The following is a 56,795-nucleotide window of genomic DNA, read 5'->3' as shown; positions in this document are numbered from 1 at the left end:
CGCGAATCGTTTCCTTCAGCGGCACGTACTTGCCCGGCGAGCCCGTGAAGACTTCCGCGACGTGGAACGGCTGCGACAGGAAACGCTGGATCTTGCGAGCGCGGGCGACGGTCAGCTTGTCTTCCGGCGACAGTTCGTCCATGCCCAGAATCGCGATGATGTCGCGCAGTTCCTTGTAGCGCTGCAGGGTTTGCTGCACGCCGCGCGTGATCGAGTAGTGCTCTTCGCCGATCACGTTCGGGTCGATCTGGCGCGAGGTCGAGTCGAGCGGGTCGACTGCCGGGTAGATACCCAGCGAGGCGATGTCACGCGACAGCACGACGGTTGCGTCCAGGTGGCCGAAGGTCGTAGCCGGCGACGGGTCGGTCAAGTCGTCCGCAGGGACGTACACGGCCTGAACCGACGTAATCGAGCCCTTCTTGGTCGACGTGATGCGCTCTTGCAGCTTGCCCATTTCTTCAGCCAGCGTCGGCTGATAGCCCACTGCAGACGGCATACGGCCGAGCAGTGCCGACACTTCCGTGCCAGCCAGCGTGAAACGGTAGATGTTGTCGACGAAGAACAGCACGTCGAGGCCTTCGTCACGGAAGTGCTCGGCCATCGTCAGACCGGTCAGCGCGACGCGCAGACGGTTGCCCGGCGGCTCGTTCATCTGGCCGTACACCAGCGCGACCTTGTCGAGAACGTTCGAGTCCTTCATTTCGTGGTAGAAGTCGTTGCCCTCACGGGTACGCTCGCCCACGCCGGCGAACACGGAGAAACCACCGTGTTCCTTGGCGATGTTGTTGATGAGCTCCATCATGTTGACGGTCTTGCCCACGCCAGCACCGCCGAACAGACCCACCTTGCCGCCCTTTGCGAACGGGCAGATCAGGTCGATCACCTTGATGCCGGTTTCGAGCAGTTCCGCCGACGGCGACAGCTCGTCGAACGCCGGAGCCTTCTGGTGGATCGAGCGCGTCGTTTCGCTCACGATCGGGCCCGCTTCGTCGATCGGACGGCCGAGCACGTCCATGATACGGCCGAGGGTCGGCTTGCCGACCGGCACGCGGATGGGGTTGCCCGTGTTCTTGACCACGGTGCCGCGGCGCAGGCCGTCAGCCGAACCCAGACAGATGGTGCGGACAACGCCGTCGCCCAGCTGCTGCTGCACTTCCAGGGTCAGTTCCGACCCTTCGAGAATCAGCGCGTCGTAGATCTTCGGCATGGTCTCGCGCGGGAATTCCACGTCGATCACCGCGCCGATGCACTGTACGATCTTGCCTTCTACCAAAGCAGTTGTACTCATCGATTTTCCTTTAGATACCTGAATTCTTCACTCGCTCACCGGCTCACACCGGCGCGGTTTCGCAATCGGTTCGCGCTTATCAGACGGCTGCTGCGCCGCCGACGATTTCCGAAAGTTCCTTCGTAATCGCGGCCTGGCGGCTCTTGTTGTACGAAAGCTGCAGTTCGTTGATGACCGTCTTCGCATTGTCCGACGCCGCCTTCATCGCCACCATACGGGCCGACTGCTCCGAAGCCATGTTTTCCGCCACGGCCTGATAGACCAGGGCTTCGACATAGCGCACCAGCAGTTCGTCCACGACGGTTTGCGCGTCCGGCTCGTAGATGTAGTCCCACGCCGACTTCGGCGTCGTGCCGTCGTCATTCGCTTCGAGACGCTCGGCCGACAGCGGCAGCAGTTGCTCGATCACCGGCTCCTGCTTCATCGTGTTGACGAAGCGCGTGTACGCGAGGTACACGGCGGAAAGCTTGCCTTCCGAGTACTGGTCGAGCTGCACCTTGATCGCGCCGATCAGCTTTTCGAGGTGCGGCGTGTCGCCGAGTTGCACAACGTTCGAGACGACCTTCGCGCGCAGACGGTTCAGGAAACCGAGGCCCTTGCTGCCGATCGCAGTTGCTTCGATCGACGTGCCGGATGCTTCCAGATCCTTGAACTTCTGCAGCGTCGCGCGCAGCACGTTGGTGTTCATCCCGCCGCACAGACCCTTGTCGGTCGTGACGAGAATCACGCCTGCGACCTTCGCACCGGTGTTTTCCACCATGAACGGGTGGCGGTACTCGGGGTTCGCACGGCTCATGTGCGCAGCGATGTCGCGGACCTTGTCGGCATACGGGCGGGCGGCGCGCATGCGCTCCTGGGCACGGCGCATTTTCGACGCCGCGACCATTTCCATCGCCTTGGTGATCTTGCGCGTGTTTTGCACGCTCTTGATCTTGCCGCGAATTTCCTTCATTCCAGCCATTGCTTGCTCCTTGATCGAAGCGAGGCGGGTTTCAACGAACCCCGCGCCGCTTCAATGTCCGTTTATCGTGATTGATTCCCGGACGGATCAGTATGCGCCGGACTTCTTGAAGTCCTTGAGAGCCGCGTGGAGCGCGTTCTCGTCGTCCTTCGACAGGTCCTTCTTGTCCTCGATGCGCGCGACGAGGTCAGCGTGCTTCGACTTCAGGTATTCGCGCAGGCCCTTTTCGAACGGCAGGACGTCCTTGACGTCGATGTCGTCGAGGTAGCCGTTGTTCGCCGAGAACAGCGCAACAGCCAGTTCCCACACTTGCAGCGGCTGATACTGCGGCTGCTTGAGCAGTTCCGTCACGCGGCGGCCGCGCTCGAGCTGCTTGCGGGTCGCTTCGTCGAGGTCCGATGCGAACTGGGCGAATGCAGCCAGTTCACGGTACTGCGCGAGGTCGGTACGGATACCGCCCGACAGCTTCTTCACGACCTTGGTCTGTGCCGCACCACCCACACGCGACACCGAAACGCCGGCGTTGATTGCCGGGCGGATGCCTGCGTTGAAGAGGTCGGTTTCCAGGAAGATCTGGCCGTCCGTAATCGAGATCACGTTCGTCGGAACGAATGCGGTCACGTCGCCGGCTTGCGTTTCGATGATCGGCAGTGCGGTGAGCGAACCCGTCTTGCCCTTCACTTCGCCGTTCGTGAACTTCTCGACGTAGTCGGCCGACACGCGCGCCGCGCGCTCGAGCAGACGCGAGTGCAGATAGAACACGTCGCCGGGGTAAGCTTCACGGCCCGGCGGGCGGCGCAGCAGCAGCGAGATCTGACGGTATGCCCAGGCTTGCTTGGTCAAGTCGTCATAGATGATCAGGGCGTCTTGACCGCGGTCGCGGAAGTATTCGCCCATCGTGCAGCCGGCGTACGGCGCGAGGTACTGCAGCGCGGCCGATTCCGAAGCCGAAGCGGCAACGACGATCGTGTATTCGATCGCGCCCGTTTCTTCGAGCTTGCGCAGCACGCTCTGGATCGACGAAGCCTTCTGACCGATGGCGACGTAGATACAGATGAGGTCCTTGCCTTTCTGGTTGATGATCGTGTCGACGGCCACTGCGGTCTTGCCGCACTGACGGTCGCCGATGATCAGCTCACGCTGGCCACGGCCGATCGGCACCATCGAGTCGATCGACTTCAGACCCGTTTGCACCGGCTGCGACACGCCTTCACGCCAGATCACGCCCGGAGCGATCTTTTCGATCGCGTCGGTCATCTTGGCGTTGACCGGGCCCTTGCCGTCGATCGGGTTGCCGAGCGGATCGACCACGCGGCCGATCAGTTCGGGGCCAACCGGCACTTCGAGAATGCGGCCCGTCGTCTTGACGATGTCGCCTTCCGAGATGTGCTCGTACTCGCCCAGAATCACCGCGCCGACCGAGTCGCGCTCGAGGTTCAGCGCGAGGCCGAAGGTGTTGCCCGGGAATTCGAGCATTTCGCCCTGCATCACGTCCGACAGGCCGTGGATACGCACGATACCGTCGGTCACGGAGATCACGGTGCCCTGGTTGCGAACGTCTGCGCTCGCTTCAAGGCCCTGGATCCGGCTCTTGATCAGCTCGCTGATCTCAGAGGGATTGAGTTGCATTATTCGCTCCTGATGTTCAATTCTGTTGCGTGCCAGCCGCCGCGCCCGATTTTTAGAATCGAGGCGCTCAGGCGGTCAACGCCGCCTGCATGCTGGCGAGCCGCGCGCGGACCGAGGTATCGAGCACTTCGTCGCCGACCGTGACGCGCACGCCGCCGATCAGCGAGTTGTCGATCTCGACGGTCGGCTTCAGCTTGCATTTGAACTTGCGTTCGAGGCTGGCGACGAGGTCGTTCAACTGGGCGCCTTCGAGCGGGAACGCGCTGACGATCACTGCGTCAGCAGCACCTGCCTTGGCGTTCTTGAGCGCTTCGAACTGCGTCTGGATTTCCGGCAGCAGTGCCAGGCGATGATTCTCGATCAGCATCTGCACGAGGTTCTTCACCTCGGCCGATTCCTTGACCGGCGACTTCACCGCCGCGAGCAGCAGCTCGGCGACCTGGGCATGGCTCACCTTCGGGCTCGTCGCGACCGACTGCACCTCGGGCAAGGCCGCAACCTGTGCCAGCTCCGAAACGAGCGTGGACCAGGCGGCGGTGTCACCAGCTTCGGCCACGCCAAACAATGCTTCTGCGTACGGGCGGGCGATGGTTGCAAGTTCGGCCATGATCAGAGCTCGGCTTTCAGTTGATTCAGCAGTTCGGCGTGAGCCGACTGATCGACTTCGCGCTTCAGGATCTGCTCGGCGCCTTGCACGGCGAGGGCGGCGACTTCAGCGCGCAGTACTTCGCGTGCCTTGACGACCTGCTGGTCGGCGTCGGCCTTCGCCTGGGCGATGATGCGTGCCGCTTCGGCGTGTGCCTGGGCCTTGATTTCTTCTGCGACGGCCAGCGCGCGCTTTTCAGCGTCGGCGATACGGCTTTGACCCTCGTTACGGGCGGTAGCGAGCTCTTCGCCGACGCGCTTGTGCGCCGCTTCGAGTTCCGCCTTGCCCTTTTCCGCAGCGGCGAGGCCGTCCGCGATCTTCTTCGAGCGCTCGTCGAGGGCGTTGATCAACGGCGGCCACACGAACTTCATCGTGAACCACGCGAGGATCAGGAACACGACCATTTGCGCAAACAGGGTTGCGTTGAGATTCACGGTGTTTCCTTAATCGTTGCTATTCCGGGGAATTGAAACGGCAAGGCGCTCATCGGTTGTGAACTCGATCAGCGCCTCGTCTCCCGTTCCGCCATGCGCCCACTACCCGTTATAGGTCAGGCGCAACCTTCCAGGGAACTTAGCCCGCGAGCTTCGAGAGCAGCGGGTTAGCGAACGCGAACAGCATTGCAACACCCACGCCAATCAGGAACGCCGCATCGATCAGACCAGCCAGCAGGAACATCTTCGTCTGCAGCGGGTTCATCAGTTCAGGCTGACGTGCGCAGGCTTCGATGTACTTGCCGCCCATCAGGCCGATACCGATACAGGCGCCGATTGCACCCAGGCCGATGATGATGCCGATACCGATGGCCGTGAAACCCTGGATGTTGGCGATGAAAGCTTGCATGATCACTCCTTATTGAGATTTTCTGGAACTGGGGATTTAAAACTGCAAATCTGGTTTGACGAGCACTTAGTGCTTGTCGTGTGCCTGGCCGATGTACACCAGCGTCAGCATCATGAAAATGAACGCCTGCAGCAGAACGATCAGGATGTGGAAGACCGCCCAGACGCTGCCCGCAATCACGTGGCCGATGAAGCCAAGCACCGTCGTGTCCGCGCCGAAGCTCCACAGACCGCCCAGCAGCGCGATCAGCAGGAACAGCAGCTCGCCTGCATACATGTTGCCGAACAACCGCAGGGCGAGCGAAACCGTCTTGGCGACGAACTCGATGATGTTCAGTGCAAGGTTCGGGATCCACAGCAGCGGATGCGCGCCGAACGGGGCCGAGAGCAGCTCGTGTGCGAAGCCGCCAGGACCCTTGATCTTGAGGTTGTAGTAAATCATGAGCACGAACACGCCGAGCGCGATGCCGAACGTGCCGTTGAGGTCGGCGGTCGGAACGATGCGCTGGTGCGGCAGTGCTTCGGACAGACCCAGCCAGCCGATCACGCGGCCCGGCAGGTCAACCGGAATGAAGTCGAGCGAGTTCATGAGCGCGACCCAGATGAACACGGTCAGCGCGAGCGGTGCGATGAATGCGCGGTTGCCATGGACGATGGACTTGGACTGGTCCTCGACCATCTCGACCAGCATTTCGATGGCGCACTGGAAGCGGCCCGGTACGCCCGGGGTCGCCTTGCGCGCGGCGAGGCGCAGGATGAAGATAGTCACGACGCCGCACAGGATCGACCAGAACAACGTGTCGATGTTCCAGACGCTGAAGTCGACGATCGACGTCTGGTGCGAGGTCGCAAAGTTCTGCAAGTGGTGAGCAATGTACTCGGACGGACCCGGTGCGCTCGTTCCTTCGCTAGCTGCCATATCGTTAAAGCCACCCAAATTGTCGAAAATCGTTTTCGGCCGCTCCCGCCGCAATACTGTATTGCGGGAACGCACCGCCGTGGATCGCGTCTTACCTGCTTCGCATCGGCCAGCTAACTTCCACCGTCATCGCTTCGACGCCCTGACTTGAGGCGGCGCGATGTGGGTGGGTCAGCGCCACGCGAGCGCGATCCAGTATGTCTTTAGTGCGATCAGGTACGTGACGAGCAAGGGAATCCACTGCACGTCGTGATACCAGAACGCGATGGCGACGAACATCGCAATCGTCGCCCCCATCTTGAAGGCTTCACCGAGCATCCAGTTAAACACGGTGCCGGCACGACTCAACTGCTTCAGGCGCGCTGCGAACAGCGCACCGGGAAACCAGCAGATCGCTCCGCCCAGGAACGCCGACAACGCAGCACTGCCCGGCGGCTTATAAAACAGCCACCACGCCAACGTTGCAACCAGGGACAAAACCACTTGCGCCGCGACGACACGAAACGGCGTGACGCGCGATGGGCGACTCACCTGCGCGCCGAAGATCTGCTCGGCTTCGGCCCGGGTGAGCGGAACGATGTCGTTGTTATCTTGCTGGCTGGCGTCCAGCTCATCCCAGCGCACGTTGTGATCAACGCGTCCGGAATTATCTGCCGCTGCATCCTGCCCCCGGCGGGATGCTCCGACTTCGCCCGGCGGTACATCGGGCCCTTCATGCGCCTGCGGCGCTTCGTCTGGCCTCTGACCCACCATCGCTTGATTCCGGAAATTCGCCTCGCACGCGTTTTATTACAGCGCACTTACGGCATCGCCAACCAAATAAATCCGGGCGATTGTAAGCGATAGTTGCAGGCAATTCAAGACTTTAGGCCCTTCAATAACACCTGTGAAATGCGACTTCATGATGCGGGAAACGCGACGCCGCGAAGGTGTGACCGGTAACTGTAAGGGACGAAGCAGGGAAGAATGGATCTTCAGGAGGACCAGGTAAATATGAGGTCATCTGGCGCGTAATCGGCGATATGCGCCAGGATGTGGGACCGGTGGCGTCAGAACAGATGCAGCAGCAGCGCGCCGCCCAAAAAGGCCACGATCCAGAACGGCACGGCGATCAGGTGAAACAGCAGCCAGACGCCGCGCTGGCCGGATAGACGCACGGCGATGAGATTCGCTAGCGAGCCGATGGCGACCCCGAAGCCCCCCACGCTCACGCCGAACGCGAGCGCACGCCAGTCGTGTGTGAAGCCCGCGAGCACAATGGCGGCCGGAACATTGCTAATGATCTGCGACAGCACCGCGCCTGCGGCAAAAGCGCGCATCGGCGTTTGCAGTGACAGCGACGTCAGCGCGTGATGAATGGCGGGTAGCGCGGCCACGCTGCGCAGGACGATGAACATCAGCACGAAGATCAGCAGCAGCAGCCAGTCGATCTTCAGCACGATGCGAATGCGCCACACCACAAAGCCCGCGGCGACGGCGGCCAGCGCGACGCCTGCGTGGTGTGCATCGGCGAGCAGCACGAACGCGACGAAGAGCAACGCGGCCACGCTCGCCAGTGCGCGATCGACGCGCTGCGGCGCGGCATCTTTCGAGAGATCGAGCGGTGTGGCCTTGAAAAGAAACGCGGCGATCACGATGAGCATCGCCATAAGAAACGCGCAAAGCGGAGCGAGCCCCACGACGAAACGTCCGAACGACACCCCGCTCGCCTGCCAGAGAAACAGGTTCTGCGGGTTGCCGAGCGGCGTGAGCACCGAGCCTGCATTCACGGCAAGCGCGATGACGATCACGAGGCGCTTGAGCGGCAGCGGCGTGAGCTTGTGGAGCGACAGCACGAGCGGCACCACGACAAAAAGCGCCACATCGTTGGTCACAATCATCGCCAGCACCGCTGCCAGCGCGACGAGCAGCAGCGCGAGCCCGCGCTCCGAGTGAATGTGGTGGACGAGCTTGTGCGCGAGCCAGGTCAGCAGTCCTGAATATTCGATACCCTTCGTCAGAATGAGCAGGCCCGCGAGGGTCATCACCGTTTGCCAGTCGACCAGTGCGGGCAGCGAGGCGATGGGACGAGGCGCGTAGATCTGCAACGCCACGAACGCCACGACGAGAATCGCGAGCACGGGCTCAGAAACGGCAAATGCGCCGATGCGGCGCAGCAGGTTCAAGGGCTCACGCGCGCCCTGCTCCGATTCGCGCACCGGCTTCATGCGCCGGCGTGCGCGTTAGCCGCGGCGGCCCGCATCAGGACCATCACGCCGCCGTTTCGCCGCGCAGACGCAGCAGGATGCCATCGAGCGCGTCGAGGTCGCCGAAGTCGACCGTGAGCTGCCCTCGCCCGCGCCGGCCGAGCTTGATCTTCACCGATGCGGCGAGCAGGTCCGACAGCTCCTCTTCGAGGCGGCGCGTGTCGCGCCCGCCGTCGTGAGCGGCCTTCGCCTTCACTGCCGGTGCGGCCTTCGTCGTGGCCGAAACGAGCTTCTCCGTTTCACGCACCGACATCCGCTTGTTGACCACCTGGTTCGCCAGCGTGATCTGCGTGGCGGCGTCCACGGCGAGCAGCGCACGGGCGTGGCCCATGTCGAGATCGCCGGCCAGCAGCATGGTCTGCACGGGCGCTGCGAGGTTGAGCAGACGCAGCAGGTTCGACACCGCGCTGCGCGAGCGTCCCACGGATTCGGCCGCCTGCTCGTGCGTGAAGCTGAACTCGTCGAGCAGGCGCTGGATGCCCTGCGCCTCTTCCAGCGGATTCAGGTCCTCGCGCTGGATGTTCTCGATCAGCGCCATCGCGGCGGCGGCCTGGTCGGGCACGTCCTTCACGAGCACCGGCACTTCGGTCAGGCCGGCGATGTGCGCCGCACGGAAGCGTCGCTCCCCCGCGATGATTTCGTAGCGCCCCGTCGCAATCGGGCGCACCAGAATCGGCTGCATCAGACCCTGTGCGCGAATGCTCGCGGCCAGCTCCTGGAGCGCGCCCTCGTCCATGCGCGTGCGCGGCTGGTACTTGCCGGCCTGCATCTGCGTGAGCGGCAGCGAGTTAGGCGCGCCGTCGATCTTCACCGCCTCGGTGATGTCCGCGCTGCCGCCGAGCAATGCCTCCAGGCCCCGGCCTAGCCCCTTCTTCCGTGCTACTGCATTCATCGTGCTTCCCCAGTCTCGTCAGAGTGCGCGCACGCGCTCGATCATTTCCGCGCCGAACTGCACGTAGGCCTGTGCGCCGCGCGAGGCGCGATCGAACACCACACCCGGCAAGCCGTAGCTGGGTGCTTCAGCAAGCCGGACGTTGCGCGGGATCACCGCGTCGAAGACCTTGTCGCCGAAGTGCTCCTTCAACTGCTCGGAAACCTGCTGCTGCAGCGTGATGCGCGGGTCGAACATCACGCGCAGAAGGCCGATCACCTTCAGGTCGCGATTCATGTTCGCGTGGACCTGCTTAATCGTATTGATGAGATCCGAAAGGCCTTCGAGCGCGAAGTATTCGCACTGCATCGGGATCACCACGCCATGGGCGGCGCACAAGCCGTTGAGCGTGAGCAGCGAAAGCGCCGGCGGGCAGTCGATGAGTACGAAGTCGTACTCGGCGTCGACTTCGGCGAGCGCGGCCTTCAGGCGCCGCTCGCGCTGCTCGACCGTCACCAGTTCGACCTCGGCGCCGGCCAGCTCGCGGTTGGCCGGCACCACGTCGTAGCCCACCTGCTCCGGCCGCGTGCGCGCGGCGTTCACCGTGACACCGTCGACGAGCACCTCGTACACCGTGTTCTCGCACGCGGCCTTGTCGATGCCGCTGCCCATCGTGGCGTTGCCCTGAGGGTCGAGGTCGATGAGAAGGACACGTTGTCCCTGCGATGCGAGGCTCGCGGCGAGATTGACCGTTGTCGTCGTCTTGCCGACGCCGCCCTTCTGGTTCGCAACGCAGAAGATTTTTGCCATCTTTCGTGTGTCCCTTTTACTACCTTAAGAAGTTTGCTTACGTTACGACGCGACCGCCTCGCACACCATTCGGCCGATTGGCCATCGCCGGACCGGTTCAGGCCGCAGTGACCGGCTCAACCGACACTTCGATCAGGTGGCGCTCCGCATCGAGCATCGGCACGCTCAGGCGGATCGTCTTCAGCGCCCGCGTGCCCGTCGGCAAGCGCTCGATCTCGTCTTCGGGGTGCACACCCTTCATGGCCCAGATCGCGCCGCCTTCGACAACGAGATGACGGGCCAGTGTAACGAAATCGGCGAGATCCGCGAATGCCCGAGACACGATCAAATCGAATTTTTTCGGTACTTCCATGCCTGGACGCAGCGATTCGACCCGGCCGGTCACCACCGAGAGGTTCGCGAGTGCGAGTTCAGCCTTCGCCTGCGACTGGAACGCCGACTTCTTCTGCACGATATCGTTGAGCGTGACCTGCCAGTCCGGGCGCACGATCGCGAGCACGATGCCGGGCAGGCCGCCGCCGGAGCCGACATCGAGCACCGTCGCGTCGGCGCGCGTCGGCAGATGCGGCACGATCGAAAGCGAGTCGAGAATATGCTGGATCAACATCTGACGCGGATCGCGGATCGCCGTAAGGTTATACACGGCGTTCCACTTCGCGAGCAGCGCGACGTAGTCGAGCAACTGCTCGTGCTGCCGCTCGGTGAGTTCGACGCCCAGCGCCTCTGCGCCCTCTTTCAGCAGGCGAGCCAGCGCGTCGCGGTCTGCAATGCCGGGTTGCCTCGAGCGGCCCGTCATTGCGCCACCGGCGTCGAGTCGGTGCCGCTTTCGTCAGCAGCGCCCGGATTCTGGCGTCGGCGGCCAAGGCCACGCTTGAGGTGAACCATCAGCAGCGAGATCGCGGCGGGCGTAATGCCCGAAATGCGCGACGCCTGGCCGATCGTCTCCGGGCGGAACTGGCTCAGCTTCTGGCGCGCTTCGAACGACAGGCCGCGCACTTCCGCGTAATCGATGCTTTCCGGCAGACGGGTATTTTCTTGCGCGCCATTGCGCTCGATCTCGTCGGCTTGGCGATCGATATAACCCTGATATTTGATGCCAATTTCGATCTGCTCCTTGATCTGAGCGAGCAGAACCTCGTCATCAGCGAGCGGGGTTTCCGGCGCGCAAGCGCCTTCGCGCAGACTGCACACGCCGTCATAGCTCACGCCCGGGCGACGCAGCAAATCCGCGAGGTTGTATTCCCGGTCGATCGACTTGCCAAGCACCGCCGTCGCTTCTTCGGCCGAAAGCGTCTTGGGGTTCACCCACGTCGACTTCAGACGCTCTGTTTCACGTGAAACAGCGTCGCGCTTGCGGCAGAACGCGTCCCAACGCACGTCATCAATCACGCCCAGCTCACGGCCGACCTCCGTCAGGCGCATATCCGCATTGTCTTCGCGCAGGCTCAAGCGGTATTCGGCTCGGCTCGTGAACATGCGATACGGCTCGGAGACGCCACGCGTCACCAGATCGTCGACCAGCACGCCGAGGTACGCCTGATCGCGGCGCGGGCACCATGCGTCCTTGCCCTGCACCTGCAGGCCTGCGTTCATACCGGCGAGCAGGCCTTGTGCTGCCGCCTCTTCATAGCCCGTCGTGCCGTTGATCTGGCCCGCAAAAAACAGACCGTTGATCACCTTGGTTTCGAGCGAAGCCTTGAGGCCGCGCGGGTCGAAGTAGTCGTATTCGATTGCGTAACCCGGACGCAGGATATGCGCGTGCTCGAGGCCGCGCATCGAGTGCACGAGTTCGAGCTGCACATCGAACGGCAGGCTCGTGGAGATCCCATTCGGGTAGAACTCGTTCGTCGTCAGGCCTTCCGGCTCGAGGAAGATCTGGTGTGATTCCTTCGACGCGAAGCGATGAATCTTGTCTTCGATGGACGGGCAATAGCGCGGCCCTACCCCTTCGATCACGCCCGTGTACATTGGCGAGCGGTCAAGACCGCCGCGGATAATGTCGTGCGTGCGCTCGTTCGTGTGCGTGACCCAGCACGGAATCTGACGCGGATGCTGCTCCGCGCGGCCGAGAAACGAGAACACCGGCACCGGATCGAGGTCGCCCGGCTGCTCTTCGAGCACCGAGAAGTCGATCGTGCGGCCGTCGATACGCGGCGGCGTGCCCGTCTTGAGGCGGCCCTGCGGCAGCTTCAGCTCCTTCAGGCGCGACGAGAGCGTCACGGCAGCAGGATCGCCGGCGCGGCCGCCCGTGTAGTTGTTCAGGCCCACGTGGATCTTGCCGTCGAGGAAAGTCCCCGCCGTCAGCACGACTGCACGGCTGCGGAAGCGGATGCCCACCTGCGTGACGGCGCCCACTACGCGGTCGCCTTCGACCATCAGGTCTTCCACGGCCTGCTGGAACAGCCACAGATTCGGCTGATTCTCGAGACGGCGGCGGATCGCCGCCTTATAAAGAATGCGGTCGGCCTGCGCGCGCGTCGCCCGAACCGCCGGGCCCTTGGACGAATTGAGGATGCGGAACTGAATCCCGCCCTCGTCCGTCGCAGCGGCCATGGCGCCGCCGAGCGCATCGACTTCCTTGACCAGATGGCCCTTGCCAATGCCGCCAATCGACGGATTGCAGCTCATCTGGCCGAGCGTTTCGATGTTGTGCGTGAGCAGGAGCGTCTTGACGCCCATGCGAGCGGCGGCAAGCGCAGCCTCGGTTCCGGCGTGACCGCCGCCGACGACGATGACGTCAAACTCTGTGGGATAAAGCATGGCGGGACCTCACGCATGGACGGAAACGACCGCGTGAGCCTTCTCAGAAAAAGTGGTATCCGCGAATTATAACGGCTTACGGTTTATCGCCGTTCACACCCGAATAATGTGTCGGCCAGAATTAGCGCTTTAGCGCCTACTCTGGCCCCCCGCAAAGCGCTCTGTGCGGTGCGGTATCGCCAAAAAAAAGCGGCGTGTTTCACGTGAAACACGCCGCTCATTTCTACAGCGATAGACGAAGTCAGACGGGTTTCTTCGCCAACCCGAGATACGTTTCAATCACGCGTGGGTTCTGTGCCAACTCCCCCGCCGGTCCTTCGAGCGCCAGGTCGCCGGTTTCCAGCACATAGCCGTAGTCGGAAATCTGCAGTGCAGCGCGTGCGTTCTGCTCGATGAGCAGCGTCGCGACGCCGGTTTGCCTCAGCGCGCTAATGATGTGGAAGATTTCCTTCACGATCAGTGGCGCGAGACCGAGGCTCGGCTCGTCCAGCATCAGCAGATCGGGCTTGCCCATCAATGCACGGCCGACTGCGAGCATCTGGCGCTCGCCGCCCGAAAGCGTGCCGGCCGCCTGCGCGCGGCGTTCCTTCAGGCGCGGAAACAGCGTGAAAACCGGTTCAAGCTGATCGAGGAAATTACGCTCACCGGCGCGCTTGCGGCGATACGCACCGAGCACGAGGTTGTCCTCCACCGTCATCGAGGCAAACAGCTCGCGCTTTTCCGGCACGAGGCACATGCCGCGCGCCACGCGCCGCTCGATCGGCAGCGCGCCGATCTCTTCGCCCATATAAGCGATGCGGCCGCTCGCATGCCCTGTCACAGGCAGCGCGCCCATGATGGCGTTGAGCAGCGTGGACTTGCCTGCGCCGTTCGGACCGATCACGGAGACAATCTGCCCTGCGCCCACCTTGATCGCCGCTTTGTGCAGCGCCTCGATCTTGCCGTAGCGAACCGCGAGTCCGGAAACGTCCAGTACGGGAGTCGTCATCATTCCACCCCGCCCAGATACGCTTCCAGCACAGCCGGATCCTTCTGCACCTCTTCCGGCAAACCTTCTGCGATGCGCGTGCCAAACTCCATCACCACGAGGCGGTCGGTGAGATTCATCACGAAATCCATGTCGTGTTCGACCAGCAGCACGCTCATCCCCTCTTCTCTCAGTTTGCGCAGCAAGGCCGCCAACTGTTGCTTTTCCTGGTAACGCAGGCCAGCCGCAGGCTCGTCGAGCAGCAGCAAGGTCGGATCGCAGCACAGCGCGCGTGCAATCTCCAGGATGCGTTGCTGACCGAGCGCGAGGCTGCCTGCTTCGTCGTACATATGCTGCTCGAGGCCCACGCGGCGGATCTGCTGCGCCGCTTCGCTCATGAGCTGTCCTTCTTCCGTCGCATTGAGCTTGGCCACGCTGCGCAGCACGCCCGCGTGACCACGCAGGTGTGCGCCGATGGCGACGTTCTCGAGCACCGTCATCGTCGGCAGCAACTTGACGTGCTGGAACGTGCGCCCAATGCCGCGCGCGACGATTTCACGTGAAGTCAGGCGGTCGATGCGCTCCCCGCGGAACGTGATCTCGCCGCTGGTCGGCTGAAGCACACCGGTCACGAGATTGAAGGTCGTCGACTTGCCCGCACCGTTGGGACCGATCAGGCCGATGATCTGCCCCGCCTTCACGTCGAAGCTGACGTCGTTCACGGCTACGAGGCCGCCGAACTGCTTGCGCGCCTTGTTCACCGTCAGCAGCATCTCTCCGGTGGCCGGCTTGCTGCGCTGCGGCAAGGCTTCAGCATGCTCCGGCACATGCGCCTGCGGACCGCGCGGGAAGAAGCGCGCCACGAACGGCCAAACGCCACGCCGCGCGTATTGCAGCAGCAGCACCATCAGGATGCCGAACACGATGATCTCGAAGTTGCCGTTCTCACCAAGCAGCTTCGGCAGCAGCGTTTGCAGCCAGTCCTGCAGCACGGTGAGAATCGCCGCGCCCAGCACCGCGCCCCAGACGTGCGCCACGCCGCCCACCACGGCCATGAAGAGATATTCGATGCCGTGATTCAGACCGAACGGCGTCGGGTTCACCGCACGCTGCAAATGCGCGTACAGGAAGCCCGAAACGGCTGCGAGCACGGCCGCATAGACGAAGATCACCACACGCATCCAGCCGGTGTTCACGCCCATCGCCTCGGCCATCATGCCGCCGCCGCGCAGCGCGCGAATCGCCCGGCCCATACGGCTATTAAGCAGATTTTGAACAGACACCACGGACGCAAGCACCACGACCCAGATCAGGTAGTAGATATGGCGGCCCGATTCGAGGTCGATGCCCAGCACGTTCAGCACGGGAATGCCGTTGATGCCGTCGTACTTGCCAAGCATGTCGAGGTTGCCGAACAGGAAGAATAGCGCGAGCCCCCAGGCGATTGTGCCGAGCGGCAGGAAGTGGCCCGACAGACGCATCGTGACGAGCCCCAGAACGAGCGCCACGAGCCCCGTGATCACCACGCCGACAATCAGTGCGAGCCAGGGCGAAACGCCGTACTGCGTCGTCAGATACGCGGTCGCGTAAGCACCGAGCCCGACGAACGCGGCCTGCCCGAAGCTCGTCATCCCGCCTATGCCGGTGAGCAGCACGAGCCCGATCGCGACGATCGAATACAGGCCGATATAGTTCAGCAGCGTGATCCAGTACTCAGGCACGTGCACCGGATGCGGCAGCACCGGCAACGCGAACATCACCACGAGGAACAGCCAGAAGAAGCGGTTGTGCATGACGAATCGTTTCATCGCGTCACTCCTCTTCCTCTTCGGCGTGCGGCGTCGAGAGCGAGCGCCACAGCAGCACCGGGATGATCAGCGTAAACACGATCACTTCCTTGTAAGAGCTCGCCCAGAACGACGAGTACGACTCCAGCAGGCCCACGAGCACGGAACCTGCCGCAGCCAGCGGATAGCTCACCAGGCCGCCGATAATGGCGCCTACGAAGCCCTTGAGGCCGATCAGGAAGCCCGAGTCGTAGTAGATGGTGGTGAGCGGCGAGACGAGAATCCCGCACAGCGCGCCGAGACCCGCGGCGAGCGTGAACGCGAGCCGCCCGGCCTGCGTGGTGCCGATGCCGACGAGCCGCGCGCCGAGCCGGTTCACCGAGGTCGCGCGCAGCGCCTTGCCCGAAATCGTGCGATCGAAATAGAGATACAGCGCGACGATCAGCACGGCGGCCGTGCCGATCACCCAGAGGCTTTGGCCCGAGATCGAGAGGCTGCCGATGTTGAACGTGGCGTCGGAGAACGCGTTCGTGCGCGAGCCTTCCGCGCCGAACATCACGAGCCCGAGGCCCACCATCGCGAAGTGCACGGCCACCGCGACGATCAGCAGCAGCAGCGTGGTTGCCTCGGCGATGGGCTCATACGCGAGGCGATAGATGAACGGCCCCATCGGCACCACGATCGCGAGCGTGAGCGCAATCTGGACGAGCATCGGCAGCTGCTGGCTCGCTACGCCGCGCGTCACCGCGTAGAGCGCGATGGGAAAGAGCAGATATTTGCCTGCAAGCGTCACGAGCGTGCGCGCCGCGTGGCGCCGCCGTTCGGCGTGACGCACGAGCCCGGCGGTCTCGACCACGAAGCACGCCGCGCCAAGCGCGACGAGCAGCCAGCAGGTGGCCGGAAACTTCTGCGATTGCAGCGCGGCGAGCGTGAGCGCGCCATACGAAACGAATTCGCCCTGCGGAATGAAGATCACCCGCGTGACGGAGAACACCAGCACCAGGGCGAGCGCAAGCAGCGCGTAGATCGCACCGGTGGTGATGCCGTCCTGCGCGAGGATCGCGGCGATCGATAAATCCATACTCCCCTCTTCCTGAAACCTTCTGGAACCCGGAAAAACAGCGACGTCGAAAAATGGCAATGCGGGCGTGAACCGTCAGCGGCGCGGTTCGGACTTCACGTGTGAAAAGCCGGTGCGCAGCGGCGACGCCGCGCACCGGTCATGCTTGATCTCGCTTGATCTCGATTGTCAGTGGCCAGAATGACGCCGTGACACGCGCGCGGGTTTCACGGGAAAACGCGCCGCGCTTTCCCGTGCGCCGCACGTTATTCGCCCTGCAGCTTCCACTTGTTGTTGACGATCTCGACGATCACGCGCGCACGCTGGTCGAGGCCCGCATGATCCGTCGCGCTCATGTTGAAGATGCCGTGCGCGCCCGCCACGTCCTGCGAGTTTTCGAGCGCGGCGCGCAGCGCCACGCGGAACGCCTCGGTGCCCGGCTGGCCCGCCTTCAGCGCGACCGGAATCGCGCGCTGGAGCAACTGGCCGGCGTCCCATGCATGACCGCCGAAGGTCGCCACCGTGCCAACGCCATAGGCCTTCTCATAGGCCGTTTTGTAGGCCAGCGCCGACTTCTTCACAGGGTTCGAATCGGGCAACTGGTCAGCCACGAGGATCGGGCCTGCGGGCAGCAGCTCGCCTTCGCAATCCTTGCCACAGACGCGCAGGAAGTCGTTATTCGCCACGCCGTGCGTCTGATAGACCTTGCCCTTGTAGCCGCGATCCTTGAGCGTCGTCGCAGGCAGCGCCGCGGGCGTGCCCGAGCCGGCGATCAGAATCGCATCGGGGTTCGCCGACATCAGCTTGAGCGCCTGGCCCGTCACCGACGAGTCGGTGCGGTTATAGCGCTCGCTCGCCACGACCTTGAGGTTGTGCTTCGCGGCCGCACTGTTGAACTCCTTGAGCCAGCTGTCGCCGTAGGCATCGGTGAAGCCGATGAAGCCCACCGTCTTCACGCCCTGCTTCTCCATGTAGCTCGCGAGCGCGTCGGCCATCAGGCTGTCGTTCTGCGGCGTCTTGAAGGCCCACTGACGCTTCGCGTCGATCGGCTCGACGATCGCGGCGGATGCGGCGAGCGAGATCATCGGCGTCTTGCCCTGCGCGACGACGTCGAGCATGGCGAGCGAGTTCGGCGTGACCGACGAGCCGATGATGGCGTCCACGTGGTCTTCGTCGATCAGCTTGTGCGTGTTCTGCACGGCCTTACTCGTGTCCGAGGCGTCGTCGAGCACGATGTACTGCACGCTCTTGCCCGCGATCTCCTTGGGCAGCAGCGCGATGGTGTTCTTCTCGGGAATGCCGAGCGACGCGGCCGGCCCCGTTGCCGAGAGCGTCACGCCAATCTTCACCTGCGCGGCGGCTATACCCGCCGTGCCCATCAGCGCCGCTGCGAGTCCGGCACTAATCGAGCTCAAAACCCACTTCTTCGTTTTCATTGCGCGTCTCCAAACGCTTGGTCTGCGTGTTGTCGATTGATCCTGCGCCGATTACTAGGATATTCGTAAATCGACGCCGGCCTTTGAGTGTAGTAATCGGGATCGCGCGTGTAATGCATGGTTTTCCCTGCCTGCGGCGCCGCACAAGCCGCCGCGCGTCAGGCTGCGCTCTCCGCTTTATCGACTGCTGTCATTGCCGATGGGAGTTGGCGATTCAGCGCTTACTCCCATCCCATGCAAAGCTCCTGCTCCCCTGCTGCTGCAAAGCCGTTGCAACGGCAACAAAAAAGGCACCTCAAACGAGCGTGCCTTTTTCGTGTTTCGTGCGCCATTCAACCGGCGCTCAATCGCCGGCGAGCTTCCACTTGCCGCCGACGATCTCCACCATCACGCGGGCGCGCTGGTCGAGACCCGCGTGGTCCGTCGCGCTCATGTTGAAGATGCCGTGCGCGCCTGCCACGTCATACGAGTTTTCGAGCGCGGCGCGCAGCGCTTCGCGGAAGGCCTTCGAGCCCGGCTGACCGGCTTTCAGCGCGAGCGGAATCGCGTGCTGGAGCAAGAGGCCCGCGTCCCACGCGTGACCGCCGAACGTCGAGATCGAGCCTGCGCCATAGGCCTTTTCATACGCGGCCTTATACGCAAGCGCCGATTGCTTCACGGGATTCGAATCAGGCAATTGATCGGCCACGAGCAGCGGCCCGGCGGGCAGCCAGGTGCCGTCGCAGTCCTTGCCGCACACGCGCAGGAAGTCGTTGTTGGCCACGCCGTGGGTCTGGTAGTACTTGCCCGCGTAGCCGCGCTCCTTGAGCGTTTTCTGCGGCAGCGCGGCCGGCGTGCCCGCGCCCGCGATGAGCACCGCGTCGGGGTGCTGCGAGATCATCTTGAGCACCTGGCCCGTGACCGAGGCATCGTTACGCGCGAAGCGTTCGTTCGCGACGACCTTGATGTTCTGCTTGGCAGCGGCCGCGCTGAATTCCTTGTACCAGCTCTCGCCATAGGCGTCGGCGAAGCCGATGAAGGCCACCGTCTTCACGCCGTGCGCGGCCATATGCTGCGCGATGGCGCCGGCCATCAGCGCGTCGTTCTGCGGCGTCTTGAAGACCCACGAGCGTTTGGCGTCCATCGGCTCGACGATCGAGGCCGCTGCGGCCATCGAGATCATCGGCGTGGACGTTTCCGCTGCCACGTCGATCATGGCGAGCGAGTTGGGCACGACTGTCGAGCCGATCAAGGCGTCGACGTGATCTTCGCTAGTGAGCTTGCGCGCGTTCTTCACCGCCTGGGTGGAATCCGTGGCGTCGTCGAGCACGATGTAATCGACTTTCTGGCCCGCGATTTCCTTCGGCAGCAACGCAACCGTGTTCTTTTCCGGAATCCCGAGCGAGGCAGCGGGCCCCGTCGCCGACAGCGTCACACCGATCTTCACATCTGCATACGCCCCGCCGGCCGTCGCCGCGAGCACCCCGGTCGCGACGCAAGCCGCCCCCATCCAACGCAAAACCAACTGCATCTCCACTCCTTCGATATTCGTTTTCTTTATTGCTACGGAATTGTGGCGCACCGCGGCCGATTACCTCATAGGCAAATCGATAATCGGCTGCGGGAAATCAACGCAAAAATGCTGACCGCATGGTCGGTGATTGGCGAGTGTAGCGGTCTGCGTATTCAGATGGCAAGCGCTTTCCATCTGCTTACAGTGAGCAGGATTACGCGCTCGCTTTGCGTAATGCGCAAACGCTTGTGCTGCGGACAAAGTCCGGCCGCGCGGCCTGATTTGCGTAATTTGGGAAGGGATAATCGGCGCGTACGAAGGTGCGTAAGTCGCATGCCTCGCAGCGGAAAAAAGATAATCGGCTCGCCGTTGAAAACAGGCGTGTAGAAATATAAAAAGCGCTGTTGGACTCTCATCCAACAGCGCTTCCTTGTCCGGGCACTTGGTGCCTCAGTTGTCTCCTCGTTCTCCACCTGCAAATTCGGTGCATCAGAACTAAGTGCAACTTTAAACTTCACCCCCCTCTGCAGCAACTAGCATTTACCCTAGTGGTGCAGTGCGGCACCGAAATGGGGCGAGGCGCCACAGATTTGTCGCTCGGCGGGCCGCTGCGGGATGCCGCAGCGCGACATCTTTGCGCGCGTTACGCCTGCTCGGGCCGGCGGGCGATCATTCTATCGCAGTCCGGAGCAGTGCTGGCACGCCCGGCCATCACGCGCGCAAGGGTCGCACGCGCGCCACGATCTCGCCGACAATGCCGCGCCGGAACGCCAGCACGCAGGCAATGAAGATGATGCCCGTGACGATCGTTGTGGACTCACCGAGTGAGCGGAACCACTCCACGCCCGTCCCTCTTGCGAGCGCGGTGCCGATGTCGCCCAGCCGGTCCTCCAGCGCGACGATGAGGGTCGCGCCGAGTAGCGGCCCGAACAGCGTGCCCATGCCGCCCACGAGCGTCATGAGGATCACGAGACCGGACATGGTCCAGTACGCGTCGCCGAGCGTTTCGAAGCCGAGCACGAGTACCTTGAGCGCGCCGGCCAGACCCGCGAGCCCCGCCGACAACACGAACGCGAGCAGCTTGAAGCGGTCGGTGTCGTAGCCGAGTGAGACGGCGCGCGGCTCGTTCTCCTTGATCGCCACGAGCACCTGCCCGAACGGCGAATGCACGATGCGCACGATCAGCATGAACGCGAGCACCATCGCCACGAGCACGACGTAATAGAGCGTGAGATCGGAATCGAGCGAAAGCACGCCGAACAGCTTGCCGCGCGGCACACCTTGCAGACCGTCTTCGCCATGCGTGAACGGCGCCTGCAGGAAGACGAAGTACACCATCTGCGCGAGCGCGAGCGTGACCATCGAGAAGTAGATGCCCTGCCGGCGAATCGCGAAGATGCCTACCACGAGCCCGAGGACCGTGGCAACCGCCGTGCCCGCGAGCACGCCCACCTCGGGCGTGAAATTGAGCGACTGGATTGCGTAGCCGGCCGTATAGCCCGCGCTCGCGAGAAACATCGCGTGGCCGAACGAGAGCAGGCCCGTGTAGCCGATCAGCAGGTTGAACGCCGCGGCGAACAGGGCGAAGCACAGCACCTTCATCACGAAGAGCGGATAGGCGCCGGCGAACGGCGCGACGATCAACCCGATCAGCAACAAACCATAGAGCGCTTTTCTTTGCATCATCGTTCCTTGCCGAAGAGACCAGCGGGGCGAATCAGCAGCACGATCGCCATGATTACGAACACCACGGTCGCGGAGGCCTCGGGCCAGAACACCCGCGTGAAGCCTTCGATCACGCCGAGCATGAGGCCGGTGAGAATCGAGCCCATGATCGAGCCCATGCCGCCGATCACGACCACGGCGAACACGGTGATGATCATCGGCTGACCCATGAGCGGCGACACCTGGATCACGGGTGCGGCGAGCACGCCCGCGAACGCCGCGAGCGCGACGCCAAAGCCGTAGGTGAGCGTGATCATGAGCGGCACGTTGATGCCGAATGCCTCGACGAGCTTGGGGTTCTCCGTGCCCGCGCGCAGATACGCGCCAAGGCGTGTCTTTTCGATCACGAACCAGGTCGCGAAACACACGGCAAGCGAAGCCACCACCACCCAGGCGCGATAGTTGGGCAAATACATGAAGCCGAGATTCGTCGCGCCGGAGAGCAGGTCGGGCACGTCATAGGGCTGGCCCGACGAGCCGTAGATCGAGCGGAACACGCCCTCCACCACGAGCGTGAGACCGAAAGTGAGCAGGAGTCCGTACAGATGATCGAGCCGGTAGAGCCAGCGCAGCATGGAGCGCTCGATTACGACGCCGAACAGGCCGACCACGAGTGGTGCGACGACGAGCATCACCCAGTAGGGCAAATCGAAGTACGCGAGCCCCATCCACGTGAGCATCGCGCCCAGCATGAACAACGCGCCGTGGGCGAAGTTGATCACGTTGAGCATGCCGAAGATCACCGCGAGACCGAGGCTCAGGATCGCGTAGAACGAGCCGTTCACGAGCCCGAGTAGCAACTGGCTCAGCATTGCCGGAAGCGGAATGCCAAAAATCGTCATGAAAGCCGCCCATTGACGCATTAACGGATTACGCAATCACGCCGCGCCCGGCGCACCCACCTCGGGGCGCCGGGCGCGGCGTACGACTGCAGCATTTACGCGCTCGCGCTTACTTCCACAGCGCGCACTTGCTCTCCTGCTTCGTCGTATAGGCCTGCTCGCCCGGGATCGTCTGCAGCACCTTGTAGTAGTCCCACGGCCGCTTCGACTCGGACGGCTTCTTCACCTCGACGAGATACATGTCGTGGATCAGCACGCCGTCCTGGCGGATGTAGCCGCCCTTGGTATAGAAGTCGTTGACCTTGGTCTTCTTGAGCTGCTCCATGACCTTGTCGGAATCCGTCGTACCGGCCGCCTGCACCGCCTTCAGATACGTCGTCACCGCCGAATAGTCGGCCGCCTGCAGTTCGGACGGCATCTTCTTCGTCTGGTCGTAGTAGCGCTGCGCCCACTTGCGCGTGTCGTCGTTCTGGTCCCAGTACCAGCCGGTCGTGAGCACGAGGCCCTGCGTGGTGTCGAGCCCGAGGCTGTGCACGTCGGGCAGGAACATCAGCAGCGCCGCGGTCTTCATCGTCTTGTTGATGCCGAATTCCTTCGCGGCCTTGATCGCGTTGACCGTGTCGCCGCCCGCGTTCGCGAGGCCGAGGATCTGCGCCTTCGAGGCTTGCGCCTGCAGCAGGAACGACGAGAAGTCCGACGCCGAAAGCGGATGGCGCACTTCGCCGAGCACCTGGCCGCCGTTCGCCTTCACGACGTCCGCGGTGTTCTTCTCGAGCGACTTGCCGAACGCGTAGTCTGCGGTCAGGAAGAACCAGCTCTTGCCGCCCTGCTTGAGCACCGCGAGGCCCGTGCCCTTCGCGAGCGCGACCGTGTCGTAGCCGTAGTGGACCGTGTACGGCGTGCACTGCTCGTTCGTCAGTGCGTCCGTGCCCGCGCCCGTGTTGAAGTACACCTTCTTCTTCTCTAGCGCGACCTGGTTCATCGCCAGCGCCGTTGCCGAGTTCGTGCCGCCGAGCAGCATGGTGAGCCCGTCACGGTCGAACCATTCGCGCGCCTTCGAAGCGGCGATGTCGGCCTTGTTCTGGTGATCGGCGTACTCGATCTGGATCGGCTTGCCGAGCACCTTGCCGCCGAAGTCCGCGACCGCCATCTTGATCGCCGTGAGGCCGCCCTGGCCGTCGTCGTCTGCGTAAAGGCCGGACATGTCGGTGATGAAGCCGATCTTCACCGCGTCGTCGGCGGCCTGCGCGCTCCCCGCGCTGAACGCCATCGCAGCTGCCGAGGCGGCAAAGAGGCCCGCGAGCCGCGCGAACGTGGTTTTCTTCATTGCAGTCTCCTTCCTTGGTTGCGTAATTATTCAGGAACACTCCATGAACACTGGAGGCAAAGCGATTCGCGCGGCACGTTTGCGTCGCGCGGCAAACCAGAACCGAAAATTAAACGCCCAGCAGGTCGTGCAGCACCGGCATCTTTCCCTCAAGCTCGGCAGTGCCGAAGTGCTCGACGATGCGCCCGTGCTCCATCACGTAAAAGCGGTCCGCGAGCGGCGCCGCAAAACGGAAGTTCTGCTCGACCATCACGATCGTGTAACCACGCGACTTAAGTGTGAGGATCATGCGCGCGAGCGTTTGCACGATCACCGGCGCGAGACCTTCGGATATCTCGTCGAGCAGCAGCAGGTTCGCGCCCGTGCGCAGGATGCGCGCCACGGCCAGCATCTGCTGCTCGCCGCCGGAAAGCCGCGTGCCCTGGCTGTTGCGCCGTTCGGCGAGATTGGGAAACATCGCGTAGATCTCGTCGAGCGACATGCCCTCCGCTAACTTTCCCCCTTTCGCGCCGATATGCGGCGGCAAGAGCAGATTTTCTTCGCACGAGAGGCTCGCGAAAATGCCGCGCTCCTCGGGGCAATACCCCACGCCGCAGTGCGCGATGCGATAGGTGGGCATCTGGATAGTCTCGCGCCCGCCAATCCGGATCGAGCCCGTGCGCCGCCCAGTGAGCCCCATGATGGCGCGCAGCGTCGTCGTGCGCCCCGCGCCGTTGCGCCCGAGCAGCGTCACGACCTCGCCGCGCCCGACGGAGAGATCCACGCCGTGCAGAATGTGCGACTCGCCGTACCACGCCTGCAGCCCCGCAATCTCCAGCGCCTTCGCGCTCTCGGTCGCACCCGCAGCGGCGGCCGTCTCGCGTTCGGTGACCGTATTCATGCGTGCGCCCCCGTCAGCGCCGCGTCCGCACTGCCCATATAGGCCTCGGCGACGAGCGGATTCTTCGAGACCTCCGCGTAGCTGCCTTCGGCGAGCACCTCGCCGCGCTGAAGCACCGTGATGGTGTCGGAGATGCCGGCAATCACGTTCATGTTGTGCTCGACCATGAGGATCGTGCGCCCGCTCGATACCTTCTTGATGAGCGCCGTCACGCGGTCCACGTCTTCGTGGCCCATGCCCTGAGTCGGTTCGTCGAGCAGCATCAGTTCGGGCTCCATCGCGAGCGTCGTGGCGATTTCCAGCGCGCGCTTGCGGCCATAGGCCAGCTCGACCGTGGGCACGTCGGCGAAATCGGTGAGGCCCACCTGCGTGAGCAGATCCATCGCACGGTCGTTGAGCTCCGCGAGCGTGCGTTCGCTCTTCCAGAAGTGGTAGGCGGTGCCCAGCGAGCGCTGCAGCCCCACGCGCACGTTCTGAAGCGCCGTGAGGTGCGGAAACACGGCCGAAATCTGGAACGAGCGGATGATGCCGCGCCGTGCGATCTGCGCGGGCCGCTCATGGGTGATGTCGATGCCGTTGAAGACGATGCGCCCAGCGCTGGGCACGAGGAATTTGGTGAGGAGGTTGAAGCAGGTGGTCTTGCCTGCGCCGTTCGGTCCGATCAGTGCATGGATCGAGCCGCGGCACACGCGCAGGTTCACGCCGTTCACGGCCGTGAAGCCCTTGAACTGTTTCGTGAGGTCGCGTGTCTCCAGAATCGTGTCGCCGAGAATCATGTCCCCTTCCGAGCGTGGTAAGGCGTAACACTGCAGACCGTCCGTGACTCGTGGTGCACGGTGAGGTCCGGCGCGGACGTGGCGGCGCGCCTCCCGATGCGCGCAACGCGCGCCTGCCGACTTTCGCGTCATTGTCTCGCCAATGATGCAGCGCAATCATTGGGATTTGCACTTAAGGGAGCGTCACAACGACAGCGAACATTACAACCGATAGTTGACGACAGTACGATGAAAGATGTGCGCACGTTAGACGCACGATCACCGCAAACCCATATCTGACGGACGTACAGAAACACGCGCGCGGAGGCGCTTCCGCGTGCGTCCCATATAATCGTCGAATCGACGCTACCTTGCGCGTCGCTCCATGCCCTCAGGCGGTCGTCAGCGTTGCACCGGCGGCGGCCTCCGTTTGCGCACGCGCCCCTTCGCGGCGATCGGCGCGCAGCATCGCGGCCGCGCGCTCCGCGATCATCAGCGTCGGCGAATTCGTGTTTCCCGAGGTAATGGTCGGCATGACCGAGGCGTCCACCACACGCAGGCCCTCCACGCCGCGCACCCGCAGGCGCGCGTCGACCACGGCGTCGGGGTCGTCGGCGCGGCCCATGCGGCACGTGCCGACCGGATGAAAGATCGTCGTGCCGACGTTGCCGGCCGCCTCGCGCAGCTGCTCCTCGGTCTGAAACGCGAGCCCCGGCAGGATCTCGTGCGGCTGGTAGCGCGCGAGCGCGCCAGAAGCCGCGATGCGCCGCGTGAGCCGTATCGAATTGGCCGCAACGCGCAGGTCGTGATCGGTCGAAAGATAATTGGGTGCGATCGCGGGCGCCTGCGACGGGTCAGCCGAAACGGCGTGGATACTGCCGCGCGACGTGGGCCGCAGGTTGCACACCGAGGCGGTGAACGCGTTGAAGCGATGCAGCGGCTCGCCGAAGCGGTCGAGCGAAAGCGGCTGCACGTGATACTGGAGGTCGGGCCGCGTGAGCGCGGGGTCACCCGGGTCCGACTTCGCGAACGCGCCCAGCTGCGAGGGCGCCATCGACATCGGCCCGCTCTGGAACAACGCGTACTGCATGCCGATCATCAGCTTGCCCCACCAGTGCGCGGAGGCCGTATTGAGCGTACGCACGCCGTTCACGCGAAACGCCATCCGTAATTGCAGATGGTCCTGGAGGTTCTCGCCCACGCCGCGCAGATCCTGCACGACGCCAATGCCGAGTTGCGCGAGCCGCTCGGCATCGCCGATGCCCGAAAGCTCGAGCAATTGCGGCGAATTCACGGCGCCCGCGCTCAGGATGACTTCACACCGCGCCCGCGCGACGTAATCGACGTCGCCGCGATACTCCACGCCCACACAGCGCTTGCCTTCGAAGATCACGCGCTGCGTGAGCGCGCCGGTGACGACCGTGAGGTTGGGCCGCTTCATCGCCGCGCGCAGGAACGCCTTCGACGCGTTCCAGCGCACGCCGCGCTTCTGGTTCACCTCGAAATAGCCCACGCCGCTGTTGTCGCCGCGATTGAAGTCGTCGGTGGCGGCAATGCCCTGCTCTTGCGCGGCGTGCGCGAACGATTCGAGAATCTGCCAGCGCAGGCGCTGCTTCTCCACGCGCCATTGGCCGCCCGCGCCGTGAAACTCGCTCGCGCCGCCGTGATGGTCTTCGCTACGGCGGAACACGGGCAGCACGCTGTCCCACGACCAGCCGGAATCGCCGGTCTCGCGCGCCCAGTTGTCGTAGTCCTCGCGCTGGCCGCGCATGTAGATCATGCCGTTGATCGACGACGAGCCGCCCAGCACGCGCCCGCGCGGGTAGGAGAGCGAGCGGCCGTTGAGGCCTTTTTCGGCGGCGGTCTTGTAGAGCCAGTCCGTGCGCGGATTGCCGATGCAGTACAGGTAGCCCACGGGAATGTGGATCCAGTGATAGTCGTCCGCGCCGCCCGCCTCGAGGAGCAGCACGGAGACGTCCGCGTCTTCGGTCAGGCGATTGGCGAGCACGCAACCCGCGGTGCCCGCGCCAACGATCACATAGTCGAATTCGCCTTCGAGGCGGCGCGCGGCCTGAGCTTCACTCGGTGCAGGCATGATGTGTCTCCAGCAATGACTGCTCTCTTCATGTTGTATTTTTTGAACTGCGCTTACTGCGCCGGGCGGCATCGAACGCTTCGGATTCCTTTCGAACCGCCCGGCTCCCGAGCGCCTACTTCGCCACCGGCATGGTGAACTCCGCGCCCTTGGCGATACTGTCGGGCCAGCGTTGCATGATGCTCTTGTAGCGCGTGTAGAAGCGCACGCCTTCCTCGCCGTAGGCATGATGATCGCCGAACAGCGAGCGCTTCCAGCCGCCGAACGAGTGCCACGCCATCGGCACCGGAATCGGCACGTTGATGCCCACCATCCCCACCTTGATCTGGCGCGAGAAGGCGCGCGCGACGCCGCCGTCCGAGGTGTAGCACGACACGCCGTTGGCGAATTCGTGCGCGTTGATCAACTCGACGGCGCTCGCGAAATCGGGCACGCGCACGACCGACAGCACCGGACCGAAGATCTCTTCCTTGTAGATCGTCATGTCGGTCTTCACGTCGTCGAACAGCGTGCCGCCGAGGAAGAAGCCGTCCTCATGACCGTCCACCTTGTGGCCGCGCCCATCCACGACAAGCTTCGCGCCCGCCGCCACGCCCGCCTCGATATAGCCCTGCACTTTCGCGCGATGCACGCCCGTGACGAGCGGCCCCATTTCCGAGGCGCCGTCCATGCCGCTGCCGATCTGCAGCGACTTCACGCGCGGCGTGAGGCGCTCGACGAGTTCGTCGGCGATATGGCCCACGGCCACCGCCACCGAGATCGCCATGCAGCGCTCGCCGGCCGAGCCGTAGGCCGCGCCGATCAGCGCATCGACGGCCTGGTCGAGGTCCGCGTCGGGCATCACGACGAGGTGATTCTTGGCGCCGCCCAGCGCCTGCACACGCTTGCCGTGCTTCGTGCCTTCCGTGTAGATGTACTCGGCAATCGGCGTCGAGCCGACGAACGACAGCGCGGTGACGTCGGGATGCGCCAGCAGCGCGTCCACGGCCACCTTGTCGCCGTGCACGACGTTGAATACGCCGTCGGGCAGCCCCGCTTCCTTGAGCAGTTCGGCAAGCCGCACCGAAGCGGAAGGATCGCGCTCCGAAGGCTTCAGCACGAACGTGTTGCCGCAGGCGAGCGCGATCGGGAACATCCAGCACGGCACCATCATGGGGAAGTTGAACGGCGTGATGCCCGCCACGACACCTAGCGGCTGGCGCAGATTCCAGTTGTCGATGCCGCCGCCGATCTGGTCGGTGAAATCGGTCTTCAGCAGATTGGGAATGCCGCACGCGAACTCGACCACCTCGATGCCGCGCATCACCTCGCCCTTCGCGTCGGAGAACACCTTGCCGTGTTCGCGCGTAATGAGTTCGGCGAGTTCGTCGTGATGCTGGTCGAGCAGATCCTTGAACTTGAAGAGAATGCGCGCGCGCTTGATGGGCGCCATCTCCGCCCACGCGGGAAACGCGGCCTGCGCGGCGGCAACGGCGGCGTCGACCTCCGCCACGCTGGCGAGCGGCACGCGCGCGCTCACTTTGCCGAACGCCGGATTGAAGACGTCGCCATGACGCTCGCTCGTTCCAGCCAGCGGCTTGCCGTTGACGAAGTGGGTCAGCATGCGTACGCCGGCTTCGTTCTGATGTGTCTCGCCCATGGGTGTGCCTCTTTTGTCGTGAAGCCTCGATCTAATTAGCGTAATCGCGAGGCCTGGGCGCGATCCAATGATTAATGCTCAACAGCGATATAAGGCGGTTTAATATCAGGATATGGACCTGACCTTGCTCCGAGCGTTTGTCACGGTCGCGCGCGAGGGGAACCTCACGCGCGCGGCCACCCATTTGCATCTCACGCAGCCGGCGGTGAGCCTGCAGATCAAGCATTTGCAGGAGGCGCTGGGCGTCACGCTCTTCACGCGCACTTCGCACGGTCTCGCGCTCACGCGCGACGGCCAGGCGCTGCTGCCGCACGCCGAACGCGCGCTCGCCGCCGCCGGCGACGTGCTGCGCGCCGCTGCTGCACTGCGACACGAGGTCCGCGGGCGCTTGCGCATCGGGACCATTCTCGATCCGGCGTTCCTGCGCCTCGGCGGCTTTCTGCGCCAGCTCGTCGAAACCTGGCCGCAGATCGAAACGGCGCTGCGCCACGGCATGTCGGGCTGGGTGCTCGACCAGGTGCGCTCGCGCGAGCTCGACGTGGGCTACTACATTGGCCAGCCGACACCCGACCCCGATACGTTCCACGCCATCACGCTCACGCGCTTCCAGTACCGCGTGCTCGCGCCCGCGGGCTGGAAAGACCGCGTGAAGGATGCGCGCGACTGGCGCGCACTCGCCGCGCTGCCGTGGATCTGGACACCGCCCGCCTCCGCGCACAATCGCCTGCTCACCACGCTGTTCGAGGCCGCGCATGCCAAGCCCGTGAAGGTAGCCGAGGTCGACCAGGAGCCGTCGATGCTCGATCTCGTGAAGTCGGGCGTGGGCCTCACGCTCGCACGCGATTCCACGGCCCTCGCCGAAGCGCACGCGCACGGGCTCACCATCGTCGAAGGCGTGACGGTGCCCACGGAACTCACCTTCATCACGCTCGCCGCGCGGCGCGACGAGCCCACCATCGCGGCAGCGCTCAAGTCGATCGAAACGCAGTGGGCGATATGAGCCGCGCTCATAAAGACGCGCATGCGCCGTTCATGTCTGACGTTAGCGCCGGCCTGCTCGCGTAACAGCGCTGTCACACAAGTTTTGATAGATTGGGAATTCGCTCCGCGTTTTCGGCACGCCCACCGGTGTGCTCACCCTGCGCGGCGCGTTTCCAGCCTCTCCCATCGTTCCCCCTTGTTCTCTTCGTTCGACAGGAGCCTTGCATGGCCCGCAACATCGAAATCAAAGCCCGCGCCCGTCAATTCGACGTCCTGCGCGATCGCGCTTCCCAGCTCGCCACCGACGCTCCGCTGATCTTTCGCCAGCAGGACTTCTTCTACGACGTACCGCGCGGCCGCCTGAAGCTGCGCCAGTTCGACGACGGCACGCCGCCCGAGCTGATCTTCTATCAGCGCGACGACCGCGACGGCCCGAAGGCCTCGTACTACACGCGCAGCCCCGTCACCAATGCCGAGGCCATGCACTCGCTGCTCGCCACGGCGCTCACCACGCGCGGCATCGTCTCGAAGGAGCGCCACGTGTATCTGGCGGGCCGCACGCGCATCCATCTGGACCGCGTGGATGGCCTGGGCGACTTCGTCGAGCTGGAAGTGGTGCTCGGCCCCGAGGACGACGAGCAAGGCGGCGAAGCCGAAGCGCACGCGGTGTTCGCGAAGCTCGGCGTGGACGAAAGCGATCTCGTCGCGGTGGCTTACGTGGATCTGCTCAATACGGCCAGCGCGGCCTGACATCGGTAAAACGGCCAGGCGGGCCCTTGCGGCCCGCCCTGGCCCCCTCAGCTCACGCCGCCGGCGCGCCCGGCTCCAGATGCCCGAGCGGCAGCGGCCCGTTGCGCTTGAACGTGGTGAGCACGATGTTCGAGCGCACGCTGTCCACGCCGGGCACGCGCATGAGCTTCTTCATGACGAAGGTCGAGAGCGCGTTCAGATCGGGCGCGACGATGCGCAGCAAATAATCGGCGTCTCCCACCACGGCATGGCATTCGAGCACTTCGGGCAGCACGTCGATCTGCTGCTGGAACTGCTCGATGATCGAATCCCCATGATGCTTGAGCTTCAGGCTCGTGAACGCGGTCACGCCCAGCCCGAGTTTTTCGGGCCGCAGCACCACGCGATAGCCGTCGATCACCCCTGACGCCTCGAGGCGCTGCAGCCGCCTGCCGATCTGCGAAGGCGAGAGCGGCACCTGCTCGCCAAGCTGCTGATGCGTGGCGCGGCCAAAGCGCTGCAAGACGTCGAGCAGCGCCAGATCGAAATGGTCGAGTTCAAGCATGAATAAATTCCGCATTAATTGACGATGTTACGCTCGATTATTGCATATGCTAGCCGCATCCCATGGAGTACGCGCACATGCCGCGCGCCAACCGCTCTAGACTTGCATGACAGCAAGCCTTTTTAGTGGAGCGTTACGAACATGGCCGCCGCCACCGCGAAACTGCAGGAGCAGTTCGACGCGGGTCTCACCACCCGTCCCGATTTCACGATCGACCAGCCGCTCGCACGCTACGGCGCGGCCGATCACGCCGTCTGGGACCAGCTCTACCGGCGCCAGCGCGCCCTGCTCGAAGGCCGCGCCTGCGATGCCTTCATGGAGGGTGCGTTGCGCATCGGCCTGAATGTTTCCCACGTTCCGTCCTTCGCGCAGGTGAGCGAGCGCCTGATGGCCGCAACCGGCTGGCGCATCGTGGCCGTGCCGGGCCTCGTGCCCGAGCGCATTTTCTTCGAGCACCTTGCGAACCGGCGCTTTCCGGTCACCTGGTGGATGCGCCGTCCCGATCAGCTCGACTATCTGGAGGAACCCGACTGTTTTCACGACCTGTTCGGCCATGTCCCGCTGCTCACCGACCCCACTTTCGCCGATGCGATTCACGCCTATGGCCGCGCCGCGCTCGCCGTCGAGGAACGCGCGTTGCCGTTGCTCGCGCGGCTCTACTGGTACACGGTGGAGTTCGGCTTGATGCGCGATGCGAGCGCGCCCAACGGCGTGAAAATCTACGGCGCCGGCATCGTCTCGAGCAAGGGCGAGACGCTATACAGCGTGGAGAGCGGGGCGCCCAACCGGCTCGCGTTCGACCTCGACCGCGTGCTGCGCACGCGCTATCGCATCGACACGTTCCAGAAGACCTACTTCGTGATCGACTCGTTCGCCCAGCTTTTCGACGCGCTGGGCGCGGGCATTGCTTCGCGCCTGACCGATCCGGCGGCGCTCATCGCGGCGCAGCCTCACGCGGCAGGCGACGTGCTGCACAGCGACACGATCATCACGCGCGGCACGCGCGAGGGCTGGCTCGACGACGGCGACGTCTGAACGACACGCGGGCTTTGCGCCGCAGCAAGCGCGCGTTCCTTGATTCGAGCGCTCGCACGCGTGCCCTATACGTGAAAAAATGGCTGATCGGCTAATGGCGCACGCCAGGCCTCAAGCTCAATACAGGTGCAACGATGATCAACCGACTCACATCCGAAGAGCGCGCATCGCAACTCGCCGACCTGCGCGGCTGGCAGGCCGTCGCCGGCCGCGATGCGATCCAGCGCCATTTCCGCTTCGCCGACTTCAACGAAGCCTTCGGCTTCATGACGCGCGTCGCCATCAAGGCGCAGGAAATGAACCATCACCCCGAGTGGTTCAACGTGTACAACCGCGTGGAGATCACGCTTTCCACTCACGAAGCCGACGGCCTCACCTCGCGCGACATCGAACTCGCGCGCTTCATCGATTCGATCGCGCCAGGACCGCTCAGCGCATAAGCAGCGGTACTAAGCATGGGTACGCTGTGCGCACGGCGAGCGCACACAACGAGCGCACAGCGCGCCATGAAAGCATAATGCAGGGTGCTGGGCCTTCAAACCTTCAGCTTTGAAGGCTATTCTTGATGGATACGTAAGACTCCCAGGCAGCGCGGGCAATCGGGTCTAAACGTTCCGGTGATATGGCGTTCTGACGCTGTACAATCAGCAGCGCATAAGGCTTGGAGAGCGCACTCGCCTCCTGGCACAACGCGAGTTCATCGCCAATCGAAGGCGAGCGGTTGCGCCAGAAGTTGATCGCGGCTTCGAGTTCGGTGATTGAAATATCGGACATGTGGATCGTGATCGCGCAACCGTCGGGCTGTGCCTCGTGGCCAGCAAGCGACGCTTTGCGAACTGCGTGCCTGAACGCTAAAACCTATTGTACTTGAGCGAATCCCATGCGACTCCTTCTGATCGAAGACGACCGCCCTATCGCACGCGGTATCCAGTCCAGCCTCGAACAAGCCGGCTTCACGGTCGACATGGTCCACGACGGCATTTTCGCCGAACAGGCCCTCACGCAGAATCGCCATGAGCTCGTGATCCTCGATCTCGGGCTGCCGGGCATCGACGGCATGACGCTGCTTTCGCGCTTTCGCCAAAGCAACCGGCATACGCCCGTCATCGTGCTTACCGCGCGCGACGAACTGAACGACCGCGTCCAGGGCCTGAATTCCGGCGCCGATGACTACATGCTCAAGCCGTTCGAACCGGCCGAGCTCGAAGCGCGCATTCGCGCCGTGATGCGCCGCAGCGGCCCGCACGGCGACGTGCCGCGCCCCGAAGTGTCGCTCGGCGGCGTGCGCCTGTCGGGCGTCGATCGCCGCATCTTCAACGACGACAAGCCGCTCGAACTCTCGCCGCGCGAGTTCGCCGTGCTCGAAATGCTGCTGCTGCGTCACGGCCGCGTGGTGAGCAAGGCGCAACTGCAGGACCACCTCACGCACTTCGGCGGCGACCTCGGCGACACCGCGATCGAAGTCTACGTGCACCGCGTACGCAAAAAGCTCGAGAACTGCCGTGTCGAGATCGTCACGGTGCGCGGCTTCGGCTATCTGCTGCAGGAAATCCGCCAGGCGGCCTGATCCGCCTCGTTTTCCGAGCCAGCTAGCGGCGGCGGAGCACTCCGCCGCCGTTTGTGCTTGATGGCACCGGCTTCTGGCGCCTCACCGGCACTTGAGCCGCCACGCCCGCGGCCCGCGTACAATGGATCGGTCCCGTGCAGCGCGCGCCGCCGCACCCACGATTCATCATTCGCACCGAAGCCATCATGTCCTCACCTGCCGCAACGAGCCTGCGGCGCACGCTGCTACGGCGCCTAGCCGCCCCGCTTTCGCTGCTCGCGCTGATGAGCGGCCTGATCGCCTATTGGCTCGCCTGGCAGTACACGCAGCACGTGGTCGACCGCTCGCTCGCCGACCTCGCCACGGCCATTTCCCGGCAGATCCAGATCGCCGGCGACGATGCCGCCAATACCGTCCCGCCACTCGCGCAGGCGATGTTTTCCGACCCCGTCGAGCACCTCGTCTATCGGATCAGCAACGGCGAAACGGAAATCGCGGGCGACCGCGACCTGCCGCTGCAGGGCACCAACGTGCGCCGCATGCATTACGCGTACGTGTTCGAAACGATCTATCAGGGCGTGACCGTGCGCGTCGCCCAGGTGCGCGTGCCGCAGACGCATGGCAATCCGATCGTCGTGGAAGTCGGTCAGCCGGTGCATCATCGCTTTCGCATCGCTGCCGAATTTCTCGTCGCGATCATGATGCCGTTGCTGCTCCTGCTGCTCGCCGGCTGGGTCATCGTGTGGCGCGTGGTCAACCAGCAGCTCAACCCGCTCACCGCGCTCGCCGACTCGCTCAACCGCCAGACGCACACGTCGCTCGAACCCGTGGACGAGACCTACGTGCCGGTCGAGATCCGTCCGCTCACGGGCGCGCTGAACGCACTGCTCGGCCGCCTGAAGACCGCGCTCGACGCGCAGCGCAAGTTCATCGCCGACGCCGCCCACCAGCTGCGTACGCCGCTCACCGCGGTGAAGCTGCACGCCGAGCAGGCCGTGAACGCGCGCGAGCCGCAAAAGGTCAACGACGCGGTGCGCGAGCTGCGTGCGGCCGCCGATCGCGCGGTGCGTCTGTCGAATCAGTTGCTCTCGCTCGCGCGTGCGGAGCCGGGTGAACAGGCCGCGCGCTTCGTCGATATCGACATGGCCGCGCTCGCCTTCGAGACAGGCGCCGAGTGGGTGCCGCGGGCGCTGGCGAGCCGCGTCGATCTCGGCTTCCAGCGCCTCGACGATCCCGAAAACGACACGCCGTTGATGGTGCGCGGCAACCCCGTGCTGCTGCACGAGGTCATCGCGAATCTGCTCGACAACGCGCTCAAATATTTGCCCCCCGCGCGTTTCGAAGGCGCGCGCATCACCGTAACCGTTTCGCAGTCCTCCGTGGAGGGCCTGCCGATGGCCGAGATCGTCGTGGAAGACAACGGCAGCGGCGTGCCCGCTTCGCAGCAGGCGGATCTCTTCAAACGCTTCTTCCGCGGCGACGGTCAGAGCGAAAGCGGTGTGGATAGCGGCGCGGGCCTGGGCCTCGCGATCGTCCACGACATCATGACGCTGCATCGGGGCAGCGTGCATTACGAAGATGCGCCGGAAGGCGGCGCGCGCTTCATCGTGCGCGTGCCGCTCGCGCGTCGCAGCGCGCCTGGCGGCAAGGACGCCAGCGACAGGAAAGACAGCAAGGAGGCCGCCGCCTCCGAGACCGCGCATCTGCGTACGGTCGAGGCCGACGAGCCGCCGCGTGAGAAGAAACCGACCCACCAGGCAAGCATCGATCTCTGACGTTGCAAGTGCCAGAGAAACGACAAGGGCCGCTCATGCGGCCCTTGTGCTTGATGCGGTGCGACGCGCGTCGCACCGCTTACTTCTTCTTTTTGCTCTTGCTTTTCGACGCTTTCGCGCCCTTCGCAGACTTGTCGTCGTCGGGCGGTGCGAGCATCGTGCCGCGGCACTTGCGGGCGCCGCAACGGCATTCGTATTCGCGCTTGAGCTTCTTCGTCTGCTTCGCGTCGATCACGAGGCCGTAGTCGTAAAAGAGCTCCTCGCCCTCGGGGATATCGCGCAGCGCGTGAATATAGACGTGCCCTTCGATCTCCTCGGCTTCGCAGTTCGGCGCGCACGAGTGATTGATCCAGCGCGCGCTGTTGCCCTTCACCTTGCCGTCGATCACGTCGCCATCGTCGAGCGCGAAATAGAACGTGTGATTCGGTTCGTCTGGATTATGCGGATGACGCCGCAGCGCTTCCTTCCAGGAGATGCGCTCGCCCTTGTATTCGATCAGTCGTTCGCCGGTCGCAATGGAGACCGCCGCAAACACGCCCTTGCCGTGCACGCCCGACTGGCGCACGACGATCCTGCGTTCACTCATTGAATGAATCCTTGTGAAGTACTGGGGGAGACTGTCCCGGTCATGACAGGCGGCGTGGAACATGTCCTCCCGCACGCCGTCTGCGGCTCTCTCATGAAGCCGTGCCTGGCGGTCTGCCTGGCCTTGCATCGGCCCTTGCATCCAACCTCGCGTCCTGGCTCGTCGCGCTCCGTACGCAAACGCGGCGCCGATTGGGCGCCGCGCTCATGCGACGCCCGGCGCGCCACAGACGGCATCGTACACGCTCGCGCCTCTTTCGTTCAACCCATATGCGCCGTGAGAAACCGCGACGCGCAGCGTGCTTCAGCGCTGCCCGAGCGTCGTCTCGCCGAACAGCTTCTTCAACTCGCGCGGTTGCGAGCGCCAGTATTGCGGCGGCGCGCTCACGCTCGCGCCGAGTTGCGCCGCGGCGTGCCACGGCCAGCGCGGATCGTAGAGCATGGCGCGCGCCATCGCGATCATGTCGGCTTCGCCGTCTTCGATGATCTGGTTGGCCTGCAAGGCGTCGGTGATGAGGCCCACCGCAATCGTCGTCAGGCCGGTTTCGGCCTTCACCTTGCGCGCGAACGGCACTTGATAGCCGGGCTCGAGCGGAATCTTTTGCAGCGGCGACACGCCGCCCGACGACACGTCGATCCAGTCCGCGCCGCGCGCCTTGAGCGCCTGCGCGAAGACCACGGTGTCATCAGGCGTCCAGCCGCCATCGACCCAATCCGTTGCCGAAACGCGCACGCCGATCGGGCGATCGGCGGGAAACTCGGCGCGCACGGCGTCGAACACTTCGAGCGGAAAGCGCATGCGGTTTTCGCGCGAGCCGCCGTACTCGTCGCTGCGCTGGTTCGCGATCGGCGAGAGAAATTGGTGCAGTAAATAGCCGTGCGCCGCGTGGATTTCGAGGGCGTCGATGCCAAGACGCACAGCGCGGCGCGCCGTGGCCACGAACGCATCGCGCACGCGATTCAGACCCGCCACGTCGAGTGCGAGCGGCGGCGCCTCGCCCTCCTTGTGCGCGAGCGCCGAAGGCGCGTGCGGCAGCCACCCGCCGTCGGCAACCGAAATCAGCTGGCCGCCCTCCCAGGGCACGTGACTCGACGCCTTGCGCCCCGCGTGCGAGATCTGCATGGCGATGCGGACAGGCGAATGACGGCGGATGGCGGCGATCACGGGCTCGAGCGCGGCTTCGGTCACGTCGTCCCACAGGCCAAGACAGCCCGGCGTGATGCGGCCGTCAGGCTCGACGGCCGTCGCTTCGATGCAGAGCATCGCGGCGCCCGAAAGCGCCAGGTGGCCGAGATGGATCATGTGCCAGTCGTTGGCTTCGCCGCGCTCGGCGGAGTACTGGCACATCGGCGAAACGACGATGCGATTGGGGAGCATCACGCCACGCAGTTCGAGCGGAGTGAAGAGCTTGCTCATGGGAGGTCCACGGACGGTTGGCAGAAGCGTCCGAGAATAGCACGCGCTTTTTTCACGCGTTCGACAAGGCACACCACGCCTGCGCGGCGTGCGCCCGCGCGAGGTCGATCAAGCTGGGTTCAGGCGCGGGTCAGGGTTGGCGCGCGGCCATCTGTGCGTCGACGGCGTCGAGCCATTCGCCGAACATGCGGCTCGCCTGCGCTTCGAGGAGCGGCCCGTGGCGCGCCGTGTCGTCGCGCAGCGCGTTCACGTCCACGCCCGCGCCGGCGATCTCAGCGGCATGACCGATCAGCCATGGCTCGAAACGGTCGGCGCGCACTTCGGGATGGCACTGCAGGCCGAGCACGTAGTCGCCCCAGGAAAACGCCTGGTTCTCGCATAGCGGCGTGGAAGCGAGGCGCGTCGCGCCCTGCGGCAGATCGAAGGTATCGCCATGCCAGTGCAGCATGGAGGTCGCCGCGCCGTCGAGGTGCTGCAGCGGCGAGGCGTGGCCGGCGTCGGTGAGCGTGAGTGGCGTCCAGCCGATCTCGGCCTGGGGTCCCGCATACACGCGCGCACCGAGCACGCGCGCAATGAGTTGCGCGCCGAGGCAGATGCCAAGCGTAGGCAGACCCGCCGCGATGCGCTTTTCGATCATCGCGGCAAGGGGAACGAGTGTGGGATAGCGCGCATCGTCGCACGCGTTGATCGGGCCGCCGAGCACGACCATGAGCGACGCCGACAAAGGATTGAGCGCGCCAACCCGGGCGAAGCCGACATCGACGTAGCGCACGGGGCGTCCACGGTCGCCGAGCACGCGCTCGAAGCTGCCGAGGTCCTCGAAATAGACATGGCGCACAGCCAATACTTCGCGATTCATCGGCAAATTCCCGGGTCGGCTGTGGGCGGCATGCACGTCACCGCTTTTTCACGGCGCGTGCGAACGTTTGCGCCAACGGTCGTGACAAAAACGTGTGGCCAATACTTGCGAGAACTACACAAATTGCCATGTGTGCGTTCGATGCAGGCAAAGTCAGCACGCAACGTCGGCACGCCAACGCGCGCGATGCTTTGCACTACCGTGCATGACGCGCGCCGCCCGCATGGGGGCGGCGGCGCAGCTTCGGCCTTAAACCGCGAAGATCTTCCAGTTTTTCTTCTGGGTCGTCACGTCGGCCTGTTCGTAGACCGAGCAATCGAGACGCAGATCCGTGTCAGCCATGTTGATGTTCAGAAGCTGGCAGTGATGCGGCGTCTTCTTCGGGTTCTTGCTCGGCTCGAAATGCGAGCAGGTCAGGCACATGCGGTGTTGCGGGCTGGTTTCCTGCGATTCGAGCAGATAAACCGTCTTGAGCAGCGTGCGATAAAGCGTGGACTGCTCGTCCGCCTTCAGCGTGCCGACCGCCTTCGACAGGAAGTCGGGCCACTGCGAGGCCTTTTTCGCCGCCGTCCGGCCGCGCGAGGTGAGACGCACCGCGAGTGCGCGGCCGTCGTCGAGCGCACGGCGCTTTTCGACCAGCCCCTTGGTTTCGAGCGTGCTCACCGCATCGCTGGTGGTCGCGGCCGTGAGGGCCGTTTCACGCGCGATCTCGCCGAGGCGCATCGGCCCCTTACGCTGCATCAGCAGCACGAGAATTTCGCCCTGGGTAGGCGTGAGTCCTGCCCCTTCGGCCCAGTCCCACGCCTGGCTCCGCATTGCCGTGCTAAGTCGCAGCAGGCTATGGGTCACCCGCCCGGCTGCCTGCTCTCCGTATACGCCTTCGCTCATAGTCTTTCGCTGGTTATTGGCAGCTTGCGCTGCATCGTCAGCCGCCGCTTTGACCGACGGCCTGTGGGAACGCTGGCGCCCGGTTCCCCGAGCGCCGCACCATCTCAAAAAATTCCTGCTTCGCATACGCCATCGTATGCGTTGCACTGCCATGTTTCTTGCCGCAGGCCCCGGAAACATCCTTCAAGTCCCGACGCCGGTGCAACAAACCGACATTCTATGCGAGAGCGGCAAATCGCACAGCTAACTTATCCAACGTGAATTGTGGATAACCCGTTGATAAGCACGCCATTGCCTTGTGTACAGGTTCCTGGCCGCTCGCCATCGTCGCCCCGCGACCCATGCAGGTTATCGCGGATTTCTGTCTCGAACGCAACTGGAATCTGCCCGATTGTGCCTAACCAATCATTACGTAGTCCATTGAGTTTGCAGGGAAAACGAAGGTTACCCACAAAGGCACGGGGCATCTGTCCATGAATATGGACCATGTCGGGACCCAGGTCAAAAAAATAAGAACCCCCAGGTACCTCGAAGCCGGCAAAAAAATTTTCGTCCACCTCGAAAAAAGTGGCGTACGGAACCAACGCGCCCCGTATTTGGCCCGCTTTTAGCATGCTTCCCACCCGTTTTCCGGTCCCAGAAAGCACGAAGGGCAGCCCGAAAGCTGCCCTTGCGTCCTGTCTTGCCGGCGCGGAGCGCGCTTCTGACACATCCGGCACCCCGCGAAAATCGGTCAGTGGTCCTGTGTGTCCGCCGGCTCCCCCCTTCCAATTCCGTCAGGCGCGCCAGCGCAGGCACTGCTGGCGCACCGCTTCGTGCAGCGATTTTTCCTCGGCCACGACGCTGCGCAGCCACGTGGCGTCGTTGTTCTGCGCACGGGCGATCGTGCCGATTTCGGTGAGCGCGCGCGTCGAACCGAGTACCTCGCCGTGCGGCGCGATCCGGTCGAGCGTTTCGAGAATGTCTTCGGAAATCGTACGGCGCTCGCCCGTTTGCGGATTCACGCAGGTGCCGGCCAGGCCAAAGCGGCACGCCTGGAAGCGGTTGAACGTGTACACGAGGTAGTCGTCCTCGAGCGGCGCGATCGGTCGGTCGGTGAGCAGATGGCGCGCGAGCGTCTGGATGTAGCAGGCGATCGCGGCGGCGCGCTCCACCGAAAGCGGCGTGTCCATCACGCGCACCTCGATCGTGCCGAAGCCGGGTTTCGGGCGGATGTCCCAGTAGAAGTCTTTCATGCTGTTGACAACGCCCGTGTGCACCATCTTCGAGAAGTACTCCTTGAACTCCTCCCAGCTCAGCACGAACGGCGCGCGGCCCGACAGCGGAAACGCGAACACGGAATTCAGTCGTGCCGAATGAAATCCGGTGTCCACACCCTGGACATAGGGCGACGACGCCGACAGCGCGATGAAATGCGGGATGAAGCGCGAAAGCGAGTGCAACAGGAAGAGCGCGCTGTCCGCATCCGGGCAGCCGATATGCACGTGCTGGCCGAACACCGTGAACTGCTTTGCCAGGTAGCCGTACAGCTCGGACAGATACTGAAAGCGCGGCGTATCGACGATGCGCCGGTCGCTCCATTGCTGGAACGCGTGCGTACCGCCGCCGCACAGACCGACGTTGAGACGATCGGCCGCGGCGACGAGCACGTCGCGAATCTTGCGCAGATCGGTCACGGCCTGCTCGTGATTCGTGCAGATGCCGGTGGAGAGTTCGATCATGCTTTCGGTGATTTCGGGCGTGATATTGCCCGGAATCTCCTGATCTTTGACGAGGCGCATGAGGTCGCTCCCCGCCTTGGTCAGATCGTAGTCGTGCGTGTTGACGATCTGCATTTCGAGTTCGACGCCGAACGTGAACGGCTTCGAATCGACAAACGTTTCAAGTGACATGGCGTTTCCTGTCGGGGGCGTCGCGCGCAAGCCGCCGGCCGCGCGCGCCGCGAGATTCATTTTTCGCCGCGTTCGCCGACGAGCGCAAGCGCGCGATAGACCAGCCAGGGTCCGAAGAGCTGCAGCACGACGATCGAGCAAAGAATGATCGCGCGCAGACGCGGATCGAACGTCGGATAGAGTTCGTACGTGTCCTCGACGAGCAGCAGCGCGAGCGCCGACATGGGCGTCAAGGCGAGGCCGAGCGCCACACCCTGCTTCCAGTGCAGCCCGCTCGGCTTGGCGAAGATCAGCACGCCGACGAGCTTGGCCACGAGACGGGCGACGATCAGCCCCGCCGCCGCCACGCCGCCCACGAGAATGTCGTGCCACTCGAAGGTGGTGAGCGTGAGCACGAACAGAATCACCGTGAGCAGCCATCCGGCCGTGCCGAAATGCTGCGGCCACAGCTGCGGGCGCGGCTCCAGATTCTTCACGATGATGCCCGCGGCAAGCAGGCTCAGGATCGTCGAGAGCTTGAGCAGGTGCGCAATGGCGATCGCCAGCAGCACGAGGCCGAAAAGTGCGACGAACGAGTGCTCGTCCTGCGGGCTCAGCCGACGGTAAAACAGCGTGCACGCGCGGGCGAGCACGAACGCGAGAATCAGCGAGCCGATCAGCAAATACAGCGGCTGCAGGATCGTCGCGAACACGTTGCCGTACATTTCCTGATGCAGCCAGGTCGAGGCGAGCTTTTCCACGATCACCGCATACATGCTGTTGAGCGCCGTGAGCGTGAGCAGGCGCTGCGTGACCTGGCCTTCCGCGCGCAGCTCGGTCTTGAGCTGGATCACCATCGCAGGCGACGTCGCCATGGCGATCGCGGACACGACGAGCGCGATCATCGTCGGCACGGAAAGGAACAGCAGCACCGCGAGCACGAGCACGAAGGTGAGCGAGGACTCGGCAAGACTCGAAAGGATGAGCCAGGGATTGCGGCGGATCCAGCGCAGGTCTAGACGGCTGCCCAGTTCGAACAGCAACAGGCCGAGCGCGACGTCGAGCAGCGGCCGCGCGGACGTGCCGACATCGGTGTCGATCACGCCGAACCCGGCCGATCCGGCAATGAGCCCGATCACCCCATAGCCCGAGATCCGCGGCAAGCGCCACGCCCGATAACAAAGCTCGCCGCACAAACCTGCGGCGAGCAGCGCGAGCCCGGCCCAGAAAATACCGTCGAGCGGCAACGGCCAGGCGGGAAAAAACGAAAACGCCGACTTCATCGTGGTGGCTTCTCCTTGGCAACGACATCTTGCGTGGGATCGAATCCGGCTGTCCGACGTTAGATCGACATACGACTGGCTGACAGGCAAGCCGCGTGCCGCACGAGGCGAACGACACCTCTACTCCCCGTCAGTTGTCTGCCTGCGCACCAACCCATGCAGCCGGCTGGCCGACGATATGACGATTGGGCGAGCTGGCGCGAATATGTGCTTCCTGCGGCGAGTGCGGGCAAACAGTGCGGCAAAACGCTGCGGCAAAGCAGTGCGCCGGCACATGACGGTGCGGCGAACAGCCGGTACGGGCGCTTTGCGTGTGGTGTGGCTGCGCCCGCGTTGGATGAACGAACGCTGCCGTCTACCCTGAGCACTCAGATTCAGGATGAGGGGCAACCGTTCCTTGGATGCGTCGACCGTCTGATGCGGCATGTGACGCGGAAAGAACGGCGATTGTGCCATAGCTTTTTTGCAATTGCCCCACCTCTTCGAAAGCATCGACAAAGACGGTAATTGCGTCTGTATTGTGCGCTTTTGACGACGTATGCGGAAAAAATGACCGCATCGACGAGGCGGCTTTCGTCTGGGGTTTCAAGCTCCGGCTGGATCATGCTTGCCGGCAGCGATGGCGCTAGCTTGGGGTTTACTGTTTACCGTATGTATACGTAGTAGAAGTTAACAAGGGCCTGGATTTCCTGTGGATAACCGGGGTTTACCGAAAGGAATCCGCGAGTTGGCGCTCGCACAACCACGCGCAAAGCATGTGCGGTCTGTGCGCACTTCAAAGAGTAACTTTTGGGCCTGGAACGGGGTGTGCTGAGTTACCCCGTTTACGTCCACACCGGTTCCACACGCGATTCGCTGGCAATTCGCGCGGTTATCCACAGACTTGCATGAATAACCTGGGCGGCTTTCTTCCGTGTGACGCGTTCAAAGACTGCGCTGGCGCAAGGCGCGCTGCAGGAAGCGCGCCGGATCCAGCTGGTCCGCAAGGTCCCGCTCCAGCGGCCACGGCTCGCCTTCCAGTTGCGACGCGATCAGCTCCGCCCCCAGCCCCGCCCACACGAGCCCGCGCGAGCCAAACGCATACGCACCGTAGAGGCCGCTTGCGCGCGGCAGGTCGAGCGGCCACGCGCCGGCCAGACGCTGGGCGTCGCGGCGGGCGGCGTCTTCGTCGGCGAGCGGGCCGAGCATCGGCATGCGGTCGCTGGTGACGCAGCGGAACGCCACGCGGCCCGCGAAGTCGCGCTCGCTCTGGGCCGCGGCAAGCTCAGGGAGCATGTGCGCGACGCGTTCGATGTTCTCGGTATGGCCGGCGGCGCGCAGCGCGTCGTCGGCGTCGTCGACTTCGTAGGTGGCGCCCGCGAGCGTGACGCCGCCGTCGAGCGGCACCGCATAGCCCTCGCCGATCACGGGTACGCGCAGGTTCGCGAGCGGGCTGGGATCGACGAGCGTGAGCTGGCCGCGCACGATGCGGGTGGGCGCATGCGCGAGCGCGGCGGCGCGCGAGGCGTCCTGGGCATTGGCGAAGATCACCGCGGCTGCCTGGGCGACGAGCCGTCCGGCGTCGTCGAACACCTGCCATTCGTCGGATTCGTGTTCGCCGGCGCGCGCAATGTGACCGATACGCACACCGAAACGTGTCTCGACCTGCGCGCCCGGCAGCGCGGCGCCGAAGGCGCATTGGGCGCGGCAGAGCGTCGCCGGGTCGATCGCGCCGCCCTGCGGATAGAACCAGCCACCCTGATTGAGCGCGACGCCGGCCAGCGCCTGCGCTTGCTCGCGCGTGACGGCGCGCACGAATTCTTCGGGATAGCCGAACGATTCCAGCGCGGCGGCGACGGCGCGCGATTCGTCGTCGGTGGCGAGATGGAGCAAGCCGGCGTGCGAGCGCCTGGGCGCATGGCCGGCAGTTCCGAGCGCGGCCCAGCGTTGCAGCGCGTAGAGAAACCCCGCGCGCGTGATGCGTGACGCGCTGCTGTCGTCGCGCGAAATCAGCGGATGAAACACGCCAGCCGGATTGCCCGATGCCTCGAGCGCGGGCGCGGCGTTGCGTTCGATCAGCGTCACGCGCCAGCCGCGCACGGCCAGCCGCTCGACGAGCGCACAGCCGGCGAGTCCCGCTCCCACGACGACGGCGTGCCGCTCGCGCAGCGCAAGCGGCAGCGGCGGCTCGTAGCGGCGAACGCGCCAGCGCGGCGCGAAGCGTCCGACCAGCATCTCCCACTTGCCGTTGAAGCCTTCCACCTTGTGGTATTCGAAGCCGTTTTGCTGCAGCGCGCGCTTGACGTCCCCCGAACTGCTCCAGGTCGCGACGGTGGCGTCTTCGCCGGCGATGCGCGCAAGCGCCTTGAAAATGGCCGGCGACCAGAGGTCGGGATTCTTCGCCGGGGCGAAGCCGTCGAGGTAGATCGCATCGGCGCGCATCCACATTTTGGGAAATACCTCGAGCGCGTCGCCGAAAACGAGCGTGAGCGTGACGCGTCCGCCCTCGAATTCCAGGCGGTGGGTGCCCGGCACGAGCATCGGCCAGGCGCTCACGAGTTCGCGCGCGAGCGGCGCTTCGCGTGTGTGCGCAACGACTGCGTCGAGTGCGCTTTGCAGGTCGTTGCGCGCGAACGGATGTTTTTCCACCGAAACGAAATGCAGGCGCTCGCAGCGCGCCGGGTCGTCGCGCCATGCCGACCACGTGGCGAGAAAGTTCACGCCCAGGCCGAAGCCGGTTTCGACCACGGTGAAGATCCGCCGGTCTTGCCAGCGCTGCGGCAACGCGTTGCCGTTCAGAAAGACGGCTTGTGCCTGTGCGAATGCGCCAGCAGTGCTGTGATAAACGTCGCCATAGATGGGCGAAAACGGTGTGCCGTCTTCCCGAAAGGCGAGCGTGGCGGGTATCAGGGTGGCGGTCATGAGGAACGCGGAGCCAGAGGTGAGGAGAAAACGGGCAAGCAGCGCGGCTGGAAAAAGCGTGTGGCGAAGGCCGATCGCGTCGGCGCAAACGCTTGCCGGACCGGCGTTTGCGCGCATGCTGCGTTGGCGCGGCGCAACGCGTGCGGCGGGAAAAACGTCGCACGCGGGGGGATTTGCGGGGGTGGACACCCCAAAAAGGTCTGCAAGCTCCAAAAAACCCGCATATCCCGCGCGAAATCTTCGAAACCCTTGTCGTTATTGGGTTTGCGCTGCGCTATCATAGCAAGCGCCGCCCAGGGAAGCGGCAGCACGGACGTTGCGGCATCAGACACACGCTAGTCGCCGCAACGCGAAAACGCCGGGGTGCTCCGGGTCCGTCGCTGCTCGACGGCGCGGCACGCGTCCGTATAATCGGCGCGTTCGCGCTGTTCGTGTCAACCTAAACACAGAAAGGAACTTCTCAATGAATAAACAGGAACTGATCGACGCCGTCGCAGCACAGACGGGCGCTAGCAAGGCACAAACCGGCGAGACGCTGGACACGCTCCTCGAAGTGGTCAAGAAGGCTGTGTCGAAGGGTGACGCGGTTCAGCTGATCGGCTTCGGCAGCTTCGGTTCGGGCAAGCGCGCAGCCCGTACGGGCCGTAACCCGAAGACCGGCGAAACCATCAAGATTCCCGCTGCCAAGACCGTCAAGTTCACGGCTGGCAAGGCGTTCAAGGACGCCGTCAACAAGCGCTAAGGCATTGCCGCTTTAAGTTGACACCCGCCCCTGGCGGGTTTTTTTTCGCCTGCGCGATTCATGCATTGCGGGCGCAAAAGCAAACGGCGCCGCACTTTTGCGGCGCCGTTGTTCGTTGAGCGCGTCGTTCCGGTCAGTCGGGACGGTGAACGATTTCGTCGTGATCGCCGTGATCATGATCGTGATCGTCGTCATCGAGCTCCCAGGACGGGAACGGGTCGGCGTAGCCCAGCCAGGCTTCGGGGCCTGCCGCGTATTCCGCATCGTTGAGAAGGCACGCATCGAGCTTCGCGCGCCACGCGTCGCGCTCGAGATCGACGCCGATCATCACCAGCTCCTGGCGGCGGTCGCCGACGCTGGGGTCGTCGAGATCGCCCTGCCAGTCGGCGGCGATTTCCTTTTCGAGTTCGGCGTCCTGCGGCCATTCCTCGCGCGGTAGCGCCGCCCACCACGTGCCCGCGGGACCGTGACGACACACGCCGCCCGCCTGCGAAAGCGTGCCCGTGATGTCGTTGCGCGTGGCGAGCCAGAAGAAGCCCTTCGAGCGCAGCACGCCCTTCCACTCCTGGTTGAGCAGCGCCCAGAAGCGCTCGGGATGAAACGGGCGGCGCGCGCGATAGACGAAGTTGCTGATGCCGTACTCGTCGGCTTCGCCGCGCGGCGTATGCGCTGGATCGTGGCAATGCGCCGGGTCGTCGCACTGGTCATGGTCGTGCAGCGACGCGAGCCAGCCCGGCGCGCTCGACGCGGCATCGAAGTCGAAGCGGCCAGTGTTGATCACTTCCTCGAGCGGCACGTTGCCGAAGCGGCTCACCACTTGCACCGCGCGCGGATTGATGCGCGCGAGAATGTGCTGCAGGCGCGCGAGTTCGTCGTCGCTCACGAGGTCGGCCTTGTTCAGCACGAGCACGTCGCAGAACTCCACCTGATCGACGAGCAGTTCCACGATCGCGCGGTCGTCTTCCTCGCTCGTCGCAACACCTCGCTGCGCGAGCTGGTCGGCGCTCGCGTAGTCGCGCAGGAAGTTGAATGCGTCGACGACGGTGACCATCGTGTCGAGACGCGCGAACGCGTCGAGCGCGACGCCGTCGTCGCCGGCGAACGTGAAGGTCTCCGCGATCGGCATGGGCTCGGCCACGCCGGTCGACTCGATCACGATGGCGTCGAAGCGCTGGCCGGCGCGCGCCGGGTCGGCGAGACGCTGGATCTCGGTGAGCAGGTCGTCGCGCAGCGTGCAGCAAATGCAGCCGTTCGACATTTCGACCACGCGCTCTTCCACGCGCGAGAGCGCCGAGGCGTCGCGCACGAGCGCGGCGTCGATGTTCACCGAGGCGAGGTCGTTGACGATCACTGCCACGCGCAGGCCCGCGCGGTTCGACAGGATATGGTTGAGCAGCGTGGTCTTGCCCGCGCCCAGAAAACCCGAGAGCACGGTGACGGGCAGTGGCGGCTGGTTCATCGCAGTTGTGGTGCAGAAAGTGAGTCGGGAGGCGCGCCGCGCGAAAGGATCGAAATCCTCGTAAGGGTGCGGCGCCAGCCAGCATTTTGCACCATGCACGCGCGCCGCGCAGGGCACGCGTGCCGCCGCATTCAGGGCGCAAGCACGCTGGGAGCACTCAGCACGCGTTCAAGCGTGCTATTGCATGAGATGCCACTTGCGCAGAATGTCGGCGATTTGCTGCGCGTACTGGTCGCGCAGCGTCGGCGTTTCGGAATGGTAAGCGCCGATGGCAGCCCACGTGTTGCCGTACTTGTTCATCTTCTGGCGCAGATGCCACGCGGCGATATAGACGTTCTTGCACGGCTCCATAAGCGTGCTTTGCGAAATGCCGTACTGCGAGAGCACGGGCAGATGCACGGAATTGATCTGCATGACGCCGTAGTCGATCGAACCGTTCGCATTCCTGTGTACTGCGTCGGGCCGGTTGTGCGACTCCTGCCAGGCAATGGCGCGCAGGATCAGCGGATTGACCTTCTGGTAGCGCGCGGCCTCGTCGAAACAGTCCGCGTGCGCGAGCGTGCTGACGCTCGCGGTGACGAGCACCACGGCGGCGGCAAGCGTAGCGGACCAGACGTTTGGCATGGCGACTCGCGCGGAAGCTGACAAAAGGGCAAACAAAAGGACAAGCAAAGAGGCGAACGGCGCAGCCTGAAGGATGACGCAATCTCTCGCTGGCCGGCCTGATTTCTGGCGCGCAATGCGGGAATTCCCACATAAAGACGGGGGAAACGTGCGTTGGCCATCCTTCGGGCCGCTCGTATGATACCGGTCACCGATGACGCGTCAAGCTGGCTGCTCAGACAAGACGTGGCGCTTCGAGCCAATCGAAGTCCGCGCGCGCCAGCTCATGAGGAATGCATGCTTACAAACAGCTTGGGATTACCGGCTGGCGCGGCTCGGCGATTAGAAGAATTCCCCGGAGAGCCATTTTTTGTGACAAATTCGACACGAAAAACTGCTACTGTTCCATCTTTTGTTGACTAACGGACGTCCGGGCTGAGGAGAGCCGGCGCCGGCACTAGTCAGGAAAGCACAGGCGAGTCGGCCCCACAGCCGTACGTCGAGGACGAATAGCCGCGCGCGTCTGCCGCTGGCTTCGATAAGACACCCATGAGAAGAAATCGTATGGCTTTGCGTCGCGTCGCCACGGCGCTGCTCGTGAGCGGACTCTTTACGGCACAGCTTGCCTATGCGCAGGTCACGCTCAATTTTGTCAACGCCGACATCGACCAGGTGGCGAAGGCAATTGGCGCCGCCACCGGCAAAACGATCATCGTCGATCCCCGCGTGAAGGGGCAGCTCAATCTCGTCTCCGAGAACCCAGTACCTGAAGACCAGGCGCTCAAGACCCTGCAGTCGGCGCTGCGCATGCAAGGCTTCGCGCTCGTGCAGGATCACGGCGTCCTGAAGGTCGTGCCGGAAGCCGACGCCAAGCTGCAGGGCGTGCCCACCTATGTGGGCAATGCGCCCACCGCGCGTGGCGACCAGGTGGTGACCCAGGTGTTCACGCTGAGGCACGAGTCGGCGAACAACCTTCTGCCGGTGCTGCGCCCGCTCATCTCGCCGAACAACACCATTGCCGCCTACCCGGCCAACAACACGCTCATCGTGACCGACTATGCGGACAACGTGCGCCGCATCGCCTCGATCATCGCGGGTGTGGACTCGGCCGCCGGCCAGCAGGTCCAGGTGGTGCCGCTGCACAATGCCAATGCGCTCGACATCGCGCCGCAAATCGCGAAGATGCTCGACCCGGGCGCGATCGGCGCCTCGGACCCGTCGCTGAAGGTCTCGGTCATCGCCGACCCGCGTACCAACTCGCTAATGCTGCGCGCCTCGAACGCGCAACGCCTGGCCTCCGCGGTCCAGCTCTCGAAGCAGCTCGACGCGCCGACCAGCATGCCGGGCAACATTCACGTCGTGCCGCTGCGCAACGCCGACGCCACGCAGCTCGCCAAGACGCTGCGCGGCATGCTCGGCAAGGGCGGCAACGATACGTCGTCGTCCGGCAACGCGAACGGCTTCAACCAGGCCGGCAACAGCGGCGGCGGCAGCACGTCGACGGGTACCTCCGGCACGCCGCCGCTGCCGTCGAGCTCGCTTGGCGGCGGTACGTCGTCGGGCAGTTCGCTGGGCGGGGGCAGTTCGTACGGCAGCGGCGGTAGCGGCAGCAACGAAGCGCCCTTCCTCGGTGGCGACAAGGACAAGGGCGACGAGAACCAGCCGGGCGGCATGATCCAGGCCGACGCGGCGACCAACTCGCTGATCGTCACGGCGCCGGACGCGGTGTACCGCAACCTGCGCGCCGTGATCAACCAGCTCGACGCGCGGCGCGCACAGGTCTATATCGAGGCACTGATCGTCGAGCTGAACTCGACCACCAACGCCAACCTGGGCATTCAGTGGCAGGTGGCGAGCGGCAACGTCTACGCGGGCACCAATCTCGCGACGGGCAACGGTAACAGCATCGTCAACCTGACGGCGGCGGCGGCCGCTGCCGCGAGTACCGGTGGCCTTGCCAACGCGCTCGGGGCTTCTAACCTCCAGCAGGGCCTGAATGTCGGCTGGATCAAGAACATCTTCGGCGTGCAGGGGCTTGGCGCGTTGCTGCAGGCGCTCTCGCAAACGGCCGACGCCAACGTGCTGTCCACGCCTAACCTCATCACGCTCGACAACCAGGAAGCGAAGATCGTCGTCGGTACGAACGTGCCGATCCAGACGGGTTCGTATTCGAACCTCACGAGCGGCACGGCGAGCACGGCGTTCAACACCTACGATCGTGTGGACGTAGGCTTGACGCTGCACATCAAGCCTCAGATCACCGACGGCGGCATCCTGAAGCTGCAGCTGTACACGGAAGACTCGGCGATCGTGACGGGCACGACCAACGCGACGACCAATCCGGCCGGCCCCGAGTTCACCAAGCGTTCGATCCAGTCGACCGTACTCGCGGATAACGGCGAGATCATCGTGCTCGGCGGCCTGATGCAGGACAACTACCAGGTCGCCAACAGCAAGGTGCCGCTGCTCGGCGACATTCCGTGGATCGGCCAGCTGTTCCGCTCGGAAAACAAGACGCGCGAGAAGACCAACCTGATGGTGTTCCTGCGTCCGGTGATCATCAGCGACCGCGACACGGCGCAGGCGGTCACGTCGAATCGCTACGACTATATCCAGGGCGTGACGGGCGCATACAAGTCCGACAACAACCTGATCAAGGATCGCGACGACCCGGTCGTGCCGCCGATGCCGGTCGGCCCGAGCCAGGGCGGCTCCGTGCTGAACCTGTTCGATCTCGACCAGATGCGGCGTCAACAGGCGCTAGGCGTGCAGCCCGCGGCTCCCGCCAATCCGGCAAGCGCCGTGCAAATGCAGCCGGCCGCACCCATGCAGACGGCGCCGGTGGAAACCACGCCGGTGCAGCAGGCGGCGCCTGCCACGACGCGGGTGCAGCCGTGAGCACGCCGCACGCGCCTGCGGCGACTGACGGTGCGGACCGCGAGCCGCCCTCGCCGCTGGCCGCTCGGCTCGTGCCGTACGGCTTTGCGCGCAGCGGCCAGATTCTGGTCGCCCAGCAGCGCGCCGAAGGCCTCGAAGTGTGGATCAGCGAGCGCACCTCGCAGGCTGCCATCGCCGAGGTCGCGCGCAACTTCGGCGCGTTCGCGCTCGTGCGCGTGCCGGCCGACGAGCTCACGCAGGCCATCAACCAGGCGTACGCGCGTCAGGACGGCAGCGCCGCGCAGGTGGTGGGCGAAGTGGAAGGCGAAGTCGATCTCTCGCGCCTCATGCAGGACATTCCCGAAGTGGAAGACCTGCTGGAGTCCGAAGACGACGCGCCGATCATCCGCATGATCAACGCGCTCCTCACGCAGGCCGCGCGCGAGCAGGCATCGGACATTCATATCGAGCCGTTCGAGAATGCCTCGGTCGTGCGCTTTCGCGTGGACGGCACGCTGCGCGACGTCGTGCGCCCGAAGAAGGCGCTGCACGGCGCGCTGATCTCGCGTATCAAGATCATGGCGCAGCTCGACATCGCCGAGAAACGCCTGCCGCAGGACGGCCGCATCACGCTGCGCGTGGGCGGGCGTCCGGTTGACGTGCGCGTTTCCACGCTGCCCACGGGCCACGGCGAGCGCGCGGTGCTGCGCCTGCTGGAAAAAGACGCGCAACGCCTGAACCTCGAAGCGCTCGGCATGGCCGGCGACACGCTCGGCAAGTTCGACCAGCTGATCGCGAAGCCGCACGGCATCGTGCTCGTGACCGGCCCGACGGGCTCGGGCAAGACGACCACGCTCTATGCGTCGATGTCGCGGCTCGAAACGGCCACGACCAACATCATGACCGTGGAAGACCCGATCGAGTACGACCTCTCGGGCATCGGGCAAACGCAGGTGAACGAGCGCATCGGCATGACGTTTGCCCGCGCCTTGCGCTCAATCCTGCGTCAGGATCCGGACATCATCATGATCGGTGAAATCCGCGACCTCGAAACCGCGCAGATCGCCGTGCAGGCGTCGCTCACGGGCCACCTCGTGCTCGCCACGCTGCATACCAACGACGCCGCCTCGGCAGTGACGCGTCTTACCGACATGGGCGTCGAGCCGTATCTGCTCGCATCGTCCCTGCTCGGCGTGCTCGCGCAGCGCCTCGTGCGTCAGCTCTGCCCCGTATGCAAGGAAGAACGCGTGGAAGACGACGGCCGCAAGCGCTGGCATCCGGTGGGCTGCGAACGCTGCGGCCATTCGGGTTACGCGGGGCGGCGCGGCGTGTACGAACTGTTGCTCATCGACGAGCCGATTCGTGCGCTCATCCACCGCAACGCCGCCGATGCGGAGATCTTCGCGGCCGGCCGCGCACAAGGCATGCGCACGCTGCGTGAAGACGGCGAGCGCTGGGTCGAAGCGGGCAGGACGTCGCTCGAGGAAGTGCTGCGCGTGACGGGCGGCGCGTGATGCACCGCACGATGAACCACCAGATGGACTCTCAATAAGAGCGAGGGCGATCAGCAACATGCCGGCATTTCGCTTCGAAGCCATCGACGCCACGGGCAAAGCGCAAAAGGGCGTGCTCGACGCGGACAGTGCACGCGGCGCGCGCGCGCTGCTGCGCGGCCAGGGCCTCACGCCGCTCGTGGTCGAACCCGCCGCGAGCCGCACGCGCGGCGCAAGGCAGCAGCGGCTCGCGCTCGGGCGCAAGCTCTCGCAGCGCGAGCAGGCGATCCTCACGCGCCAGCTCGCGAGCCTGCTGGTGGCGGGCCTGCCGCTCGGCGAGGCGCTTGCGGTGCTCACCGAGCAGTCCGAGCGCGACTACATCCGCGAACTGATGGCGGCGATTCGCGCCGAGGTGCTCGGCGGCCATTCGCTCGCCAGCGCGCTCGAGCAGCATCCGCGCGATTTCCCGGACATCTACCGTGCGCTCGTGGCCGCGGGCGAGCACACCGGCAAGCTCGGCATCGTGCTGTCGCGCCTCGCCGACTACATCGAGCAGCGCAACGCGCTCAAGCAGAAGATCGTGCTCGCCTTCACGTACCCGACGATCGTCACGATCATCGCGTTCGGCATTGTCACGTTCCTGCTCAGCTACGTGGTGCCGCAAGTGGTGAACGTGTTCGCGAGCACGAAGCAGCAACTGCCCTTGCTCACCATCGTGATGATGGCGCTCTCGGGGTTCGTGCGGCAGTGGTGGTGGGCGGTGCTGATCGCCGTGGCCGTGGTGGCGTGGATCGTGCGCTCCACCTTGCGCCGGCCAGGCCCCCGCCTCGCATTCGACCGCTGGATGCTCACCGCGCCGCTCGCGGGCAAGCTCGTGCGCGGCTACAACACTGTGCGCTTCGCGAGCACGCTCGGCATTCTGAGTGCGGCAGGCGTGCCGATCCTGCGCGCGCTGCAGGCGGCCGGCGAAACGCTCTCGAACAAGGCGATGCGCACGAACATCGACGAAGCCATCGTGCGCGTGCGCGAAGGCACGTCGCTGTCTCGCGCGCTGGGCAACACGAAGACGTTTCCGCCCGTGCTCGTGCACCTGATCCGCTCGGGCGAGGCGACCGGCGACGTGACGACCATGCTCGACCGCGCGGCCGAAGGCGAGGCACGCGAACTCGAGCGGCGCACGATGTTCCTCACGAGCCTGCTCGAACCGTTGCTGATCCTGGCGATGGGGGGTGTGGTGCTCGTGATCGTGCTTGCGGTGATGCTGCCGATCATCGAGCTGAACAACCTCGTGCAGTAAGGCGTACGAACTGCACGAAGTCGCAGGAAGCCGGGCGCGCGGAACTCAGCGCACGTAGATGGTGGGACCGGCTGCGTTGGGCGGCAGGAAGATTTCGGAGTGCACGCCGTGGCGGTCGATGACGATCGAGCGGGGGCGCACTTCGAAGAGTTTGGAGTTCTGGTCGATCGGGCCGCCGAGCGAGATGGCTCGCGGCGGTTCACCGCCCACGCTGACGATGGCCGCTGCGCCCTGCGCGAGCGAGAGGATGCCGAACAGGTGAATGTCCTGCACGGGGTTGCGCTCGAGCCTGCCGCCGAACGGCGTGCCGGCCTGGTCGAGCGAAACCGGCACCCGGGCGGCGGCGGCCTGCACCGGCGCCGCGCGGCTGGTGGCGAGGGTGATCGTCCACCACGTGGCCGTGGCGCAGAACACCGCAAACGCGGCGAGGGAAAGAAGGCGGATTTGCAGTGGGCTCATGCGCTCATTGTACGAAGGTTTATGAAATTTTTGATGTACGCGTTTGCCATGCCCGCAAGGCGTCGGAAAGGCGTCATCGTGTGACATTACAATGACCCGTCATGCATGCGAGGACCCGGCCGATGCGAGCGACGGGGTCGATTGCAGGCGGGACGAAGCGCGGCGCACAGGCGTGCACCGCAACCATATCTAGCGAGGGAGGAAAGAACTCATGTCCATGTGGGCCAAACGCCGTGCCGAAATCGAAGTCACGCGCGCGCGCCGCCAACGCGGCTTCACGCTCATCGAAATCATGGTCGTGATCGCGATTCTCGGCATTCTGGCCGCGTTGATCGTGCCGAAGATCATGAGCCGTCCCGATGAAGCGCGCCGCGTCGCCGCGCGCCAGGACATCGGCACGATCATGCAGGCGATGAAGCTCTATCGCCTCGACAACGGCCGCTATCCGACCCAGGACCAGGGGCTGCAGGCACTCGTGCAAAAGCCGACGACCGACCCCGTGCCGAACAACTGGAAGGACGGCGGCTATCTCCAGCGTTTGCCGAACGATCCATGGGGCAACGCGTATCGGTATCTCAATCCGGGTGTGCATGGTGAGATCGACGTATTCAGCTACGGCGCCGATGGCAAACCCGGCGGCGAAGGCAACGACGCCGACATCGGGTCCTGGCAGTAAGTCGTCCGCCACGCCGCATCCATGCAACCGAGCCACCTCGTCCCTTGCCGGGACCGCCGATCGCCACGCACCGCGCGCACCTCACGCGCGGGCCTGCGTTCGCGCGCGGCGGGCTTCACGCTGCTCGAAATGCTCGTGGTGCTGCTGATCGCGGGGATTCTCATCTCGCTCGCTTCGCTCACGCTCACGCGCAATCCGCGCACCGACCTGAACGAAGAAGCGCAGCGGCTCGCGCTGCTGTTCGAATCGGCGGGCGACGAGGCGCAGGTGCGCGCCCGGCCCATCGCATGGCAGCCGCTCGCGGGCGGGTTCCGCTTCGACGTCCATACCGAGGACGGCTGGCGTCCGCTGCGCGACGATCTGCTCGGACCGCGCCACTGGGAAGGCGGCGTGACCGGCGTGTCGATCACCTACCCCGGCAGCGACGACACGCAGGCCAACCGGCTCATTTTCGGCACCGAAGCCGTGGACGTGCCGGTGCAGGTCACGCTCTTCTCGGCAGCCGGCCGCGCGACGATCGTCGGCACCGGCACTGGCCGCTTCGAGGTGCGCTGAGATGCGGCTCTCGATGCGTGGGGGAAAGCGCAGCCTCAGCGCTCGCGTGGTTCGTCCGGCTCGTCCGGTGCGTGAGCGCGGCTTCACGATGATCGAGGTATTGGTTGCGCTCGCAATCATCGCGATTGCGCTGGCTGCGTCGCTGCGCGCCGTGGGCAGCCTCGCCGCAAGCGAAGCCGATCTGCACGACCGCCTGCTCGCGGGCTGGAGTGCGGACAACACGCTCGCGCAACTGCGTCTCGCGCACGCGTGGCCGGACCTTGGCGAGAGCAGCTTCGACTGCTCGCAGGGCAATCTGCGGCTGACCTGCACACAGCAAGTCGCGACGACGCCCAACCCCGTCTTCCGGCGCGTGGAGGTCTCGGTGACGACGCCCGGCCGTTCCGGCAATCTCGCGCAACTCGTCACGGTGCTCGCCAATGAAACGAACCGCTCGTTGTGACCGCGCGCGCGGCGCCCCGTCAGCGCGCGGCTTCACGCTGATCGAGCTGCTCGTGGCGATCGCCATCATGGCGGTGGTGGCGATCCTCTCGTGGCGCGGCCTCGACGAGATCATGCGTGGGCGCGAAACCATCACGCGCTCGATGGCAGAGGAACGCGTGTTCGCGCAGATGTTCGACCAGATGCGCATCGACTTGCGCGAAGCGGCCTCCGATGACGAAGCGGGCGGCGTCGCCATCTCGCTCGACGGCGGTGCGCTGCAGATCGTGCGCGCATTCGCGGTGCCGCCGGGCGCGGCGCCGCGCCTGCAAGTGGTGCGTTACCGCGTGTCGGGCGGCCAGGTGGTGCGCTATGCGTCGCCCCCGCTCGCCAATCTCGGCGAGTTGCGGCGCGCACTGCGCGGCGGCGAGGGCGACAACTGGGGCGCGTTGCCGATGATGAGCGGCGTGGACGTCATCAACGCGCGCCTGTACGTGCCGAAGACGGGCTGGACGGCGAACATGCAGGACGTGCGCTCGCAGGTGAGCGGCTACAACAACGATCTCAAGGTGCCGCAGCTCGGCAACGCGCCGCTGCCGCGCGCGGTGACGGGCGTGCAGGTGAGCGTGAGTTCGCATTCGCTCGAGCGGCCGGTGAGCCGCGTATTCATGGTGGGGGAATGACGTTGCGCACACAACGAACCTCCGCCAGACGATTCCGACGATCCAGCCGCTCTACGCGCGCGCGGCGCGGCGCGGCCATCATCAGCGCGCTGCTCGTCGTGGCGCTGTCGGCGATCCTC

General features: G+C 64.6%; 51 protein-coding genes and 1 pseudogene (2 of these 52 running past the window's edge). 15 read left to right on the top strand and 37 right to left on the bottom strand.

Annotated features, from left to right (window positions below):
* The 25 genes from atpD to A3CW_RS0109165 form a co-directional block, all read right to left on the bottom strand.
* A protein-coding gene (gene atpD / locus A3CW_RS0109285) for a F0F1 ATP synthase subunit beta (RefSeq protein ID WP_028203313.1) crosses the window boundary here: on the bottom strand, positions 1-1,288 show its 5' portion. It extends 107 nt beyond the left edge of the window; only the first 1,288 of its 1,395 coding nucleotides appear in the window; the start codon lies at positions 1,286-1,288; the stop codon falls past the left edge of the window.
* Positions 1,289-1,367: 79 nt separating this feature from the next.
* The gene (gene atpG, locus A3CW_RS0109280) at positions 1,368-2,249 is read right to left on the bottom strand and encodes a F0F1 ATP synthase subunit gamma (RefSeq protein ID WP_028203312.1); all 882 of its coding nucleotides are present in this window, start codon (positions 2,247-2,249) and stop codon (positions 1,368-1,370) included.
* An 87-nt stretch (positions 2,250-2,336) separates the two neighbouring features.
* Entirely contained in the window at positions 2,337-3,878 is a 1,542-nt protein-coding gene (atpA, locus tag A3CW_RS0109275) for a F0F1 ATP synthase subunit alpha (protein ID WP_028203311.1), read from the bottom strand.
* A 67-nt stretch (positions 3,879-3,945) separates the two neighbouring features.
* Entirely contained in the window at positions 3,946-4,485 is a 540-nt protein-coding gene (locus A3CW_RS0109270) for a F0F1 ATP synthase subunit delta (protein WP_028203310.1), read from the bottom strand.
* A gap of 2 nt (positions 4,486-4,487) precedes the next feature.
* Positions 4,488-4,958, bottom strand: coding sequence for a F0F1 ATP synthase subunit B (locus A3CW_RS0109265; RefSeq protein ID WP_028203309.1), 471 nt, complete (start codon positions 4,956-4,958; stop codon positions 4,488-4,490).
* 139 nt (positions 4,959-5,097) lie between these two features.
* Positions 5,098-5,367 carry a F0F1 ATP synthase subunit C gene (atpE, locus tag A3CW_RS0109260; protein ID WP_028203308.1) on the bottom strand — a complete coding sequence of 90 codons (270 nt, stop codon included), beginning with the start codon at positions 5,365-5,367 and terminating at the stop codon, positions 5,098-5,100.
* Between the two features lie 66 nt (positions 5,368-5,433).
* Entirely contained in the window at positions 5,434-6,285 is an 852-nt protein-coding gene (gene atpB, locus A3CW_RS0109255; protein WP_035512639.1) for a F0F1 ATP synthase subunit A, read from the bottom strand.
* A 171-nt stretch (positions 6,286-6,456) separates the two neighbouring features.
* The gene (locus A3CW_RS0109250; protein ID WP_028203306.1) at positions 6,457-7,038 is read right to left on the bottom strand and encodes an ATP synthase subunit I; all 582 of its coding nucleotides are present in this window, start codon (positions 7,036-7,038) and stop codon (positions 6,457-6,459) included.
* Positions 7,039-7,334: 296 nt separating this feature from the next.
* On the bottom strand, positions 7,335-8,492 hold the full coding sequence (locus tag A3CW_RS0109245) for an SLC13 family permease (RefSeq protein ID WP_035512638.1): 1,158 nt from the start codon (positions 8,490-8,492) through the stop codon (positions 7,335-7,337).
* A 43-nt stretch (positions 8,493-8,535) separates the two neighbouring features.
* Positions 8,536-9,423, bottom strand: coding sequence for a ParB/RepB/Spo0J family partition protein (locus A3CW_RS0109240; protein ID WP_028203304.1), 888 nt, complete (start codon positions 9,421-9,423; stop codon positions 8,536-8,538).
* A gap of 18 nt (positions 9,424-9,441) precedes the next feature.
* Positions 9,442-10,212 (bottom strand): ParA family protein, encoded by a 771-nt coding sequence (locus A3CW_RS0109235; protein WP_028203303.1) that lies wholly within the window; start codon positions 10,210-10,212, stop codon positions 9,442-9,444.
* 97 nt (positions 10,213-10,309) lie between these two features.
* On the bottom strand, positions 10,310-11,008 hold the full coding sequence (rsmG, locus tag A3CW_RS0109230; RefSeq protein ID WP_028203302.1) for a 16S rRNA (guanine(527)-N(7))-methyltransferase RsmG: 699 nt from the start codon (positions 11,006-11,008) through the stop codon (positions 10,310-10,312).
* Positions 11,005-12,972: a tRNA uridine-5-carboxymethylaminomethyl(34) synthesis enzyme MnmG gene (gene mnmG / locus A3CW_RS0109225; protein ID WP_028203301.1), complete on the bottom strand. Its 1,968-nt coding sequence runs from the start codon at positions 12,970-12,972 to the stop codon at positions 11,005-11,007. Before mnmG ends, rsmG begins: the two co-directional genes overlap by 4 nt.
* 241 nt (positions 12,973-13,213) lie before the next feature.
* The gene (locus A3CW_RS0109220) at positions 13,214-13,963 is read right to left on the bottom strand and encodes an ABC transporter ATP-binding protein (protein WP_028203300.1); all 750 of its coding nucleotides are present in this window, start codon (positions 13,961-13,963) and stop codon (positions 13,214-13,216) included.
* Entirely contained in the window at positions 13,960-15,747 is a 1,788-nt protein-coding gene (locus A3CW_RS0109215) for a branched-chain amino acid ABC transporter ATP-binding protein/permease (RefSeq protein ID WP_051481335.1), read from the bottom strand. The genes A3CW_RS0109220 and A3CW_RS0109215 overlap by 4 nt, the downstream gene beginning before the upstream one ends.
* A 4-nt stretch (positions 15,748-15,751) precedes the next feature.
* A complete protein-coding gene (locus A3CW_RS0109210) occupies positions 15,752-16,807 on the bottom strand; it encodes a branched-chain amino acid ABC transporter permease (protein ID WP_028203298.1) in 1,056 nt (351 codons plus the stop codon).
* 245 nt (positions 16,808-17,052) lie between these two features.
* Positions 17,053-18,222, bottom strand: a complete 1,170-nt coding sequence (locus A3CW_RS0109205) for an ABC transporter substrate-binding protein (protein ID WP_028203297.1) — start codon at positions 18,220-18,222, stop codon at positions 17,053-17,055.
* A gap of 343 nt (positions 18,223-18,565) precedes the next feature.
* Positions 18,566-19,732 carry an ABC transporter substrate-binding protein gene (locus A3CW_RS0109200; protein WP_028203296.1) on the bottom strand — a complete coding sequence of 389 codons (1,167 nt, stop codon included), beginning with the start codon at positions 19,730-19,732 and terminating at the stop codon, positions 18,566-18,568.
* Between the two features lie 693 nt (positions 19,733-20,425).
* Positions 20,426-21,397: a branched-chain amino acid ABC transporter permease gene (locus A3CW_RS0109195; RefSeq protein ID WP_028203295.1), complete on the bottom strand. Its 972-nt coding sequence runs from the start codon at positions 21,395-21,397 to the stop codon at positions 20,426-20,428.
* Positions 21,397-22,281, bottom strand: coding sequence for a branched-chain amino acid ABC transporter permease (locus A3CW_RS0109190; RefSeq protein WP_028203294.1), 885 nt, complete (start codon positions 22,279-22,281; stop codon positions 21,397-21,399). The genes A3CW_RS0109195 and A3CW_RS0109190 overlap by 1 nt, the downstream gene beginning before the upstream one ends.
* Before the next feature lie 109 nt (positions 22,282-22,390).
* Positions 22,391-23,608: an ABC transporter substrate-binding protein gene (locus A3CW_RS0109185; RefSeq protein WP_028203293.1), complete on the bottom strand. Its 1,218-nt coding sequence runs from the start codon at positions 23,606-23,608 to the stop codon at positions 22,391-22,393.
* Positions 23,609-23,717: 109 nt separating this feature from the next.
* Positions 23,718-24,488 carry an ABC transporter ATP-binding protein gene (locus A3CW_RS0109180; RefSeq protein ID WP_028203292.1) on the bottom strand — a complete coding sequence of 257 codons (771 nt, stop codon included), beginning with the start codon at positions 24,486-24,488 and terminating at the stop codon, positions 23,718-23,720.
* Positions 24,485-25,264: an ABC transporter ATP-binding protein gene (locus A3CW_RS0109175; protein WP_028203291.1), complete on the bottom strand. Its 780-nt coding sequence runs from the start codon at positions 25,262-25,264 to the stop codon at positions 24,485-24,487. Before A3CW_RS0109175 ends, A3CW_RS0109180 begins: the two co-directional genes overlap by 4 nt.
* 370 nt (positions 25,265-25,634) lie before the next feature.
* On the bottom strand, positions 25,635-27,338 hold the full coding sequence (locus A3CW_RS0109170) for a GMC family oxidoreductase (protein ID WP_035512635.1): 1,704 nt from the start codon (positions 27,336-27,338) through the stop codon (positions 25,635-25,637).
* A 115-nt stretch (positions 27,339-27,453) separates the two neighbouring features.
* Positions 27,454-28,977, bottom strand: a complete 1,524-nt coding sequence (locus A3CW_RS0109165; RefSeq protein ID WP_028203289.1) for a CoA-acylating methylmalonate-semialdehyde dehydrogenase — start codon at positions 28,975-28,977, stop codon at positions 27,454-27,456.
* A 112-nt stretch (positions 28,978-29,089) separates the two neighbouring features.
* On the opposite strand from A3CW_RS0109165, the gene A3CW_RS0109160 reads away from it, so the two are divergent.
* Both A3CW_RS0109160 and A3CW_RS0109155 read left to right on the top strand, forming a co-directional pair.
* On the top strand, positions 29,090-29,977 hold the full coding sequence (locus A3CW_RS0109160; protein ID WP_028203288.1) for a LysR family transcriptional regulator: 888 nt from the start codon (positions 29,090-29,092) through the stop codon (positions 29,975-29,977).
* Positions 29,978-30,183: 206 nt separating this feature from the next.
* Positions 30,184-30,708, top strand: coding sequence for a class IV adenylate cyclase (locus tag A3CW_RS0109155; RefSeq protein WP_028203287.1), 525 nt, complete (start codon positions 30,184-30,186; stop codon positions 30,706-30,708).
* A gap of 52 nt (positions 30,709-30,760) precedes the next feature.
* Here A3CW_RS0109155 and A3CW_RS0109150 read toward each other — a convergent pair whose 3' ends face one another.
* Positions 30,761-31,252, bottom strand: coding sequence for an Lrp/AsnC family transcriptional regulator (locus tag A3CW_RS0109150; protein ID WP_028203286.1), 492 nt, complete (start codon positions 31,250-31,252; stop codon positions 30,761-30,763).
* Between the two features lie 141 nt (positions 31,253-31,393).
* Between A3CW_RS0109150 and phhA the strand changes: the two genes are divergently transcribed.
* Positions 31,394-32,287 (top strand): phenylalanine 4-monooxygenase, encoded by an 894-nt coding sequence (phhA, locus tag A3CW_RS0109145; protein WP_028203285.1) that lies wholly within the window; start codon positions 31,394-31,396, stop codon positions 32,285-32,287.
* Positions 32,288-32,412: 125 nt separating this feature from the next.
* Positions 32,413-32,727 (top strand): annotated as a pseudogene (locus A3CW_RS0109140) (4a-hydroxytetrahydrobiopterin dehydratase); the annotation flags it as partial.
* Between the two features lie 103 nt (positions 32,728-32,830).
* Here the strand turns inward: A3CW_RS0109140 and A3CW_RS0109135 are convergent.
* The gene (locus tag A3CW_RS0109135) at positions 32,831-33,061 is read right to left on the bottom strand and encodes a DUF3717 domain-containing protein (RefSeq protein WP_028203283.1); all 231 of its coding nucleotides are present in this window, start codon (positions 33,059-33,061) and stop codon (positions 32,831-32,833) included.
* 106 nt (positions 33,062-33,167) lie between these two features.
* On the opposite strand from A3CW_RS0109135, the gene A3CW_RS0109130 reads away from it, so the two are divergent.
* Positions 33,168-33,854 (top strand): response regulator transcription factor, encoded by a 687-nt coding sequence (locus tag A3CW_RS0109130; protein ID WP_027815974.1) that lies wholly within the window; start codon positions 33,168-33,170, stop codon positions 33,852-33,854.
* Positions 33,855-34,039: 185 nt separating this feature from the next.
* Entirely contained in the window at positions 34,040-35,608 is a 1,569-nt protein-coding gene (locus A3CW_RS0109125) for a sensor histidine kinase (RefSeq protein ID WP_028203282.1), read from the top strand.
* Between the two features lie 79 nt (positions 35,609-35,687).
* On the opposite strand, the gene A3CW_RS0109120 is transcribed toward A3CW_RS0109125, so the two are convergent.
* The 7 genes from A3CW_RS0109120 to mnmC all read right to left on the bottom strand — a co-directional run bounded on the left by A3CW_RS0109120 (position 35,688) and on the right by mnmC (position 45,412).
* Positions 35,688-36,194, bottom strand: a complete 507-nt coding sequence (locus A3CW_RS0109120) for an SET domain-containing protein (protein ID WP_028203281.1) — start codon at positions 36,192-36,194, stop codon at positions 35,688-35,690.
* 303 nt (positions 36,195-36,497) lie between these two features.
* Positions 36,498-37,610: an NADH:flavin oxidoreductase/NADH oxidase gene (locus A3CW_RS0109115; RefSeq protein WP_028203280.1), complete on the bottom strand. Its 1,113-nt coding sequence runs from the start codon at positions 37,608-37,610 to the stop codon at positions 36,498-36,500.
* A gap of 130 nt (positions 37,611-37,740) precedes the next feature.
* A complete protein-coding gene (locus A3CW_RS0109110) occupies positions 37,741-38,469 on the bottom strand; it encodes a glutamine amidotransferase (protein ID WP_028203279.1) in 729 nt (242 codons plus the stop codon).
* A gap of 249 nt (positions 38,470-38,718) precedes the next feature.
* Entirely contained in the window at positions 38,719-39,357 is a 639-nt protein-coding gene (locus tag A3CW_RS0109105) for a MarR family winged helix-turn-helix transcriptional regulator (protein ID WP_028203278.1), read from the bottom strand.
* Positions 39,358-40,133: 776 nt separating this feature from the next.
* On the bottom strand, positions 40,134-41,249 hold the full coding sequence (locus A3CW_RS0109100) for a YbdK family carboxylate-amine ligase (protein WP_028203277.1): 1,116 nt from the start codon (positions 41,247-41,249) through the stop codon (positions 40,134-40,136).
* Positions 41,250-41,305: 56 nt separating this feature from the next.
* On the bottom strand, positions 41,306-42,511 hold the full coding sequence (locus tag A3CW_RS0109095; RefSeq protein ID WP_028203276.1) for a cation:proton antiporter: 1,206 nt from the start codon (positions 42,509-42,511) through the stop codon (positions 41,306-41,308).
* A gap of 924 nt (positions 42,512-43,435) precedes the next feature.
* Positions 43,436-45,412: a bifunctional tRNA (5-methylaminomethyl-2-thiouridine)(34)-methyltransferase MnmD/FAD-dependent 5-carboxymethylaminomethyl-2-thiouridine(34) oxidoreductase MnmC gene (gene mnmC, locus A3CW_RS0109090; RefSeq protein ID WP_028203275.1), complete on the bottom strand. Its 1,977-nt coding sequence runs from the start codon at positions 45,410-45,412 to the stop codon at positions 43,436-43,438.
* Between the two features lie 463 nt (positions 45,413-45,875).
* On the opposite strand from mnmC, the gene A3CW_RS0109085 reads away from it, so the two are divergent.
* A complete protein-coding gene (locus A3CW_RS0109085) occupies positions 45,876-46,154 on the top strand; it encodes an HU family DNA-binding protein (protein ID WP_027815965.1) in 279 nt (92 codons plus the stop codon).
* 133 nt (positions 46,155-46,287) lie between these two features.
* Here A3CW_RS0109085 and A3CW_RS0109080 read toward each other — a convergent pair whose 3' ends face one another.
* Together A3CW_RS0109080 and A3CW_RS0109075 are read right to left on the bottom strand one after the other, a co-directional pair.
* Positions 46,288-47,613, bottom strand: coding sequence for a GTP-binding protein (locus A3CW_RS0109080; protein ID WP_028203274.1), 1,326 nt, complete (start codon positions 47,611-47,613; stop codon positions 46,288-46,290).
* A 177-nt stretch (positions 47,614-47,790) separates the two neighbouring features.
* Positions 47,791-48,237, bottom strand: a complete 447-nt coding sequence (locus tag A3CW_RS0109075) for a lytic transglycosylase domain-containing protein (protein ID WP_028203273.1) — start codon at positions 48,235-48,237, stop codon at positions 47,791-47,793.
* Between the two features lie 543 nt (positions 48,238-48,780).
* Between A3CW_RS0109075 and gspD the strand changes: the two genes are divergently transcribed.
* Genes gspD through gspF form a run of 3 tightly spaced genes read left to right on the top strand, consistent with a single transcriptional unit; the run spans position 48,781 to position 53,883 of the window.
* Positions 48,781-51,114: a type II secretion system secretin GspD gene (gene gspD, locus A3CW_RS0109070; RefSeq protein ID WP_028203272.1), complete on the top strand. Its 2,334-nt coding sequence runs from the start codon at positions 48,781-48,783 to the stop codon at positions 51,112-51,114.
* Entirely contained in the window at positions 51,111-52,607 is a 1,497-nt protein-coding gene (gspE, locus tag A3CW_RS0109065; RefSeq protein WP_028203271.1) for a type II secretion system ATPase GspE, read from the top strand. The genes gspD and gspE overlap by 4 nt, the downstream gene beginning before the upstream one ends.
* A gap of 58 nt (positions 52,608-52,665) precedes the next feature.
* The gene (gspF, locus tag A3CW_RS0109060) at positions 52,666-53,883 is read left to right on the top strand and encodes a type II secretion system inner membrane protein GspF (RefSeq protein ID WP_028203270.1); all 1,218 of its coding nucleotides are present in this window, start codon (positions 52,666-52,668) and stop codon (positions 53,881-53,883) included.
* Between the two features lie 45 nt (positions 53,884-53,928).
* Here the strand turns inward: gspF and A3CW_RS0109055 are convergent, their stop codons facing one another.
* Positions 53,929-54,342 carry a hypothetical protein gene (locus tag A3CW_RS0109055; RefSeq protein ID WP_028203269.1) on the bottom strand — a complete coding sequence of 138 codons (414 nt, stop codon included), beginning with the start codon at positions 54,340-54,342 and terminating at the stop codon, positions 53,929-53,931.
* A 211-nt stretch (positions 54,343-54,553) separates the two neighbouring features.
* Between A3CW_RS0109055 and gspG the strand changes: the two genes are divergently transcribed.
* The 5 genes in view from gspG to gspK are tightly spaced (at most 21 nt apart) and all read left to right on the top strand, a layout consistent with a single transcriptional unit that may run on beyond the window.
* On the top strand, positions 54,554-55,018 hold the full coding sequence (gene gspG, locus A3CW_RS0109050) for a type II secretion system major pseudopilin GspG (protein ID WP_035512630.1): 465 nt from the start codon (positions 54,554-54,556) through the stop codon (positions 55,016-55,018).
* 21 nt (positions 55,019-55,039) lie between these two features.
* Positions 55,040-55,573 (top strand): GspH/FimT family pseudopilin, encoded by a 534-nt coding sequence (locus tag A3CW_RS0109045; RefSeq protein ID WP_081771575.1) that lies wholly within the window; start codon positions 55,040-55,042, stop codon positions 55,571-55,573.
* A gap of 13 nt (positions 55,574-55,586) precedes the next feature.
* Positions 55,587-56,015, top strand: coding sequence for a type II secretion system minor pseudopilin GspI (gene gspI / locus A3CW_RS0109040; protein ID WP_051481351.1), 429 nt, complete (start codon positions 55,587-55,589; stop codon positions 56,013-56,015).
* The gene (locus A3CW_RS0109035; RefSeq protein WP_028203265.1) at positions 55,993-56,676 is read left to right on the top strand and encodes a PulJ/GspJ family protein; all 684 of its coding nucleotides are present in this window, start codon (positions 55,993-55,995) and stop codon (positions 56,674-56,676) included. Before gspI ends, A3CW_RS0109035 begins: the two co-directional genes overlap by 23 nt.
* A protein-coding gene (gene gspK / locus A3CW_RS0109030) for a type II secretion system minor pseudopilin GspK (RefSeq protein ID WP_028203264.1) crosses the window boundary here: on the top strand, positions 56,673-56,795 show its beginning. It continues 1,008 nt past the right edge of the window; 123 of the gene's 1,131 nt are visible here — the first part of the coding sequence; it begins with the start codon at positions 56,673-56,675; its stop codon lies off the right edge, out of view. The genes A3CW_RS0109035 and gspK overlap by 4 nt, the downstream gene beginning before the upstream one ends.

The sequence above is a fragment of the Paraburkholderia nodosa DSM 21604 genome, from assembly GCF_000519185.1.
Classification (GTDB): Bacteria; Pseudomonadota; Gammaproteobacteria; order Burkholderiales; family Burkholderiaceae; genus Paraburkholderia; species Paraburkholderia nodosa.
The sequence above is the reverse complement of the archived record's forward strand: the minus strand, read 5'-3'. Positions and strand labels throughout refer to the sequence as shown.

Bases quoted from the DNA above. Each gene is read 5' to 3' on its own strand.
- A3CW_RS0109195 (WP_028203295.1), bottom strand. From the start codon at position 21,397: ATGCAAAGAAAAGCGCTCTATGGTTTGTTGCTGATCGGGTTGATCGTC.
- A3CW_RS0109095 (WP_028203276.1), bottom strand. From the start codon at position 42,511: ATGAAGTCGGCGTTTTCGTTTTTTCCCGCCTGGCCGTTGCCGCTCGAC.
- A3CW_RS0109175 (WP_028203291.1), bottom strand. From the start codon at position 25,264: ATGATTCTCGGCGACACGATTCTGGAGACACGCGACCTCACGAAACAG.
- A3CW_RS0109190 (WP_028203294.1), bottom strand. From the start codon at position 22,281: ATGACGATTTTTGGCATTCCGCTTCCGGCAATGCTGAGCCAGTTGCTA.
- A3CW_RS0109210 (WP_028203298.1), bottom strand. From the start codon at position 16,807: ATGGATTTATCGATCGCCGCGATCCTCGCGCAGGACGGCATCACCACC.
- A3CW_RS0109110 (WP_028203279.1), bottom strand. From the start codon at position 38,469: ATGAATCGCGAAGTATTGGCTGTGCGCCATGTCTATTTCGAGGACCTC.
- A3CW_RS0109115 (WP_028203280.1), bottom strand. From the start codon at position 37,610: ATGAGCAAGCTCTTCACTCCGCTCGAACTGCGTGGCGTGATGCTCCCC.
- A3CW_RS0109085 (WP_027815965.1), top strand. From the start codon at position 45,876: ATGAATAAACAGGAACTGATCGACGCCGTCGCAGCACAGACGGGCGCT.
- mnmG (WP_028203301.1), bottom strand. From the start codon at position 12,972: ATGCTTTATCCCACAGAGTTTGACGTCATCGTCGTCGGCGGCGGTCAC.
- phhA (WP_028203285.1), top strand. From the start codon at position 31,394: ATGGCCGCCGCCACCGCGAAACTGCAGGAGCAGTTCGACGCGGGTCTC.
- A3CW_RS0109105 (WP_028203278.1), bottom strand. From the start codon at position 39,357: ATGAGCGAAGGCGTATACGGAGAGCAGGCAGCCGGGCGGGTGACCCAT.
- A3CW_RS0109215 (WP_051481335.1), bottom strand. From the start codon at position 15,747: ATGAAACGATTCGTCATGCACAACCGCTTCTTCTGGCTGTTCCTCGTG.
- A3CW_RS0109080 (WP_028203274.1), bottom strand. From the start codon at position 47,613: ATGAACCAGCCGCCACTGCCCGTCACCGTGCTCTCGGGTTTTCTGGGC.
- atpB (WP_035512639.1), bottom strand. From the start codon at position 6,285: ATGGCAGCTAGCGAAGGAACGAGCGCACCGGGTCCGTCCGAGTACATT.
- gspI (WP_051481351.1), top strand. From the start codon at position 55,587: ATGCGTGGGGGAAAGCGCAGCCTCAGCGCTCGCGTGGTTCGTCCGGCT.
- A3CW_RS0109155 (WP_028203287.1), top strand. From the start codon at position 30,184: ATGGCCCGCAACATCGAAATCAAAGCCCGCGCCCGTCAATTCGACGTC.
- A3CW_RS0109205 (WP_028203297.1), bottom strand. From the start codon at position 18,222: ATGAAAACGAAGAAGTGGGTTTTGAGCTCGATTAGTGCCGGACTCGCA.
- A3CW_RS0109135 (WP_028203283.1), bottom strand. From the start codon at position 33,061: ATGTCCGATATTTCAATCACCGAACTCGAAGCCGCGATCAACTTCTGG.
- gspF (WP_028203270.1), top strand. From the start codon at position 52,666: ATGCCGGCATTTCGCTTCGAAGCCATCGACGCCACGGGCAAAGCGCAA.
- A3CW_RS0109120 (WP_028203281.1), bottom strand. From the start codon at position 36,194: ATGAGTGAACGCAGGATCGTCGTGCGCCAGTCGGGCGTGCACGGCAAG.
- mnmC (WP_028203275.1), bottom strand. From the start codon at position 45,412: ATGACCGCCACCCTGATACCCGCCACGCTCGCCTTTCGGGAAGACGGC.
- A3CW_RS0109165 (WP_028203289.1), bottom strand. From the start codon at position 28,977: ATGGGCGAGACACATCAGAACGAAGCCGGCGTACGCATGCTGACCCAC.
- A3CW_RS0109125 (WP_028203282.1), top strand. From the start codon at position 34,040: ATGTCCTCACCTGCCGCAACGAGCCTGCGGCGCACGCTGCTACGGCGC.
- rsmG (WP_028203302.1), bottom strand. From the start codon at position 11,008: ATGACGGGCCGCTCGAGGCAACCCGGCATTGCAGACCGCGACGCGCTG.
- A3CW_RS0109130 (WP_027815974.1), top strand. From the start codon at position 33,168: ATGCGACTCCTTCTGATCGAAGACGACCGCCCTATCGCACGCGGTATC.
- gspG (WP_035512630.1), top strand. From the start codon at position 54,554: ATGTCCATGTGGGCCAAACGCCGTGCCGAAATCGAAGTCACGCGCGCG.
- A3CW_RS0109045 (WP_081771575.1), top strand. From the start codon at position 55,040: ATGCAACCGAGCCACCTCGTCCCTTGCCGGGACCGCCGATCGCCACGC.
- atpE (WP_028203308.1), bottom strand. From the start codon at position 5,367: ATGCAAGCTTTCATCGCCAACATCCAGGGTTTCACGGCCATCGGTATC.
- A3CW_RS0109170 (WP_035512635.1), bottom strand. From the start codon at position 27,338: ATGCCTGCACCGAGTGAAGCTCAGGCCGCGCGCCGCCTCGAAGGCGAA.
- atpG (WP_028203312.1), bottom strand. From the start codon at position 2,249: ATGGCTGGAATGAAGGAAATTCGCGGCAAGATCAAGAGCGTGCAAAAC.
- atpA (WP_028203311.1), bottom strand. From the start codon at position 3,878: ATGCAACTCAATCCCTCTGAGATCAGCGAGCTGATCAAGAGCCGGATC.
- A3CW_RS0109220 (WP_028203300.1), bottom strand. From the start codon at position 13,963: ATGATGACGACTCCCGTACTGGACGTTTCCGGACTCGCGGTTCGCTAC.
- A3CW_RS0109185 (WP_028203293.1), bottom strand. From the start codon at position 23,608: ATGAAGAAAACCACGTTCGCGCGGCTCGCGGGCCTCTTTGCCGCCTCG.
- A3CW_RS0109075 (WP_028203273.1), bottom strand. From the start codon at position 48,237: ATGCCAAACGTCTGGTCCGCTACGCTTGCCGCCGCCGTGGTGCTCGTC.
- A3CW_RS0109250 (WP_028203306.1), bottom strand. From the start codon at position 7,038: ATGGTGGGTCAGAGGCCAGACGAAGCGCCGCAGGCGCATGAAGGGCCC.
- A3CW_RS0109240 (WP_028203304.1), bottom strand. From the start codon at position 9,423: ATGAATGCAGTAGCACGGAAGAAGGGGCTAGGCCGGGGCCTGGAGGCA.
- A3CW_RS0109100 (WP_028203277.1), bottom strand. From the start codon at position 41,249: ATGTCACTTGAAACGTTTGTCGATTCGAAGCCGTTCACGTTCGGCGTC.
- A3CW_RS0109180 (WP_028203292.1), bottom strand. From the start codon at position 24,488: ATGAATACGGTCACCGAACGCGAGACGGCCGCCGCTGCGGGTGCGACC.
- A3CW_RS0109055 (WP_028203269.1), bottom strand. From the start codon at position 54,342: ATGAGCCCACTGCAAATCCGCCTTCTTTCCCTCGCCGCGTTTGCGGTG.
- A3CW_RS0109035 (WP_028203265.1), top strand. From the start codon at position 55,993: ATGAAACGAACCGCTCGTTGTGACCGCGCGCGCGGCGCCCCGTCAGCG.
- A3CW_RS0109160 (WP_028203288.1), top strand. From the start codon at position 29,090: ATGGACCTGACCTTGCTCCGAGCGTTTGTCACGGTCGCGCGCGAGGGG.
- gspD (WP_028203272.1), top strand. From the start codon at position 48,781: ATGGCTTTGCGTCGCGTCGCCACGGCGCTGCTCGTGAGCGGACTCTTT.
- A3CW_RS0109200 (WP_028203296.1), bottom strand. From the start codon at position 19,732: ATGCAGTTGGTTTTGCGTTGGATGGGGGCGGCTTGCGTCGCGACCGGG.
- A3CW_RS0109270 (WP_028203310.1), bottom strand. From the start codon at position 4,485: ATGGCCGAACTTGCAACCATCGCCCGCCCGTACGCAGAAGCATTGTTT.
- A3CW_RS0109150 (WP_028203286.1), bottom strand. From the start codon at position 31,252: ATGCTTGAACTCGACCATTTCGATCTGGCGCTGCTCGACGTCTTGCAG.
- A3CW_RS0109235 (WP_028203303.1), bottom strand. From the start codon at position 10,212: ATGGCAAAAATCTTCTGCGTTGCGAACCAGAAGGGCGGCGTCGGCAAG.
- A3CW_RS0109245 (WP_035512638.1), bottom strand. From the start codon at position 8,492: ATGAAGCCGGTGCGCGAATCGGAGCAGGGCGCGCGTGAGCCCTTGAAC.